The organism is Streptomyces sp. NPDC056987 (assembly GCF_042673865.1).
Taxonomy (GTDB): domain Bacteria; phylum Actinomycetota; class Actinomycetes; order Streptomycetales; family Streptomycetaceae; genus Streptomyces.
Genome location: NZ_JBHURV010000059.1, coordinates 1 through 43,981 on the forward strand (window position 1 = coordinate 1; position 43,981 = coordinate 43,981).

The 43,981-nt window shown below is 70.2% G+C and carries 53 protein-coding genes; 41 read left to right on the plus strand and 12 right to left on the minus strand.

Going from position 1 to position 43,981, the window contains the following annotated elements:
- The first annotated feature begins 380 nt into the window (after window positions 1–380).
- The 36 genes from ACFTZC_RS39140 (at window position 381) to ACFTZC_RS39315 (ending at window position 25,308) form a co-directional block, all read left to right on the plus strand.
- A complete protein-coding gene (locus ACFTZC_RS39140) occupies window positions 381–596 on the plus strand; it encodes a hypothetical protein (protein ID WP_382898529.1) in 216 nt (71 codons plus the stop codon).
- Entirely contained in the window at window positions 593–736 is a 144-nt protein-coding gene (locus tag ACFTZC_RS39145; RefSeq protein WP_382898531.1) for a hypothetical protein, read from the plus strand. The genes ACFTZC_RS39140 and ACFTZC_RS39145 overlap by 4 nt, the downstream gene beginning before the upstream one ends.
- Window positions 737–804: 68 nt before the next feature.
- The gene (locus tag ACFTZC_RS39150) at window positions 805–978 is read left to right on the plus strand and encodes a hypothetical protein (protein WP_382898533.1); all 174 of its coding nucleotides are present in this window, start codon (window positions 805–807) and stop codon (window positions 976–978) included.
- Window positions 975–1,331: a hypothetical protein gene (locus ACFTZC_RS39155; protein WP_382898534.1), complete on the plus strand. Its 357-nt coding sequence runs from the start codon at window positions 975–977 to the stop codon at window positions 1,329–1,331. Before ACFTZC_RS39150 ends, ACFTZC_RS39155 begins: the two co-directional genes overlap by 4 nt.
- 98 nt (window positions 1,332–1,429) lie before the next feature.
- The gene (locus tag ACFTZC_RS39160; RefSeq protein ID WP_382898536.1) at window positions 1,430–1,630 is read left to right on the plus strand and encodes a hypothetical protein; all 201 of its coding nucleotides are present in this window, start codon (window positions 1,430–1,432) and stop codon (window positions 1,628–1,630) included.
- Window positions 1,631–1,729: 99 nt separating this feature from the next.
- Window positions 1,730–2,179 carry a hypothetical protein gene (locus ACFTZC_RS39165; RefSeq protein ID WP_382898538.1) on the plus strand — a complete coding sequence of 150 codons (450 nt, stop codon included), beginning with the start codon at window positions 1,730–1,732 and terminating at the stop codon, window positions 2,177–2,179.
- Window positions 2,179–4,317 (plus strand): hypothetical protein, encoded by a 2,139-nt coding sequence (locus tag ACFTZC_RS39170; RefSeq protein ID WP_382898540.1) that lies wholly within the window; start codon window positions 2,179–2,181, stop codon window positions 4,315–4,317. The genes ACFTZC_RS39165 and ACFTZC_RS39170 overlap by 1 nt, the downstream gene beginning before the upstream one ends.
- A gap of 191 nt (window positions 4,318–4,508) precedes the next feature.
- A complete protein-coding gene (locus ACFTZC_RS39175) occupies window positions 4,509–5,867 on the plus strand; it encodes a DUF2637 domain-containing protein (protein ID WP_382898541.1) in 1,359 nt (452 codons plus the stop codon).
- A gap of 37 nt (window positions 5,868–5,904) precedes the next feature.
- Complete coding sequence (locus ACFTZC_RS39180) at window positions 5,905–6,069, plus strand: hypothetical protein (RefSeq protein ID WP_382898543.1); 165 nt, start codon at window positions 5,905–5,907, stop codon at window positions 6,067–6,069.
- A 250-nt stretch (window positions 6,070–6,319) separates the two neighbouring features.
- On the plus strand, window positions 6,320–6,787 hold the full coding sequence (locus ACFTZC_RS39185) for a hypothetical protein (RefSeq protein ID WP_382898545.1): 468 nt from the start codon (window positions 6,320–6,322) through the stop codon (window positions 6,785–6,787).
- A complete protein-coding gene (locus ACFTZC_RS39190; protein ID WP_382898546.1) occupies window positions 6,774–7,211 on the plus strand; it encodes an RRQRL motif-containing zinc-binding protein in 438 nt (145 codons plus the stop codon). The genes ACFTZC_RS39185 and ACFTZC_RS39190 overlap by 14 nt, the downstream gene beginning before the upstream one ends.
- 128 nt (window positions 7,212–7,339) lie before the next feature.
- Window positions 7,340–7,576, plus strand: a complete 237-nt coding sequence (locus ACFTZC_RS39195) for a hypothetical protein (RefSeq protein ID WP_382898547.1) — start codon at window positions 7,340–7,342, stop codon at window positions 7,574–7,576.
- Complete coding sequence (locus ACFTZC_RS39200) at window positions 7,569–8,156, plus strand: hypothetical protein (protein ID WP_382898548.1); 588 nt, start codon at window positions 7,569–7,571, stop codon at window positions 8,154–8,156. The genes ACFTZC_RS39195 and ACFTZC_RS39200 overlap by 8 nt, the downstream gene beginning before the upstream one ends.
- A 141-nt stretch (window positions 8,157–8,297) precedes the next feature.
- Entirely contained in the window at window positions 8,298–8,870 is a 573-nt protein-coding gene (locus ACFTZC_RS39205) for a hypothetical protein (RefSeq protein ID WP_382898550.1), read from the plus strand.
- A 112-nt stretch (window positions 8,871–8,982) separates the two neighbouring features.
- Entirely contained in the window at window positions 8,983–9,366 is a 384-nt protein-coding gene (locus tag ACFTZC_RS39210; protein WP_382898551.1) for a hypothetical protein, read from the plus strand.
- Window positions 9,367–9,462: 96 nt separating this feature from the next.
- Entirely contained in the window at window positions 9,463–10,116 is a 654-nt protein-coding gene (locus tag ACFTZC_RS39215) for a hypothetical protein (protein WP_382898552.1), read from the plus strand.
- 83 nt (window positions 10,117–10,199) lie between these two features.
- Window positions 10,200–10,904, plus strand: a complete 705-nt coding sequence (locus ACFTZC_RS39220) for a hypothetical protein (protein WP_382898554.1) — start codon at window positions 10,200–10,202, stop codon at window positions 10,902–10,904.
- A gap of 68 nt (window positions 10,905–10,972) precedes the next feature.
- A complete protein-coding gene (locus ACFTZC_RS39225; RefSeq protein ID WP_382898555.1) occupies window positions 10,973–11,539 on the plus strand; it encodes a hypothetical protein in 567 nt (188 codons plus the stop codon).
- Between the two features lie 79 nt (window positions 11,540–11,618).
- Entirely contained in the window at window positions 11,619–12,176 is a 558-nt protein-coding gene (locus ACFTZC_RS39230; protein ID WP_382898556.1) for a hypothetical protein, read from the plus strand.
- A 76-nt stretch (window positions 12,177–12,252) separates the two neighbouring features.
- Window positions 12,253–12,759, plus strand: coding sequence for a hypothetical protein (locus ACFTZC_RS39235; protein WP_382898557.1), 507 nt, complete (start codon window positions 12,253–12,255; stop codon window positions 12,757–12,759).
- Window positions 12,756–13,274, plus strand: coding sequence for an AAA family ATPase (locus tag ACFTZC_RS39240; protein WP_382898559.1), 519 nt, complete (start codon window positions 12,756–12,758; stop codon window positions 13,272–13,274). Before ACFTZC_RS39235 ends, ACFTZC_RS39240 begins: the two co-directional genes overlap by 4 nt.
- Window positions 13,275–13,326: 52 nt before the next feature.
- The gene (locus ACFTZC_RS39245) at window positions 13,327–14,115 is read left to right on the plus strand and encodes a hypothetical protein (RefSeq protein ID WP_382898561.1); all 789 of its coding nucleotides are present in this window, start codon (window positions 13,327–13,329) and stop codon (window positions 14,113–14,115) included.
- A gap of 70 nt (window positions 14,116–14,185) precedes the next feature.
- Entirely contained in the window at window positions 14,186–14,614 is a 429-nt protein-coding gene (locus ACFTZC_RS39250) for an NUDIX domain-containing protein (RefSeq protein ID WP_382898562.1), read from the plus strand.
- Window positions 14,615–14,826: 212 nt separating this feature from the next.
- On the plus strand, window positions 14,827–15,507 hold the full coding sequence (locus ACFTZC_RS39255; protein WP_382898564.1) for a GGDEF domain-containing protein: 681 nt from the start codon (window positions 14,827–14,829) through the stop codon (window positions 15,505–15,507).
- On the plus strand, window positions 15,504–15,959 hold the full coding sequence (locus ACFTZC_RS39260) for a hypothetical protein (RefSeq protein WP_382898566.1): 456 nt from the start codon (window positions 15,504–15,506) through the stop codon (window positions 15,957–15,959). The genes ACFTZC_RS39255 and ACFTZC_RS39260 overlap by 4 nt, the downstream gene beginning before the upstream one ends.
- Entirely contained in the window at window positions 15,956–16,519 is a 564-nt protein-coding gene (locus tag ACFTZC_RS39265; RefSeq protein WP_382898568.1) for a WhiB family transcriptional regulator, read from the plus strand. Before ACFTZC_RS39260 ends, ACFTZC_RS39265 begins: the two co-directional genes overlap by 4 nt.
- On the plus strand, window positions 16,519–17,211 hold the full coding sequence (locus tag ACFTZC_RS39270) for a histone-like nucleoid-structuring protein Lsr2 (RefSeq protein ID WP_382898570.1): 693 nt from the start codon (window positions 16,519–16,521) through the stop codon (window positions 17,209–17,211). Before ACFTZC_RS39265 ends, ACFTZC_RS39270 begins: the two co-directional genes overlap by 1 nt.
- Window positions 17,212–17,213: 2 nt before the next feature.
- Window positions 17,214–17,708 carry a hypothetical protein gene (locus ACFTZC_RS39275; protein WP_382898572.1) on the plus strand — a complete coding sequence of 165 codons (495 nt, stop codon included), beginning with the start codon at window positions 17,214–17,216 and terminating at the stop codon, window positions 17,706–17,708.
- A 10-nt stretch (window positions 17,709–17,718) separates the two neighbouring features.
- On the plus strand, window positions 17,719–18,435 hold the full coding sequence (locus ACFTZC_RS39280) for a hypothetical protein (RefSeq protein WP_382898573.1): 717 nt from the start codon (window positions 17,719–17,721) through the stop codon (window positions 18,433–18,435).
- A gap of 123 nt (window positions 18,436–18,558) precedes the next feature.
- Window positions 18,559–19,218 (plus strand): histidine phosphatase family protein, encoded by a 660-nt coding sequence (locus ACFTZC_RS39285; RefSeq protein WP_382898575.1) that lies wholly within the window; start codon window positions 18,559–18,561, stop codon window positions 19,216–19,218.
- A 13-nt stretch (window positions 19,219–19,231) separates the two neighbouring features.
- Complete coding sequence (locus tag ACFTZC_RS39290; protein ID WP_382898577.1) at window positions 19,232–20,386, plus strand: hypothetical protein; 1,155 nt, start codon at window positions 19,232–19,234, stop codon at window positions 20,384–20,386.
- Window positions 20,386–21,327: a phosphotransferase gene (locus ACFTZC_RS39295; protein WP_382898579.1), complete on the plus strand. Its 942-nt coding sequence runs from the start codon at window positions 20,386–20,388 to the stop codon at window positions 21,325–21,327. The genes ACFTZC_RS39290 and ACFTZC_RS39295 overlap by 1 nt, the downstream gene beginning before the upstream one ends.
- Window positions 21,242–22,336: a hypothetical protein gene (locus ACFTZC_RS39300; RefSeq protein ID WP_382898580.1), complete on the plus strand. Its 1,095-nt coding sequence runs from the start codon at window positions 21,242–21,244 to the stop codon at window positions 22,334–22,336. The genes ACFTZC_RS39295 and ACFTZC_RS39300 overlap by 86 nt, the downstream gene beginning before the upstream one ends.
- 427 nt (window positions 22,337–22,763) lie before the next feature.
- The gene (locus ACFTZC_RS39305; protein WP_382898582.1) at window positions 22,764–23,696 is read left to right on the plus strand and encodes a ParA family protein; all 933 of its coding nucleotides are present in this window, start codon (window positions 22,764–22,766) and stop codon (window positions 23,694–23,696) included.
- Window positions 23,696–24,628 (plus strand): hypothetical protein, encoded by a 933-nt coding sequence (locus tag ACFTZC_RS39310; RefSeq protein ID WP_382898583.1) that lies wholly within the window; start codon window positions 23,696–23,698, stop codon window positions 24,626–24,628. Before ACFTZC_RS39305 ends, ACFTZC_RS39310 begins: the two co-directional genes overlap by 1 nt.
- Window positions 24,629–24,765: 137 nt before the next feature.
- Window positions 24,766–25,308, plus strand: a complete 543-nt coding sequence (locus ACFTZC_RS39315) for a hypothetical protein (protein WP_382898585.1) — start codon at window positions 24,766–24,768, stop codon at window positions 25,306–25,308.
- 113 nt (window positions 25,309–25,421) lie between these two features.
- Here ACFTZC_RS39315 and ACFTZC_RS39320 read toward each other — a convergent pair whose 3' ends face one another.
- Window positions 25,422–25,718 (minus strand): hypothetical protein, encoded by a 297-nt coding sequence (locus ACFTZC_RS39320; protein WP_382898587.1) that lies wholly within the window; start codon window positions 25,716–25,718, stop codon window positions 25,422–25,424.
- A 293-nt stretch (window positions 25,719–26,011) separates the two neighbouring features.
- On the opposite strand from ACFTZC_RS39320, the gene mobF reads away from it, so the two are divergent.
- Window positions 26,012–27,985, plus strand: a complete 1,974-nt coding sequence (gene mobF / locus ACFTZC_RS39325; protein WP_382898588.1) for a MobF family relaxase — start codon at window positions 26,012–26,014, stop codon at window positions 27,983–27,985.
- Window positions 27,986–28,064: 79 nt separating this feature from the next.
- Here the strand turns inward: mobF and ACFTZC_RS39330 are convergent, their stop codons facing one another.
- Both ACFTZC_RS39330 and ACFTZC_RS39335 read right to left on the minus strand, forming a co-directional pair.
- A complete protein-coding gene (locus ACFTZC_RS39330) occupies window positions 28,065–28,505 on the minus strand; it encodes a hypothetical protein (RefSeq protein ID WP_382898589.1) in 441 nt (146 codons plus the stop codon).
- A gap of 316 nt (window positions 28,506–28,821) precedes the next feature.
- Window positions 28,822–30,039, minus strand: a complete 1,218-nt coding sequence (locus ACFTZC_RS39335) for a helix-turn-helix domain-containing protein (protein ID WP_382898591.1) — start codon at window positions 30,037–30,039, stop codon at window positions 28,822–28,824.
- A gap of 839 nt (window positions 30,040–30,878) precedes the next feature.
- On the opposite strand from ACFTZC_RS39335, the gene ACFTZC_RS39340 reads away from it, so the two are divergent.
- A complete protein-coding gene (locus tag ACFTZC_RS39340) occupies window positions 30,879–32,051 on the plus strand; it encodes an MFS transporter (protein WP_382898593.1) in 1,173 nt (390 codons plus the stop codon).
- Window positions 32,052–32,146: 95 nt separating this feature from the next.
- Here ACFTZC_RS39340 and ACFTZC_RS39345 read toward each other — a convergent pair whose 3' ends face one another.
- The 3 genes from ACFTZC_RS39345 to ACFTZC_RS39355 all read right to left on the minus strand — a co-directional run bounded on the left by ACFTZC_RS39345 (window position 32,147) and on the right by ACFTZC_RS39355 (window position 33,484).
- Window positions 32,147–32,479 (minus strand): hypothetical protein, encoded by a 333-nt coding sequence (locus ACFTZC_RS39345; RefSeq protein ID WP_382898595.1) that lies wholly within the window; start codon window positions 32,477–32,479, stop codon window positions 32,147–32,149.
- 148 nt (window positions 32,480–32,627) lie between these two features.
- Window positions 32,628–33,227, minus strand: coding sequence for a DUF6233 domain-containing protein (locus ACFTZC_RS39350; RefSeq protein ID WP_382898597.1), 600 nt, complete (start codon window positions 33,225–33,227; stop codon window positions 32,628–32,630).
- Window positions 33,224–33,484, minus strand: coding sequence for a hypothetical protein (locus ACFTZC_RS39355; RefSeq protein WP_382898599.1), 261 nt, complete (start codon window positions 33,482–33,484; stop codon window positions 33,224–33,226). The genes ACFTZC_RS39350 and ACFTZC_RS39355 overlap by 4 nt, the downstream gene beginning before the upstream one ends.
- A 317-nt stretch (window positions 33,485–33,801) precedes the next feature.
- Here ACFTZC_RS39355 and ACFTZC_RS39360 point away from each other — a divergent pair, with 317 nt between their 5' ends.
- Window positions 33,802–34,539 (plus strand): hypothetical protein, encoded by a 738-nt coding sequence (locus ACFTZC_RS39360; RefSeq protein ID WP_382898600.1) that lies wholly within the window; start codon window positions 33,802–33,804, stop codon window positions 34,537–34,539.
- Window positions 34,540–34,598: 59 nt separating this feature from the next.
- Here the strand turns inward: ACFTZC_RS39360 and ACFTZC_RS39365 are convergent, their stop codons facing one another.
- The gene (locus ACFTZC_RS39365) at window positions 34,599–34,847 is read right to left on the minus strand and encodes a DUF6207 family protein (RefSeq protein WP_382898602.1); all 249 of its coding nucleotides are present in this window, start codon (window positions 34,845–34,847) and stop codon (window positions 34,599–34,601) included.
- 289 nt (window positions 34,848–35,136) lie between these two features.
- Complete coding sequence (locus ACFTZC_RS39370) at window positions 35,137–35,562, minus strand: hypothetical protein (RefSeq protein ID WP_382898603.1); 426 nt, start codon at window positions 35,560–35,562, stop codon at window positions 35,137–35,139.
- A 779-nt stretch (window positions 35,563–36,341) separates the two neighbouring features.
- On the opposite strand from ACFTZC_RS39370, the gene ACFTZC_RS39375 reads away from it, so the two are divergent.
- The gene (locus ACFTZC_RS39375; protein WP_382898605.1) at window positions 36,342–37,739 is read left to right on the plus strand and encodes a replication-relaxation family protein; all 1,398 of its coding nucleotides are present in this window, start codon (window positions 36,342–36,344) and stop codon (window positions 37,737–37,739) included.
- A 280-nt stretch (window positions 37,740–38,019) separates the two neighbouring features.
- Entirely contained in the window at window positions 38,020–39,012 is a 993-nt protein-coding gene (locus ACFTZC_RS39380) for a hypothetical protein (protein WP_382898607.1), read from the plus strand.
- A gap of 321 nt (window positions 39,013–39,333) precedes the next feature.
- Here ACFTZC_RS39380 and ACFTZC_RS39385 read toward each other — a convergent pair whose 3' ends face one another.
- The 4 genes from ACFTZC_RS39385 to ACFTZC_RS39400 all read right to left on the minus strand — a co-directional run bounded on the left by ACFTZC_RS39385 (window position 39,334) and on the right by ACFTZC_RS39400 (window position 43,906).
- Entirely contained in the window at window positions 39,334–39,630 is a 297-nt protein-coding gene (locus tag ACFTZC_RS39385) for a hypothetical protein (RefSeq protein WP_382898608.1), read from the minus strand.
- Between the two features lie 249 nt (window positions 39,631–39,879).
- The gene (locus tag ACFTZC_RS39390; protein ID WP_382898610.1) at window positions 39,880–42,027 is read right to left on the minus strand and encodes a P-loop NTPase fold protein; all 2,148 of its coding nucleotides are present in this window, start codon (window positions 42,025–42,027) and stop codon (window positions 39,880–39,882) included.
- Window positions 42,028–42,079: 52 nt separating this feature from the next.
- Window positions 42,080–43,564, minus strand: coding sequence for a helicase associated domain-containing protein (locus ACFTZC_RS39395; RefSeq protein WP_382898612.1), 1,485 nt, complete (start codon window positions 43,562–43,564; stop codon window positions 42,080–42,082).
- A gap of 54 nt (window positions 43,565–43,618) precedes the next feature.
- A complete protein-coding gene (locus ACFTZC_RS39400) occupies window positions 43,619–43,906 on the minus strand; it encodes a hypothetical protein (RefSeq protein WP_382898614.1) in 288 nt (95 codons plus the stop codon).
- Window positions 43,907–43,981 lie beyond the last annotated feature (75 nt).

Here is a 43,981-nt window from a genome sequence, read left to right on the forward strand (position 1 = left end):
GCTCGCCGACCGTATCCAGGACCTCACCGTCAAGGTTCACAACCTGGAGCAGCCCGCCGCCTGAGCTGGCGCCTTTCGCCGGAACCGCGCCCTTGAGGCGCGGCGCCGGTGATGGGCGCCGGACCGGCCGGCCCCTGCACCACGCAGCGCGGCGCCCGGGAGGTCAGAGTCCCGGGCGCCGCAGACAGGCACACCACGAGAGGAACTGCCTGATGCGAACGATCATTTCACGGTCTTTACGGGCCGTCACTACCCCTGCTCCAGGCTCCGAGGACCGGTGCCCGACCTGCCGCGGAACCTTCACGACCTGTCGATGCGGCGAGTTCCCCAAGCCCATCGTCACCTCGGTCCGTGCCGGGCTGTACGACGACATGGACGACATGACGGATGATGACGACCGGCGTGGCTACGAGCGGGACGAAACCGACGAGGCGTTCAGCCGACTGGTGAGTCACCGTTTCCGGAGCGGGCAGGACACCTCGCCCCCGGAACCGCTGCCGAAGCGCGAGCCCGGCGAGACGCTCCCGCCGCTGCTGCGCCCCCGCAAGTCTGTCAGGGCCGTGCGCACCACCGTGTTCCGGGAGGTAGCGGCGTGAGTGCATCCTGCGGACACCCCGACAAGCTCGTCACCTACAACAAGTCCGGTGCCGACGGCCGCTCGTACCAGGCCGTGCGGCACGAGGCGTGCACGTGCGGTCAGAGGCCCGCCGCGCAGCAGTCCAGCGGGCGCCGCTGACCAGGAGCCGGATTCTGACTCCGTACATACAAGCCGCTCGGGCCGCGCAGCAGCGCGCGGCCCGAGCGGTGGCCCGTCTCGGGCTCTCGCATCCGCTGGCCCGTCTGCTGCTGACCGCCGCCGCGCTGACGGCGGCCGCCGCGTACCGGGCCGGCCACCCCGTGACTGAGATCCACCCGCCGCCACCCGAGCGGCGGGTTCCCCCTCCGCTCCACCAACACCACGAGGAGATCACCGGATGACGACTCTTCAGCCCTCCACGCAGGTCGACCCGTTACAGCAGACCGTGTACCGGACCGGCGACTACGTGCTCTACCGCGACGGCGACAAGTTCTGGGCGGGCAAGCCTCAGCACACATTCGTCTGCCGGGTCCTCCGTGTCTTTGAGATCGACGCGGTGACGTGGCGGTACCAGCTGCTCTGCCTGACGACGCGCGGCACCGTCGCGAGCGCCTCCCCGGCGTACATGCGGCTGCTGCCGCCGCTCGACGCGATGCGCGACATCGACACCGCGTCGCTCGACGACGAGGACACCGTCCTGACGGCGGCGGCCATCGCCTGGCTGCGCCAGCAGTACGGCAAGTCCACGGTCTGACCTGCCGGTTGCCTCCCTCGTCCGTCCCGGCCCGCCGCCGGTACGGACGAGGCAGAGGGGAGCCGGACAGTCCGGACCACACCACACCGGAGGTTCTTGTGATCAGCCTGCCCCTCTTCGTCATGGCCGGCGTCGCGACGTGGGTCTGCCTCCGCATGGACCTTCGGGTCCCGCTGCTGCTCGCCGCCCTGGTCTGCGGCTACGCCATGGCGGCCTCGCCGCTCAGTGGCGCGATCGACGGCCTGGGCCAGGGCGTGAGCGCAGTGATCGAGAACGCGAACAACGCCGCCAGTAGGTGAGCGCTCTCGTCTGCCTGTGGCCCCGGACCCGCCGTCCGGGACCGCAGGGAGGTGACAGCCCCCGTTCCGTACCGCCCCCACCCATCCGAAAGGACTTCCATGAGTGACGAGAAGCTCGGCTCGAACCTCACCCAGCTCATCAACCAGTTGGAGAAGATCGAGTTCCGTACCGACCGTGACCTCTACCAGTACGCCCGGATCCTGCGCGCGATCGGCCTTGAGCTGCACATGCGGGTCGGGATGGACGCCGACATGGTGGCCGCGATCCTCGGCCAATACAAGGGCAAGTGGTTCACCTTCGGCCTCCAGTCCAAGGTCCGCGCGAAGCTCGTCGGCGCGCACCTGCGCGGCGGCGCATCCGCGGCGAAGGTCCTGGGCCTGTCCGGCGTGAAGATGTACGCCTCCTTCATGAAGCACTTCATCCAGCCCGAGATCGAGGCGGAGCGGAAGGCGCGGGAGGGCAAGGACAAGGCGAAGCCCGGATTCTCCATCGGTGACAAGCCCAAGGGTTCGGCCGGCGAGCCGGGCGAAGCCGGGAGGGCCGCCTGATGCCTCCGTTCCGCTCCCGCGCAAAGAAGATCGACACCCGGCCCGAAGAGGAGCAGCAGGCCTCCCGGCAGGCCCGGCTCACCTACGGCGGGCCGTGGGCGCTGACCGCGAGCACCTGCATCGTCGCGGAGACCGCCCACGTCCTGCTGTCCGGCACCCCGGCCAGTCTCGCGCTCGCCGCGCTGGGACTGGCCGGGACGGGCGCGGCCCTGTCCAAGCTGGTGCTCCACATGGACCTCAAGGCCAAGCGCGACCGGGACGTCCGGATCCGCCACCAGGTCAACAGCCTGTCGGCGACGGCCGGGGTCACCCTCGGCACCGTCGTCGGCCTGGAGAGCGGGGCGACCCTGGGCACCTGGCTGCTTGCCGGTGCGGGCCTGTCCATCGGCAACAACCTCTGGTCCGCGCTCTACAAGAAGACCGCGGGCGAGAAGGGCGACAACAAGTGGGCGACGCTGGAGAAGGAGATCGGCCTCGCCAAGCACGAGCTGAAGGAAGCTCAGTCCAACGGCAAGGGCACGGTCATTGCCACGGTGGAGGGCAAGGACGGGGCGACGGCGGACGAGTTCGCCCGCCGGATCCCCGCCATGACCTCCGCGCTCAAGCTCGGGTCCGGTCGCATCACTCACACCGTCGATGACGACGACGCCTCGCTGATCACGATGCGGGTCCAGGTCGCCGACCTCCTCAAGGACGGCTTCTCCTGGCCCGGCCCATCCGCGTTCGGCACCGGGTTCGGTGACAGTCCGCTGCACCTGGGCCGCTACGAGGACGGCGAGACCCTCCGCGTCAACATCCCCGGCGTGCTGCGGGATCCGCAGGGTCTGAAGACCGGGAACGTGGAGCACTGCATCTTCCAGGGCACCAACGGCTCCGGGAAGACGCAGGGCAACGCGTCCCTGATCACGGACGCGGCGACCCGCTCCGAGGTGTCCATCATCATCGTGAACTGCGCCAAGTTCATGCAGGACTACGGACACATCCGGCACGCCGCCGACATGGTGATCACCAACGAGAAGGAGGCCAAGCGGTTCTTCAAGCAGCTCGGTCCGGTCATCGACGCCCGCGCCTCGTACCTGGCGTCCAAGGGCCTGGCCCGCTGGGAGCCCGGATGCGGCATCAACTTCCTGATGATCGTGTGCGGTGAGGCGGCCGACTACGCCGACGGCGACGCGTACGGGAAGGTCCTGCGGACCATCCGGTCCTCCGGCGGCTGGGTCGAGTCGGAGATCCAGCGTGCCACGCACGACAACATGGACACCTCCGCGCGGGCCAACCATCCGGCGGGCGTGGCCTTCGGGCTCGCCGACGGGGCGGAAGCGCAGTACGTGCTGCCGCCCGAGGCGATCGAGGCCGGCGCCTTCCCCGGCTGGGGCAACCGCAAGCCCGGCTACCTGTACGCGGCCGGGCTCGGCATCCCCGAGGACCGCTGGGCTGTCGTCGCCCGCACGTACGCGGTGGACCGGCCAACCCTGGCGGCCGCCGTCACCGCGGGCATGAACGTGCGCACCCCCATGGACGAGACGACCGCCACCGCGTTCGGCCCGCTGTGGACCAACCGCACCTTCTACACCACGCCGATCCTGGAGGGCGACACCGACGGCACCGGCGCCTTCCCTCAGGAGCAGCACCCGGCCGCGCCCGCCACCGGGGCGGGCACCGCGGACCCGGCCACCGAGTACGACGACAGCGAGTACGAGGAGGACCAGGACGTGGAGGTCGACGAGGAACTGCTCGCGAAGGAGACCGAGGACATGATGGAAGAGATCCGGAACATCCTCGACTCCGACCCGGAGCCCGGTGTCACCCAGGGCCTGACGGCGGAGACGGAGATCGAGGCGCCGGCCGACGACGCCCCGGTGTTCTCGCTGCCGTCCCCGGCCGAACCGGGCGACAAGTTCACCCAGGAGGAAGGCCGTCAGGCCATCCTCCAGCGGCTCCATGAATGGTTCGCGAGCGGGAAGGCATCGTTCGAGCCGAAGGAAGTTTCCGACCTGTGGCTGCGGGTGGATCTGAAGACCCCGCGCAACTGGTGGAACCGGCTGCGGGTGGACCTGCTGGAGTCCGGGGTCATCGAGGACTCCGAGACCTACGGCGAGTACGACATCGTCCGCGACCCCCTCGCCGAAAACAACTGAGCGTAACTACAGGGGGGTGTGAAAAGTTCAGGGCTCCCGAACTGTTCGCACCCCCCCGTTTCCCTTAGGAACTCGGGGCTGTTCTTGCGCGAACAGCACGAACACCACCCGAAAGATCCCTATTTGTTCCGAGCGAACACCACCGCGAACACTCCCGCGAACACCCCCGAACACTACGGAAGGTAACCAATATGACGGACCGTCCCGAGCCTCCCCCGCCCCTGTCCAAGGCCCAGAAATGGGCCGTGGGCATCGCCGGAATCTTCTTCGGCGGCCTCGCCGGACTCGGCGGATTCGCCTCCTTCGCCGCCGTCGAGGAGGTGGCCCGCGAATACGGCTTCGGCAGCCACGCATGGATCGTCCCCATCGGCGTTGACCTGGGCATCCTCGCCCTCCTGGTCGTCGACCTCATCCTGGAGCAGCTCGACATGCCGCTCCCCCCTTTGCGATGGCTCGCCTGGGCCTTCACAGTCGCAACAATCTGGTTCAACATCGCCGCCGTTGACACCGGACTCCCCCTGCAGGAGCGCCTCACCGGCCAGGGCATGCATGCCGCGATGCCAGCCCTGTTCATCGCCTTCATGGAGGGCGCCCGGCACGCCGTACGGCGCCGGACCGGCATGCTCTCCCAGCGCCGTATGGACGGGATCCGGCTCAGCCGCTGGGTCCTGGACCCGTTCGGCACCTTCGGGATCTGGCGCCGGATGAACCTCTGGGAGGTCCGCTCCTACCGCACCGGCCTCATCCTCGAAGGGCACCGCCGCAAGCTCAAGGGGGACCTCCGCGCCAAGTACGGGCGCCTCTGGCGCCGCGCGGCCCCCCACGAGGAACAGTGGCCCCTGCGCGGCGGCATGCTGGACCTCGCGCTGACCCTCACCGGGGACCACCCGGGGGCCATCCGGCCCGCCGACGGGAACCCCCCCGCTCTCGCGGCCCCCGCCCCGGGGACCACACGGGCCCTCACGGGGACCACGGCCCCCGGCCCGGCACTCCCCCCGGCCCCCGTGGTTCCCACTGGTGCGGAAACCACTATCGCGTCCAGCGCGCCCACCAGCACGGGAACCGGCCCCCGTCCGGCCCCCGCCCCGGTCCCCGCGAACGGAACCGCGGGAACCACCCGCGTTCCGGAGCACTCCGAGGGGACCATTCCCGGGAACCACCCGGCCGCACCGGGGACCACCACGGGGGACCACCACACCACCACGGGGACCACCGCCGAGAGCACGGCCCCCCACTCCGGCCCCCACGCGAACGGATTCCCCACACAGGCCCCCCGCCCCGGGGACCACACCCCCTACGACAGCACCGGCTGGGGGACCAGCCGCTCTCGCGAGCACCACGCCGCACCCGCCCGGCCCGACATCGACGACGCGAAGCTCGCCGACGCCAGGGAACTCGCCCGCGGCATCATCCGCGCCGGATCCAGCAAGGTCTCCCGCCGCTCGCTGAAGGCTGCCGGCCTCACCGGCAAGACCAAGACCCTCCAGGACATCGCCGACATCCTCAACGACGAAATCGACCAGGGCCTGCTCCTGGACGAGTCGGCCTGACCCCGCCCGCCACCCACACACCACGAAAGAGGACACGATGGAAAACCGGCCCGAGGAACGCGAGCACGGATACACCTTCGACTTCGTCCGCCAGGACCAGGACGTCACGCTCCTGGACCCCGTCGGCCCCCAGCACCCGCCGACGATCCTCCTGCACGGACCGGAGACGCTCGCCACCCGGCTCCACCAGCTCACGGACTAGACCCGGCCGGGCCCGTGGCCGGGCTGGCTTCAACACCCCGGCCACAGCACAGCCACAGCCGGACACCCCGCACACGTGAGGCCCGGACCGTTGCGGTCCGGGCCTCACATATGCACCGGCACCGACAACTCCAAGGGCCCCGAGGCGGCTTCAACGCCCCGGGACCCCTGAAGAGGCCGGAGCCTCACCCGGACGCGATCCCACGCCACATGACATCCGCCCGGCTCCCCCGAAGAGGAGACCTCTCATCATGCCGCACCAGGACTACGAACCCGTCTACCAGCCCATTCCCCTTCACCCGTACGGACAGCCGGTGATGCCGCCCCAGCACGGCGTTGTCGCCCACCCCTCCACAGGCATCGACGGCGTCACCATCGCCCAAGGCCCCTACGGGCAGCCCGTCGCCTACTACACGGCGCCCCCCGCCCCTGCCCCCGCCCCGCTCGTCTCCCCGCTCCTCATCAAGGCCGCCCTCGCCTCGGCCGTCCTGGCCGGCGGCGGCGTCGGTATCTACTTCCTCACCCTCGCCCTGGCCGCTCTCGTCCAGGCGCTGATCACGCTCGTGGCCGTCCTCGCGGGCGGCGCCGCGCTGCTCCTGGTCCTCAAAGCGCTCGCGGCGAACAGCAAGCCGGCCGCCCCCGCCGTCACCGTCCAGGCCCGCGGCCGCGCCAAGGTGCAGATCCACACCGGCCGCGGACACAACCGTGGCCGCCGCTGACACGCCGCCGGCAGCCCTCGAGGACGTCGACCCGTACGCCGACCCCACCGGCGCGCTCCCCGTCTACCGCTGGAGGCAGGCACCCCAGGGACTCGCCACCCGGCGGCAGCTGCGGGAGCGCCGCTTACGACCCGGCGGCCACGAGCCGGTCGCCGTCATCGAATGCCGGGGCGGCACACGGTGGGCGTGGCTCTACGAGATCGAACACGCGCTGCCGGTACGGCCGATGACCCTGGCCAAGGAAGCCGCGCTCGACAAGGCCATGGCGAAACGACAGACCTGCCCGGCCTGCTCGAGGCGGTATTACCACTGCCTCCCGCTCAAATCCCTCGGCTCGTGCCTGGAATGCCACGACGGCACCCCTGCCGCCCCCGGCAGCTACCAGCACCCGCCCACCGTCGGCCGGCTCGCCGCCGCGGCCTGAACATCCCCGTGTCTACCGGTTGCCTGACCCACCCGTACCGCACGTCGCGGACCGGGTGGCGAGGGGGAGCCGGGCAGCCCGGCCCGCGCACACCACCTGTCCCCTCGTGCCTGGGAGAGCCCACCCCGATGGCGAAACCGCCGCCCGCCGTGATCGGCGTCCTGACCGAACCCGCCCCGCCCACCTGGTGGCAGGCCCACCGCCACCAGGTCCTGCTGCTCGCCGGGATCGTCCTCGGCTGGCAGCTGTGCGGCGCGAACAGCGGAGCCACCGAACACGAACAGCACGGCCCGCCCCGACCCGACCACAGCACCACCCCGTCCGTGACGCCGCCCACTACCGCGAAGGAGACGACCGTTGAGTGAGCCCACCGACCCCCACCAGCCCGATCCCACGGTCCCGCCGCTGCACACCATCGCCGACCACCAGCGCGTACCGCCGCCCCGGCGGCCGGCCCCGCCCCGCGTGAAGCCGATCAGCGCCGTCGACGACATCCCGCCCGCCGCCGTCGTCGCTCTCGCGGCCGTCGCCCTCACCGCCCTGGTCCTCACCCTCAAATGGGGGATCCCGACGGGCATCGGCTGGTTCCAGCACCAGGACTGGTCCTGGGCCACCCAGTGGGCCGCCACGGTCGCCGATCCCGTCCACGCCTACCTGAGCACCCACACGACCGACCTGCCCATCACCGCGGGCACGGTCTTCGTCATCTGGCAGGCAGTCGGCGCCGCAACCCTGATCAGCGCCTGGATCACCGGCGGCTTCGGCCCCCGCCTCACGTGGCTGGCCTACGGATCAGCCACCGTGGCCATGACATGGGACGCCTCCCCCACCGCCGGGCGCACCGTCGCCACAGGCCTGGCCGTCATCGCCTGGACGATCCTCTCCTCGCTCGCCCTGCGCGGCTTCTCCCTGCGCCCCGTGGTCAACGTCCTCCACCGGTCCTGACGGTTGCCTGATCCACCCGCCCCGCCACGGGCCGGGTGGTGACGGGGAGCCGGACAGCCCGGCCGGTACTCACCCGTCCCGCCCTGCTCATCCTCGCCGCGGCGGCCACCGCCGCCACCGGCACCGACAAGGAGTAGCCCTATGGCCCTCACCCTCTTCACCCGCCGCCCCGCCCCCACCCCCGCCGCCCCGCCGGCCGCCAGGCCCGACACGTGGCCCGAGATCGGCGAAACCTGGAAGCCCGAGGGCGTCACCGTCGTAGAGCGGTACTACAACCAGGCCAACGCGGTCGTCCTCTTCTACACCGCGGCGAGGGAATACGACTACGCCATCGCCTGTCTGGGCTGCCACTTCACCGCGACCCGGGAAACCATCCGCGGCTACCAGGGCTGGTACACCCTCGAAGATGTGGCCACCGTCGCCAACGACCACGCAACGACCTGCCGCGCGCTGCCCCGTGACATTCCGGCCCGCCCGGATGACGACGCCGTCCGCGACCGGTTGAAGAAGTGGGCGGCCGGCTGTCGTCGCCAGGACGAGGACGTGCAGCTCCGGATCCAGCACCTGGATCTGATGCGGTTGACCCTCCAACGCTCCAACGGCTGGATCGAGAACGCGCTCCAGCAGCTGGCCGACGGCCATCCGGACATCGTGATCGCCAAGCCCAGCAAGTACAGCGGCGGCCACACCGAGTTCTACGCCCGCTGCTCCTGACCGGATGGTCTCCGTCGGCCCCGCCCTCCCGCCCCGCGCGGTGAGCAGCGGGGCCGTGCGGTGTCCGCCCGGTCAGCAGAGACCAGGCGACCGGCCCTCCCCGGAGGACACCGTGCCCCTCGCCCGCCGCTCCCTCATCGAAGCCGCCGCCGCCCGTTTCGGCAGGCGCCGCGCCTACACCGACACCACCATGGTCGACGCGCTGCTCACCGAGCAGACCGAGACCGTCTACACCGGCGCCGTCGACCACGCGGCCCTCGCCACCGAGAAGAACAGCGACGTCCTCGCCGTGCAGCCCGGCGTCCTGGACGTCCGCGGCCGTGTCCTCGCCGACGTCCTCTACCTGGAAGGCGTCCTGGCCGGCGCCCGCAACCGGCGCCTGGCCCCCGACCTCATCGAGCGCCTGGAGGACGTCGTCGACCACGGCCACGAGCTGACCGTGCTGCTCGCCGCCACCGTCCGCACCACCGCCGCCGTCCACACGGCCGGTCGCTGAACGCCCGGGGCGGCCGCAGGCCTCGAGTCCGGCCGCCCCGGAGCACGCACCACCTTCCCCTCCCAGAGCACATCCGACAGATGAAGGAGCCCCAAAATGGCCTCAACCCCGCGTGCCCAGCAGATCGCGAGCTCGGTGATCGAGGGCGCGAGCGCGACGTCCGCGTTGTTCGGCGGCGCCGTCGGCGCCTACCTCGGCTACCAGAGCGGCCCGGCCTCCTGGTCCGGCGAGATCCGGATCCTGCTGGCCGGCGCCGCCGCCGTCGTCGGTGCTGTCGCCATCGACGCTCTCGTAGACCTTGCCATCGCCCCGCTGCGGCGTCGGCTCGCCAACAGCCGGTACCGCACGCCGGCCAGGGAACTCCCCGCGCTGCCGGGGTCGCTCGCCGACAGCATCACCACCGTCGCCGCGGCGGCTGCCGGAGACGCCGCCGACCAGGCCGCGATGGCCGCGCGCATCAAGCTGGACCGCTCCGACGACGGATCGTTCCTCACCGTTGCCGAGCGGTGGACCGGCTACGAGAACGGCGAAGCCAGCCTGTTCCTCGCCCCCGGTGCCCAGCTGCACTTCGCCTTCGCTGACGACCGCCGCGGCTATCCGGAGAGGACGTTCACCCTGCTGACTTCCCAGCAGGACGCTCCGGTCGCCATCACGACCCTCGCCCAGCTCCACCAGCACCTCCTCGCCCGCGAGTCCGGCCTGCAGGTCTCCCAGCCGGCCGACAGCAACACAGAGCTCTCCGCGGCCTGACGGACTGCCCGTTCCGCCCTGGCCCCTGCGACCGGGGCGGTGCGGTGGCCCCTCAGCCCCATCCCGCCGGAAAGGACCCATCAGTGCACACTCCGACCTCATGCCCCACTCCGGACAAGGGCCGGTGCGCGACCCAGGAAGCTGCACAGAAAGCCGCCCAGCGGATGCAATTCCGCGTCGGCCGGCTCCTCACCCCCTACCCCTGCGCGTGTGGCTGGTGGCACCTGGCCAGCGACTCCACCCAGGAGCTGCCCGCCGACGCGGTGGCCGACCCGGCCGACACGGACCGGCTCCGGAAACTCGAAGACGCCGCATTCAGGGACGTCGTCAGCGCCGAGGCTCGGGGTCAGCTCGATACACCGGACCGCCTGGCCCTGCGCCATCCCAAGAATCTCGAACGCTGGCGTCGCATGCTGCGCGAACTGAGCGACGACCTCGAAGCGCAGCTGGTGCACCGGTCGGACGCGAACATCCCCGGCATCGACGACTGGCGTCGAAGGGCCCGCCGCTACGGACGGGCGCTCAACGAACGCGCCCGTGAATGCCGCGCACTGCTCGCCCGGCCCCGGCAGGACACGGCAACGCCGGTCAAGACACCGGCCGCACAGTCACGGTCCGCGCAGAACGAGCTGCGTCGGCTCGGGGGCGATAAGGCCATTCGGCGGCTGATCGCGGCACACGGGCCCGAGTTCGCCGGCTACCTGGCCGAGGAATACGCCGTGCTGGGCGCAGACCTCCCCCAGCACATTGAGAAGTACCTGCCGACGGAAGCCGAGAAGGCCGCCTGACACACACCGTGCCGCCTCGGCCGGGACAGCACAGCGACTCGCCCACCCACCACGAGAGGACCCCTCGCATGCCCCGCACCCAGACCTCGCGCTCCGAGCTCAGCGTGATCCGCTACGGCGCCTTCGTCTCCCGTACCACCGAGCAGCTCATCGCCTCCCAGGCCGTCAGCATCCGCAGCGTGGTCCACGACCACTTCGCGCGGCGCTCCCTGGGGGCCGTCCAGATCTGCCTCACCAAACCGCGCCTTCTGCGCGAACTCGCCAACCGTGCCCAGGGCCAGGCCGCGAAGGTCCCCGAGCACGTCTGGACCAGCGCCGACCAGGAGATCACACGCCGCCCTCGCCGCCTGCTGAGCGCCACCGTCATCGCCCCTAAGGGCGCCATGTGGATGCTCGTCAACGTCTCCCTTGTACGTAACGACCCCCAGCAACTCCGACTTGCCCTGCTGCGCGGCTTCATCGGCGTCGACCAGCTCATTCGGCCGGGAGCCCGTGAGGAGCGCATCTTCTGGATCCGGCACGAGATGGGCGTTCACCCGCTCACCCGCCGCCAGGAGGCCCGGGCCCGCGAGCGGATCCGGGACGACGAAACCGAGACGCATCGCCTTGCCCGCGTGCTCGCCGCCCGTCTGTGACATCTGACGGCCGCCCGTGCCGCCCCGGGGATCCCGGGACGGTGCGGGCCCCCGTCAGCCCGCACCACAGGAGGACCCGTTGCCCCGCACCGTCCCCACGGCTCTGACCGAACGTCTCACCGACGTCGTCACCGGCGTCCTTGGCACCGGCTGGACACCGCCGGCCAGCCTCGACTGGCCCGCTTCCTTCCTCAACGAGGCAGCCGGCCGCGAGCTCACCATCTACCCCGACCGGCTGAACAACCGGCTCACCTTCATCACGGCGTCGACCGACGACTTCGACTGTCAGCGCCTCGCGAAATACACCCCCGACCTGACCGGCCACGACACCATCGACGACTGGATCGCCGACGCCGACCTGGACGCCGCCGCCGACTCCCTGGCCGTCATCCTGCAGCGCCTGGTCGACCAGCCGCTCCCCGAGCGCATTCCGCGTCCCGACCCGCTGGAGCGTGAGCGCGAGCAGCTGGCCAAACAGGCCAAGGAACTGGCCGCGCACGCCGGTCACTTCGCCGCCGGCCTCATCTGGTCCCAGCCCGTCACCGACGACGCCCGCGGGCTCGCCACCCTCGCCCAGCGCCTCGCGTGCACCGCCACCCGCGTGGACGAACTGCGCGGCCACACCCGCACCCGCTGATCCCACGCTGGTTCCGGCCGTACCGCCGGAACCAGCGCCCTCCCACCCACCCGTATCGAGATCCGGAGACCCACGCATGCACCGTCCCGCCACCTTCGCCGCCCTGCTCGGACTGACCCGCGCCGCAAGCGCGATCGGCGACTTCTGGGTCCAGAGCCACTTCTGCGCCCGCGTGAAGAGCGCCTCCGATGACTGCCCGGTCACCTACGAGGACCCCGCCACCGAGGAGAAGACCACCCACGGCACCGCCGACGGCCGCAGGGCGTGCCTGCATCACTGCCTGACCTACACGGCCACGCAGGCGATCGTCGCCGGACTCGGGTCACGCGCCCTGGGTATCCGTGTCCACCCCGGCGCGGCAGCGGCCGCACTCGCCCTGTCCTTCGGCACGCACTACATCGCCGACCGCAGGGTCCCGGGCAAGGGCGTCCTGGAGAAGATCGCCTACAAGACCGGAAAGGCCGACTTCTACAAGCTGGCCGACTCCGGCATGAACGGTGCCTTCCACCTCGACAACTCCTGGCACCACGGCTGGGAGACCGTCGCCGCCCTCATCGCGACCACCAAGGCGACCAGCCGGTGACCACGCAACCCCACACCCCTCCGCCGACCATCGCGCCCGGAACCCTGTGCGCCCTGGTCGGCCCCCCGGGCAGCGGCAAAACCACCTTCGCCACCCGCTACCCGGACAGCTGGCGCGTGTGCCTGGACATCTACCGGCGCCTGGCCACCGACTCCGAGGCCGACCAGTCCGCAACCCCGGTCGCCGCCGAGATCCAGAACTTGCTCCTGGACGCCCGGCTCTCCCGGGGCCTGAACGTGCTGGTGGACTCCACCAACGTCTTCCCGCACGTCAGGGCAGGTCTGCTCGCCCGCGCCCGCTACTGGCAGCGGCCCGCCGTGGCCGTCCTGTTCGACGTCCCGCTGTCGACGGTGGAGGCGCAGAACGCCGGCCGCGACCGCGTGGTTCCCCTGCACGTCGTACGCGAACTCCATGAGCTGACGCCGACCCGCGAGCAGCTGCTCGCGGAAGGCTTCGGCACCGTGCACGCCGTCTCCGAACTCGCCACCACCGCCGGTGCGGACGCCCTGCACTGAGCCGCGCGCCGCCCTGTTCATCAGCACGACCTGATCCGACCTGGAGGAAGCTATGGCACAGCCTGTCGTCCACTACATGGCCACCCGGCCCGAGGGCACCGTCCCGCCCACCGATAACTACCTCGCCCGCTACTACAGCGGCCTGGGTGAGACGATCCCGACCGTCAACCTCGCCGACCACATCGGCCAGGTCATCGACCACCCCACCCCCGGCCAGAAGTGGTACACCGACAAGCCGTTCAGCTACTTCCACATGTACACGCGGCCCGGCGAGATCCTGGAGCGCATCGAGGACGGTTGGCCGATCCGGCTGTTCGTCGTGGAGCCGCTCGGTGAGACCGGCAACTGGGGCGGCGCCCACTACCCGTACTGGCTGATGTCCCAGCAGATCCGTGTCGTCGAGGAGACCGACGCCTGGAAGGCGTTCGGGCACCGCGGCGCGCAGACCCTGGCCGCCATCGCCCAGGTCCCCGACCTCGCCCGGCAGTGGGCCACGGAGTGGGCCGCCGATCCCAAGGACACGCGCCGCACCTACGCCGCGTGGAACGGGCGGGTGGACCGCACCCGTGCGCTGACCGGCTGGGCGTTCTGCCGGGCGCAGTACTCCCGACGGGAGGCCGGCCTCAAGGCGGCCGAGCAGCTCGCCGACACCGCCGCCGCCCAGGCCGCAACCGACGCCGGCGCCGACCCCGAGGCGCTGGCCGCGATCCGGCTGCGGGCTCGTTGCCTGGTCGCCGGTCAGCTCATGTTCGACCGGATCCGCAACGGCGAGTACGAGCAGGAGATCCGTGGCCTGCTCCTCGGCAGCGGACTCGACACCCCCGCGCCCGCCACGGTCTGACGTCCCGTTCACCACGGCCGCCCCGGCCGGGGCGGCCGCTCCTCCTCGCATCAAGAACAGGAGTCACCTCATGACTACCGGCACCACCGACGAGTCGATCCGCTACACCGCCGACGTCGTCCTGCTTGCCGCCGGGCAGGTCCTGCTGATCCTGCGGGGCTGGGACCCGTACGAGGGCTGCTGGGCTTTGCCCGGCGGTCATGTGGACCGCGGAGAGACCAGCCTGGAGGCTGCGGCCCGGGAGCTGAAGGAGGAGACCGGTATCGGCGTCGGCGTCGCCGACCTCCGCCAGGTGGGCGCCTACGACGCCCCTGGCCGTGATCCCCGCGGCCGGTACGTCACCGTCGCCTACACCGCCACTCTGGCCTCGCCCGTCCCGCCGGCGGCCGGAGATGACGCCACCGCCGCCCGCTGGTGGCCCCTGAACGCGCTCCCCAACCTCGCGTTCGACCACGCGGAAATCCTCGCTGAGATCCTCGCGGGCGCCACGAGCAGCTGACCCGTCCCACACGGCGGCGTTCCTCCGTGCCGCCCCGGCCATCCGGCCGGGGCGGTCGCGGTGTTCCGCCACGACCACGCCGTGCTGCCCGCACCGGCCGGGCAGCACAGGCACACGCACAAAACCCCGGGACGAGCGCCAACGGCGTCCAAACCAGTCGCCCGTCCCGGGGCCCGTCCAACCCGTACAAGACGAGAAGGAGAGATCCCAGTATGACCTTCACCGTGCGCGTAGCGGCCCGATCCGGGCAACGCGCTCTCCTCATCACGACCCTCGCGGTCCCGCTGACCGGCTGGACCGTCCACGCGCTCGCGTTGCACCGCAAGCTCTCCGCCGCCCGCCGCGACCCGCTGACGGGGCTGCTCGGCCGCGACGGATACACCGCCAAAGCCCGGCAGATCACCGCCCGGTACGGCGACCACGCCCTGGTGGTCCTCGTGGACCTGGACCACTTCAAGGAGGTAAACGACGGCCCCGGCGGGCACGCCGCCGGTGACCGCGTCCTGGCCGTCACCGCAACCCGGCTCACCGCGTGGGCGGGCAGCCGCGGCGCGGTCGGCCGGCTCGGAGGAGACGAGTTCGCCGTCGCGGTCCGGATCGGACCCGCCCGCCGTGAGCTCCGACTTGCCCAGCTCACGCGTCTGCTTGCGCAGCCGGTGGAGGTCGACGGCGGCGCCTTGGTCGACGTCGCCGCGTCGGTCGGCGCCGCTTCCCCCGACGCCCTCGGCACAACGGACCTGGGAGTGCTCCAGCGGGCTGCCGACGCCGCGATGTACGCGGGCAAACACACCGGACGCGCCGTCCTCGCCGACCGCTCCCACGCCACCGTGCCGTCGATCAACGGTCGGCGCGCCGGGCGAGCGGGCACCAGCGCCCTCGGAGTCGCCGCGTGAGGACGCCGACCCTGTACGCCCCGGACCACATCCGCGGCATCACCATCAAGCAGCCCTGGGCCGCCGCGATCCTGCACGGCGACAAACGCCTGGAGAACCGGCCCCGGGCGTGGGCGCCGGGCTGGCGCCTGCTGCACGCCGGAGCCGAGACCGACCGGGCCGCCCTGCGCGACCCGCTCGTGGCCCGCACAGTCCGCGGCCTGGAGCTGCCCACCCGCGCGGTCCTCGGCATCATCCGCATCACCGGCTCCCACACCGACACCGGTGAGCCGTGCAGCCCGTGGGCACAGCCCGAGCGCGTCCACGTCGACCTGGACGATGTCCACCCGCTGGCCCTGCCCGTCCCGTGTGACGGGCAGCTCGGCCCGTGGCGCGTCCCGCTCGCCGTGTTCGAGCAGGTCCTCGTTCAACTCCCCGACCTGGCCAAGCAGCTCACGGAGGTCCCGTCATGAGCGGCTCCCGCACCGGTGTCCCGCAGCCGCTCACGTTTATCGCGGCCGACGACCGGATCCGCTTCCCTCGCACCGAGCGGCCCCTGCGCTGCCGTACGGAACCCGTCCTGTTCTCGATCGAGGACATCCACAACACCGACGACGACCGGAAGGCCCGCGAGAGGGCGCTCGCCACGGTCCGGCGGGCCTGCTCGGGGTGTCCGATCGTGAAGGGCTGCCTGAAGTGGGCGCTCGCCAACCCCGACCTGACGAAGACCGGGGTATGGGCGGCGACCACCGCCCCCGAACGCAAGGAGCTGCGGCACAAGCTCGCCGAGCGGCTCGGGGACGACTGGGTCGCCGTGGTGGTCGAACAGGACCGCCGCCGACGCGAGCGGCAGCGTACGGCGCGCGTCAAGCCGCCGACCGTTCGTGAGAGGGCGCTCGCCCGGCTGGAGCTGGAGCTCATTCCCACCCGGCCCGAGCCGTACGAGCCGTGGAAGGAACCGATGACCCCGGCCCGGCAGGCGCAGAACACGGCGGTCCTCGAGGCCGCGCTGTCCACCAAGGCGGTGGCGTGATGTTCAGCGACTGGCAGCAGGCCCTCCAAACCGAGGTCCTGTCCCTGAACCCCAACCCGGTGGAGCAGCAGGCCGCTGCGGCCTGCACCGTCGCCCGCCACTCGAACGGCAAGGAGGACCTGCTCCACCTTCTGGACGCGGTCGGACTGCCCACCGACGACGACACCCTCACCGCCCTGCTCCTCCTTCCAGGAACCGGAGACACACCTGCCATGACGAACACCCCGGCCACGGCCGCCGAATCCCCGGCCATCGACGTCCCGGTCATCCCGCTCCCCGTCACCAACGGCGTCCAGAAGCTGCTCGACTGGGCGGCCGCGCACCCGGCCGCCGGAGTCCGCAGCCGCGCCGCCCGCATCACCGCCGACCTCTTCGCGCTGTCCGAGCGCCGCGACAGCGAGGCCGCGCAGCGCGAGGCCGAAGAGAAGGTCGCCAAGGCCAAGGCTGAACTGGAGAAGGCACAGGAGGAGCTGCGCACCGTCAAGGCCGGCACCCGCACCACCACTGCGGCCGCCGCGCCCACCCCGATCCGGGCGGGCCTCGGCAGCGGCCGCACCCGGGAGGAGCTCGCCGCCGTACGGACGTGGGCGCGCGCCAACGGCCACCAGGTCGCCGACGCCGGGATGGTGCCCAAGCGGGTCCTGGAGGCATACGACGCCGCGCACCAGGCGCCGGCCCGGAAGGCCGGCTGACCGTGGCCGCCGACGACGCGATAGCCCTGGACGGCTACCTGGACGAGGAGACCGTGCCCGGCGACCTGCACGGGTCGACGGCGCGGTTCCGCCTCACCGTCTCCCCCACGGACGAGCGCGCGGACGAGATGATCCTGCCCTGCAGCGTCGCCGACTCCACGCTCGCGCACGCGGTCATCCACGACCTGGTCCCCGGCGACAAGCTCCGCGTCACCGGCTACCTCCGGCTGCCGCGCACGCCGGACGAGCCGATGTGGCTGGTCGTCACCACGCTCGCCGTGCTGGAGACCGCGCCGGAGCTGTCCGACCCGGCCGCCGTCGCCACGGCCTTCATCGAGCGCTACGGGCCGTACGTCTGCTGGTTCGACGCCGACACCACCGGCGTGGAGGTGTTCACCGAAGGCGGCACGTGGGTCGGCACCGCGCCCGAGCCGAACGACCTGGGCGAGCTGCTCGAAGCCTTCGAGCACCGCCAGGCCGCCGACGGCGAGCAGTAGCGGAGCCGCCGTGCCCATCCGTCCCGAGAACCTGCACCGCTACCCGCGCGACTGGAACGAGATCAGCGCGCGGATCCGGTTCGAGCGGGCCCGCGGCCGCTGCGAGTGCATGGGCCACTGCGGCCTGGCGCACCCCGGCGGCCGCTGCCCCGCCGTCCATGAGGAGACCCACCCGGACACCGGGTCCGTGGTCGGCCTCACCACCGCCCACCTCAACCACACCCCTGAAGACGTGCGAGACGAGAACCTGCTCGCCGCCTGCCAGCTCTGCCACCTGCGCATCGACCACGGACACCACCGGGTCACCCGCTCACTCACCCTCGCCGCCCGCGCGGCCGCCGCCGGACAGCTCGGACTCCTCCCCGAGACCGCGCTCACCCGCACCGAGCCGCCCACCCCGCCGCGCCCCACCCGGAGCCGCACCCCGGCGGCCGCGCTCCACCAACTGCCCTTCCCCGAACCCGACCAGGAGACAAAGCCCATGGCCCGCATCAGCGTGAAGATCGCCCCGCTCCACCCCGACGGCACCGAATGCACCCACGCCGTCCGGCCCTCCGGCAAGCCCCGCGACCCGGACGCCGGATGCGCCGGCCGCCGCAACTACGCCGTGGTGTGCAGCGCCTGCGGCCCGGTCGGCGAGCCGCACGGCCTGCGCGTCCTTGCCGAACCGGCGCAGACCGCGCACCGCGACAGCCACAAGGCCGCCCTCACCCCGGCCACCCGCTGACCCCCACCTGCCCGGCCGCCGGGACCACCACGGTCCCGGCGGCCCCATCCACACGAGCGCTGTACCCGCCTCCCGTACGGGCACGGTGCTCTCTGGTACGACACCCTCACAGAGAGGATGAAGATGCTCTTTCTCGTTCGCCACGCCGAATCCATCGAGAACGCCACCAAGCACACCGGCTTCTACGAGGATCCCCGTCCGTGGTCCGGGCCGGCCGCGCATGCACTGTCCCGGGACGTGGTCGGTCTGACGCCCCGTGGCTTCCTCCAGTGTCTGTGGCTGCGGCAGACGCTGCGGGACCTGACCGGACCCGACCCGGCGATCCGCACCTCGCAGTACCGCCGCGCCCTCGACACCGCCGCGCTTGCCATGCCTGGCCTGCCCTACGAGGTGACCAGGCTCCTCAACGAGCAGCACTACGGCGCGGCCACCTACATGACCAAACAAGAGCTGTACGCCACCTATCCCGAAGGGGCGGAGGACCGGCAGGCCCGCAAGCACCTGTGGACGCCGCCCGGCGCCGGCGGGGAGTCCCTCGCTGGGGGCGTCCTGCGGCGGGCCACTGTGTTCGTCGACGGCCTGCATACCGAGTCCGCTCCGGATGTCGTGGCGTTCACACACCACACCGCGATCCTCGCGTTGCGCGCCGTTCTGGAGCGCCGACTGGTGACCGAACTGGTCGACGAGGCCCGCGCGCGCAAGACACCCAACGCCGCCGTCCTGGTCTACGAACAGGTCGGCGGCCTGTTCCACGCCCGCGGCACCTTCCAGCCGGACTGCTGAGGAGGCCGCGGCCATGAACGACGTCCTGTACGTCAACGGGCCGGTGCAGAACGGACCCTTCACCATCGCTGAACGGCCGGGTAAGGCGGCCGGCATCCGCGCGGCCGAAGCACTCAACACCCTCCTTGATGTTGGGCCGGTCCCGCATTTGTGGAACACAGTCACTCTGGCCGGAGACCTGCGCCACCGTGACGCTCCCGACCGGGACACCGTTGGCCGACAGGAGCGGGAGGAACGTGCGATCGCCGCCAAGTACGCGCCGGGCGCGGCCCCGGCCGGTGGCGTTCTCACCGACACCTCGCCTGTCGTGGCCGTCCTCGCGCTGGAGATGACCGAACGCCTCCTGCTGGAAGGTGTCCTGGCGGTCACTCCCACCGCGGTCCATCTCTGTATCTGCTGTGGCCACATGACTGGCGCCGTCGCCCACGCCTGCCGGGCGTGCGGGCATCAGGGTTCCCGGCCGCGCACCCGGCGGTTGCTGGTCTGGGACCGGTCGCCCGACACACCGGTGCTCGCACGTGATGACTTCCACGCCCACCGAGCCAGGCCACCGGGACATCTGCTGACCATCGCTCAGAACGTCCCGGAGCGGCTGATCCTGTCCCGCACCCGCGACCACGGCATCAGCCTCGCGCCGCTCGGGCTCGACGGCCTGGTCCTGGACCCGCGGGTCGGCGTGCACATCGCCGTACTGGCCGCTGCTGCCCGGTCCAACGCCGGGCAGCCGGTGATGACGGTCACCGAGAACGCCGCGGCGAACGTCGCCGCCTACGGAGCCCTGTTCCGGCGGCACAACGGAACTCGGCTGCGGTACGCGCTGCACGGGCGCATCCCGTACGACGACACCACCGCCCTGCAGCGGCTGTGCGAGGTGCACCGCGTCAGCCCGGCCCAACGGCACCTGTTCCTCACCTGGTTCCTGCCCCTGTGCTCCCTGCACATCCGGGCGGGCATCACCGCGGCTCAGCTCCCGGCCCTGCTGAAATTCTGGCGTCGCGCCCACCTGACCCGGCCGGACACACCCGGGAGTGACGACCTCGCCGAACTGCGGCGCCACGTCGCGGCGGGTGATATGCGCTGGGTCATGGACGTCCGGACCCTGTCCCACGCCATCCCCGAGAACCCGCCCACCCACGGCTTCACCAAGGAGCCGGAAGGAGCGACCTGATGAACGACAACAACTGGCGGTTCGTCAAGAAGCGGACCGCCGCGGACGGCGCCGTGTACGTCTCCGCCGACGGAATCCGGTACCGGCGTACCGGCGGAGCTGAGCTCCAGGCGGAGGCCGCATTCCAGTGCCGGATCGCGGACCTGGGCTACCCGGTCCCGCACGTCCTGGAGGAGGGCGTCACCGACGACGGCCACTACTACGTCGTGGAGGAGTCGTTGGGAGACCAGACCCTGCACGAGAGGGCGGTGGCGTCCCTGGACGGCGGCCGCACCCTGCACGACGACGTCGCCGACACCGCGGGACAGGTCGCCGCCCGGCTGCTGCGCGCCCAGGCCGCCCACGTTGTCGAGCCCGCGCCGGGCTCGCTGCGGCAGTGGCTGGACAGCGCCGGGTTCACCCAGAACGTCTTCCAGGAGAACCCCGACCTGGACAACACCCGCACGCGTGCCGCGCTCGATCACGTACTGGACCGTCTGGGCACGGTTCCGCTGGTGCGGGGTCACCTCGACTACGGCCTGCCCAACGTCCTGCCGGCCGGGGTCATCGACTGGCAGCACCACGGGCTGGTGCCATTGGGGTACGACGTCCTCCCGGCCCTGGAAATCATCGCCTTCAAGGGCGGCACCAAGGGCTACACCGCCGGCCCCGGCCAGCGTCGCCGCTACCTCGCCGCGTTGGACGACGCGAGCCTGAACGCAACCGGGCAGCCGGTCAGCGAGAACCTGGGTGCCTATCTGCTCGTCAAGGCCCTGTTCTTCCTCGCCCTGATGCGGCCCACCGACCCCTCCCGCACGGACAAGCACCTGAAGTGGCAGTACCGCCGTCATCTCTTCACGAAGGGACTCGAGCAGTATGAGCGCACCGGGACGGTCGATACCGCCCTCTTCCCCCGGCTCGAAGAGTTCGCCGCTGGGCACAGCGCTGGCGACCATCCGTGACCGCGACTACCTCCTGGACCGCGCCGGGGTGATCTTCAAAGTCATCGGCGACGTCCATCCCGGCACGCACTTCCTGGGATACGTCAAGTACTACCCGGACCCCCGCGGCGACCGGGCGCTGTTCGGCCGCACCTACCGGCAGAACAGCGTCGTGTCCAAAGCGTTCGGGATCCTCGCCGACCGGCCCGAGTGCTACGTCTACTCCCCCGCCGTGGGATGCGTCATCACCGGCGTGCCCCGCGAGGACATCGTCACCCACTACTCCTGCCGCCAGACCCTCGCCGCACTCCACCAGACCCCCGGCCTCCTGGACCAAACGCCGGTCAGCGAGGACCTGCTCGCCGTCATCAACTGGGTCGTTACGGCCGGCGCCGCCGACGTCATCGGCGTGACTGGGTCCTTCCTGGTCGGCGCCTACAACGCCCGCTCCGACATCGATCTGGTCTGCTACGGACCGCGCGGCTACGCGGCGGCACAAGCACTGTTCGCCGAACGCGCCCTCATCCACCCTTACGAAGGCGAGACCCTCACCCGGCTGTACGTACGGCGCGCCAAGTACATGGTGGGCGGAAGCTTCGACGCGATCATGCGCCAGGAGGCCCGCAAACTGCAGGGCCTGACAGCCGGCGCGGGAGCGCACATCAACTGTGAGCCGCTGAGGGGCGACGGCGACAAGACGTTCGCCGGGGTGATCGCCAAAGAGGTAGGAGCGATCTCCGTCCTCGCCCGGATCACGGATCACTCCGAGGGCCTGGTCACGCCGGCGCTCTACGGGATCGAGGTGGACACGGTCACCGAGTCCACGGTCGACGAACCGTCCGTGTTCGCCCGCCGGATCACCCACCTCCGCAGCTACCTCGGTGCGTACACCGGGGCGTTCCGCACCGGCGACGTCGTCTACCTGTCCGGCCGGCTGGTCCACATCCAAGGCCCCGCACACAGCGGCTTCGGTATCGAGCTCACCCCGTGGTCGGCAGCCGAGTCCTTCCTCGCCAACCTGACCCTCTGAGTCACGCGCACGGCCGCCCTGCGGCACCTCGCTGCCCAGGCAATCGCCGCTGGCCTTCCCAACCCTGACGAAGGCAGCCCCGCGACCTGGGCGGCCTGATATTCGAAGGCCCGGCTCCCCCGCGACAGCCAGTCGCGGGGGAGCCGGGCCTTTTTGCGTTTCAGGGAACGAGGAAGCCACGGTCGACTCCGCCCCTCCGGAACCTCGCCGCTGACACCGTGTCGGAGTTGAGACATGTTTCGTTTCCGATATCGGACTCGTCAACTCCGCGCTGCCCGGCGCCCCATGAAGTATGAACCCACGATCTCGACTCCCCAATAGGGGAGTGATGCCCGCAAGCCAGTCTTTGCAAGGGGTCCGAGTGTGCCAAGATGCCACTGCCGCGCACGGTGCGGTCCACACATGAGCAGCGAGGAAGGGCACCCCCGTGCTGAACCCAAGCACAGCGCAGGCGATCGAACCTCCCGAAGGCAGCACAGCCGTCGGCACGGGTAAAGGTGGGGTCGGCAAGTCCACCGTCGCCGCTCACCTTGCAGGCGAATCCGCAGCTGCCGGGTACCGCACCCTCCTCATCTGCGTGACGGGTCAGGACGACGACGACCTCGGCATCAAGCGGTACGGCCGCGGAGTTCACCCGCAGGGCTCCTCCGCCATCGATGGAGAGGGCCTGTACCGGGCGATCCATGACCGCGTGCCTCTCCAGCCGATCCGCGAAGTCCGGGCCAACCTCGATGTGCTTCCGGGTGGTCCCCGGGTCGCCGACATCGCGAACGTCCTGATGCTGCGCCTCATGCAGGAAGGACCGGGCGTCGTACTGAGTCTTGCTCGATCCCTCGCGCCGATTGCGATGCTGTACGACCGGATCCTCTTCGACAGCGCCCCCGAGAACGATCCTCTTGAGCAACTGGTGCTTGCTGCCGCCCGGACGCTGATCGTGCCGACACGCTCGGACGATTCCTCGATCTCGGGAATGGAGCGCATCAGTAAGAACTTCAAGGTCGTCAAGCAACAGGTGAACCCCCATCTGCAGATGGCAGGGGCCTTTCTGTACGGCTCGAACCGCTCCGCGACCCTCATGCACAACGCGGTCCGGAAGCAGATCCGGAAGACGTTGGGCGAAGGCACCCCGATCCTGGACACGATCGTCGGCTATCGGGAAGTCCCCGCAGTCAACGCCCGCAGGAAGGGCCTACTGTTCGGCGAGTACGCCGACCTGTTGCCGACTTCCGCGACGTCGTACGACGTGAAGGCCGGCCGCGCGGAAGAGGCCGATGTAGTCCCGGAGACGATCATCCCGCTCGCCAAGGAGATGCGGGAGCTGACCACCGAGATCTTCGAGCACCACAGGAGGGCTGCCTGATGGCTGGCATTTTTGACGTCGACACCGAAGCTCCGCAGCAGCAGGCGGGAGGTCTCTTCGGCGGCGGCCTGCCCGGCACCGCTGCCGCAGCGAGCGTCGTGGTCCAGCCGCTCCCCGGCACCACTCTCGCCTCCATCCCAGCCCCCTACCAGCCCCACAGCGAAGACGAACTATCCGACCAGGAGCGTCAGGACCTCGACGCCTGCAAGGCCGGCGTCGACAACCTGCACAACGCCTTCTGGATCGCGGGCAAGGCACTCGAAACCATGAGCACGGCCCAGCTGCACCGCGAGGAGAACCCCAACTTCGCCGACTGGGTCTGGGAGCAGTGGGAGATCTCCGAGTCCCAGCTCTACCGCCTCATCGACGAATGGCGCGTCGGCGAAGCGCTCGCCAACCTAGGCCACAAGCCGCTGGAGTACCACGTCCGGAAGATGACCGAGCTGCGCCGCCAGACCAGCGACAAGGTCGCGATCACGGTCTACGACACCATCGTCCGGTGCCGGCCCCGCGTCACCGGCGAGCTTGTCGAGAAGGTGGTCAACGGCCTCGGCTTCCTCCCGAAGGACACGGACGCCGCCGACGTCGGCAGTCGGGTCCGCGGACTGCTGGAGACTCCGGATGAGGCCGATAACAAGAAGAAGAGCGACGATGTCCCCGACGTCAGCTCGCTCGGGAACGACTCCCCAAAAGGGGAGTCGAGCCGGAAACCCAGCAATAGCAAGGCCGATCCCCTCGCAACCAAGGACCTCGAGCGTCTCGAGAACACCCTGGCAGCGCTCCAGGAGGCGTCGAAGAAGGTGAACAAGTCCGCAGCACGGCGAGCCGTCGAAGCACAGCCGGACATCGCCGTCCCGCTCATCCAAGAGATCGGGGCGCTGCTCCAGCAGATCGACAGGGCCGTGGCGATCAGGCTTCCGAAGACGGAGTGACACGGCGGTCCCGAGGTTGACGGCCGGATTCCCAACTCGGGAATCCGGCCGACTGCGTCCAGGGCGCTTCAGCTGTCGGATCGGGCCGTGAAGGCCCCTTTGACGTGGGGACATTTGCGGTCTCTAGAGTTTCGTCCGTGACGAAACAAGCGAGCCGGACAACAGGACAGCAGGGGCAAGCCGGAACCGGGCAGGGCGGCGAGGTGGTCGCGGTACGCGAGACGACGGGGGTACGTACCCGGCTGATCGAGCGCACCTGCGAGTGGTGCGGCGCCCCGGTCCCGTACACAGGCAAGGGCCGCCCACCGCGCTACTGCAGTCCGGCCCACCGCAACCGCGCCTACGAACTGCGCCGCGCCCAGGAACGCGCCGACCGGCCAGTGAGCGAGGGCGGCCGCAGTCCGGAGCCGGTACGTGAGGTGGTGGAGCGGACGGAGACCGTGGTGCGCACGGTCGTACGTGAGGGCCCCCTGGAGATACGGCGTGTCCCGGCACGACGGCTGAGTGGTCAGCCGTACACGCTGCCGGAGGACGTGCTGGAATGGGCGCAGATGCTCAAGCACTTCCGCGGCGCCGTGGCCGAGGGGAGGATCCCGGCCGTGTTCCGGGAACAGCTCGCCCAGGCATGCGAGGCGACGGCGAAGGCGCTGCGTGAAGCGGTTCCGCCACCCGGATCCTGAGCTGGTCAGCGAGGCCGTCTTTCGTCCGGCCGAGGCTTGGAGATCCAGGTCTGCTCGCTTATCGCGCCGACCATGGCGCCGCGTTGCCGACGTTACTCACGCTTCCGGGACGGTCAGGGGCCGGTGAAGACGGAGTGGGTACCGACTCGTCGCCACACGATGTGGCATTCGCCTGCTAATCGCTCCGGGCCGTAGGACCACGTCGCACGGCCGTCCGGTGCCCAGGTGAGTTCGTAGACGCCCGGGGCGCAGCGGACGCGCTTGATGCGTAACCCGGGGCGGAACTGGTGGCCGGGGCGCAGGTCGTGCACGAAGGCGTCCAGGACGACACGGCGGAAGCGCCGGCGCTGGGTGGGGGTGAGGTGCTGGAGGTCGGTGGTGAAGCGGGGGAGGGTTTCGAAGGTGGGCACGGTGGTCTCCTGCGGGCAGCACGACGAAGCCCCCGGCGGGTGCCGGGGGCTGCTGTAGGCGGTGCTCGTCGGTGGTGGCGTCCTTGGTGCTCGGTACTGCTCAGTGGTGCGTATTGATGTCGTCCGGGTCGTGATGAGTGGGCTGCCGGAGAGCGATGACATTCGCTTCCGGCCCGGGGCCGCGTCCCGCCTGACGGGCGCCTGAGAAGAAAGGTCGGCCGCTGCCCCCGCCTGGCGGGACGTACCACTGATCGGCCTTTTCTCGCAGGTCAGAGCCGTGTGGCGTGGCCTCCATGACAGTTGATATCCGGGTCATCCGGGCCGGTCAGATGTACCGCTACTACCTGCGCCAGACCGTTGTCGGCGACGGCCGCCGCCCCGCACGCACGCCGCTGCGCGCCGCCCAGGAGCAAGCTGGCGTCCCGGCCGGGCGATGGATGGGCCGGGGACTTGCCGCGCTCGGACTGACACCGGGTGAGGAGGTCACCGAGGCGCAGCTGCGGAACCTGTTCGGCGAGCGGGGTCGGCACCCGTACGCGGACCAGATCGAGGCCGACCTGCTCGCCAAGGGCGACTCCCCGAAGACGGCGTTCAAGGCCGGCGCCCTCGGACGCCGGGTGATGGTCACGGGCGTCGACTTCGTCTTCCGGCCGCAGCCGACGATCTACCTCCTGTGGGCGCTGGGGGATGAGGAGACCCGGCGGGTGATCGAGGCCGCACACGAACGCGCGATCGAGCGGGTGCTGGAGTGGATTGAGGACGAGGCGGCGGTGATCCGGTACGGCAAGGACGGCATCTACAAGGTCCGGCCGCCGGGCGGTCTGGTCGCCGCGCGCTTCCGCCACTACGAAGCACGCTCGGGAATGCCGCTGCTCCACGACCATCTGCTGCTGTCGGTGAAGGGGCAGCGCCTGGACGGGAAGTGGGGATCGATTCACTCGGAGGTCCTGTTCGAGAACACGGTCGCCGCGTCCTCGCTCTACAACGAGCTCGTGGCCGCTGAGGTCTGTCAGGAGCTGGGGCTGGCGACCGAGCCGCGCACCGTTACCGCAGGCCGTCGACCTGTCATGGAAATTGCTGGGGTGCCGCACGAGCTGATCGGCTGGACCGCGAAGCGCGGCGAGCAGATTGCCGCCTGCCTCACCGAGTTGGAGCACGAGTACATCACCGCCGTCGACGACGACGGCGAGCTGAAGTACCTGCCCGCGGTCTCCGAGCGGGCCCGGGTGGAACTGATGCGGATGGCCGCCCACAAGACCCGCCCACCCAAGAAGCAGACGGCCCGCCCCCTCACACAGCTGCGCGCCGACTGGAAGCAGAGCGCGATCGACACCTCCACGGTGGCCGCCGACGTCATCAACTCGCTCCTTGAGCGCGCCCGGGCCGCAGCCGTCGCGATCCGGTCCCGGGCCGCCGCCGTGGTCGATATCGCCCTGGCGGCCGTCGACGTCACCGCGGTGGTGTTCGTGATGAACGGCGGCGGCCGGTTTCACCGCCGGCACCTGCTCGCCGAAGCCCGCCGTCACCTCGCCCTCGTCCTGCGCGGCCGCCGCCGCGAACCGGGCCTGGACGAACGGATCGTGGCCGCCGCCATCTCCACGCACTGCCTGGACATCAGCGAACCGGAGACCGCGCGCGGCCTGGAGCCCGGCTACCGTCTCTACACCGCCCGGTGGGACCTGCCCGAACTCCCCGCCCGGCGCCGCCCACCAGCCCTCGTGCCCGACCTGGACCGGCAATCCGCGGCCGGTTCCGGCGAGGCGGCTGCGCCCCAGCCCCCGGACCGGGAAACGGGACTGGGGGAGGTACCCCGGGTGCCGTTGCGGTACGAGCGGGCCGTCCTCGCCGGTGCGATGGTCCGCGAGAAGCTCCGCACCACCACCGTCACCGCTGTGCGGGGCCAGGCCTACGACGTCGTCGCACACCAGCAGGCGGCGATGCCCGAGCAACTGCTCGCACCGCCGGGCCCTGACTCCGAGGACGTCGGCCAGGAGCCGGAAGCCGGCCCCCGGGAGACGATCGACCTGACGGCGCTGCGGGCCTTGAGACAGTCGCGTACGGACGTGGAAGCCCTGGACTTCACCGCCGGGCAGCTGCGCCGCGTGACGGACGCCTTCACAAAGGCCGGCGACGGAGCCCGCGCGAGGACGAGGAAGCACGCCCGCCCGGAGAACGCCCCCGCACCGCACCCAGCGCGCGAGGACGACCAGCGGGCGCACCATCCTCCGCGGACCGATCCGCACCGTGGGCCGGAAGCCGGCCGCTGAGCACGCCCGCACCGGCCCACGAACACCGCGAACTCACCTGATGCGCGCCACTCCCGCGCTCCGGCTGTCCGGCACGCGGCTACTGGCGCGCGCTGTGGAAGGCCGCCGCCAACGCCAGGTGCTCGGCCAGCATCGTCTTGAGGGTGTCGACGATGTCCTCCCCCTCCTTCCGCAGGACGTTCTCGGTGAACCGGATGATGGTGTTGGCGATGCCCCAGAGCGAGCTGGGCAGGCACTCACGCGTCCACTCCTCCAGCATGGCCAGCAGGATGTTCCCGACCTCGTGCAGGGCGAAGGAGTCCGCGCACAGGTCGGCATCGACCGCCAGGTCCGTGACCGGACGGAGGATGTCCTCAGCCAGCTGCATCAGGAGGAAGGCAGGCTCCGGAACACCCTTGGTCCGATCGCAGATGGCGGTGACGGCGTGCCCGTGGGGGTTCTGGACGGCCAAGAGGTACTCGAAAGCGAGCTCCACCTCTTCGGGGGTCAGCGGCATGCGGGGCTGCTCCAGGTACGGCATTCGGATCTCCTCAACAGGCTGGCCGCCGTGCCGGTCACGGCGGCTGATCTGATGCTCCGGCCGCGCCCCTGTGGATAAAGACCAGAGACTTCCACCCCGTCTTCAAACGGGGGGCGAACTGGTGCTGTAGGGGTGAACCGGGCGCCTTGTCGAAGTTGGTCGGCCCGACCATGACCCCTTGTCGAGCCGTGGTCGGGCCAACCACGCGCCCCGGTGTTCAGCCGGGCCCGGCCCGGTGCCCGGGCCCGGCTGTACGCAGGGCGGGTTCGGCGCCGCCGCCCCGTCTACTGGTTCCTGTGTGGTCGGGGCGCTGGGGCTACTGGCTGGTCCAGCGGGTGAGTGCGGTGATGGGGGTGGGCAGGGGCCGGCGCTGGGTGGGGGGCGTGTACCGGGTGGGGGGGAAGGTGTCGTTGAAGGCGCAGAGGAGGTTCTCCAGGCGCTGGGCGGGTTCGGGGGCGGGGCGCGGGGGTGCGGGCGGCGGTGCGGGTGGGTTGAGGGGCTGGGGTTCGGGATCGGGGGTGCGGGACTCGGCTTCCCAGAGGGGCTGGAAGTAGGTGGGTTCGCCGTCGAGGATCTGGATGAGCTGGAGGACGTCGTCCCAGGTTCCGGTGGTGGTGCCGTCGAGGAGGGCGGTGATCTCGTCCTCGGGGAGGGTGTGGCTGGTGGTGATCTCCATTGCCCAGGCGGTCGGGCTGCCCGCGCGCATGTGGAGGTAGCGCAGGGCGGAGGCGAGGGTGTCGCCGCGGCTGGTGTAGCGGCGGGCTTCCGCGTCCTGCCAGACCTTGCGCAGCAGGTTGGGTTCGACGCCGCACGCGCGGGCGATGGAGGCGGCCGCTTTCCAGGTGGGGAAGCGTTCGCCGCTCATCAGGCGGGACAGGAAGCTGGGGGACAGGCCGGTCGTGCGGCTCAGGCTTCGGAGGGTGAGCCGGGAGGCTCGCTGGAGGTTGCTCAGTACCTGTGCCAGGTCCTGGTCGTGGGGAGAACGGCCCGGGGCTGCCGTCTCGGGGGCGGGTGGCGGGAGCGGGGGAGAGGGCGCCGGCCCGCTCGTGTTGGGCCGGGAGTTGGGCCGCCGCTGAACAGACGGCGGAGCCGGCATCGAGGGGGAGGCGTATCGGTTGAGAGCACGCTCGATCGACTCCGGCGTGTACTTCTTGCGGGCCGTGTCCTTGTTCGACCCGACCAGGCCGCCGATCGCTTCCCAGGACGCGCCGCAGTGCTTGGTGCGGCCGACCATGACCCGCTCGATGTACGCCATGCGCCGCTGGAGCCGCACCATCATGCGCAGCGGCTCCTCCGGGGCGATCCCGGGCGTGTTCAGAGCGCGGAGCATCGTCTGGACATCGGCTGCCACGCGGCCGAGCTGGTCCCTGAGGTAGGGGTCGAACTTCTCGGTGTTCGGGGGGTGGGTGTGACGCCTGCGGTGGGCGGCCTGGCGGCACTTGGTGTCGCAGTGCTCGCCCGGGCGGCCGGTCGGGTTGTGCGATAAGGCCTTGCCGCAGTGCTTGCAGTTGCTCGGTGAGAACGCGTTCCCCATGGTGATGATCCCTCGCGGGTAGGAACCCGGGCGACGAAAGGGGCGCGCTGCCCGGGAAACGTTACGGAGAAGGGTGCTGCCACGCCCGTTTGGTGGTGCACGGACGCCGGCGGGTCCGGCTGGGGACCGGGACGGTGGGCCCGGCCCCCAGGGTCGTCATCGCGAAGGCCGGCCGCGACGGGAGTGCAGGTAGGCGACGAATGCCCACGCGAGGGCCGTTGCGAGGAGAACGGCGGCACCCGTGTAATCCGGTGAGCCGGGTGCGATCACCAGGGGCGGAAACGCGGAACCACCCGCGCGGGGCAGATCCTGGTGCCAGTTGCCCGATGTTGCCTGCATGTTGACCGGCATATCGGGGCTCGACCCGCTCTTGTTAAGGTTTGGACCTGTGGGTCGCTGCCACAGGCGTTTGACCCGGAAACGGACTGGGGAAGCAGACATAGCGCGAACTCCTTGTTCGTAGTCACGTGGAGCGCGAGCCGGGTCCCCGCTAAGAGCTGGCTCGCGCTCTGTGACTGTAGTAACACGTTCGGGTCAAACGCCATTCGGTCAAATGCTCCCAGTCCCAGTACAAGAGCGGACCGATCGGACAGTTTCGTAGAGGCCGACGGGCATTCCGCATGGAAACCGGAAAAACGGCCCCATGGGCGTCCGGATCTTGGTATCTCACTCGAAACGTCGCCTGAAGACCTCACCGCACAGCCACGTCCCGTCGAAGCCGCCCGGCACTCGAGTCGCGTGGACATCCTGCGCGAATCCACTTCTCAGGTGATGGGACCGCGTGACCTTTTCGGCCCCGGGACTTTAGTGGGCAGGCATGGTCGTGCGAGCGTGCAGTGATGCGTGCCTATGCAGCCCTGCTGCACTACGGGGCGGCCCGCCGCCTGCTTGCTGCGAGCGTCGCCGGAAAGCTCGGCTTCGCGATCTTTCCGCTGGCCACCGTGCTGCTCGGACACGGCTCCTCCGGATCCTTCCTGGACGCCGGGGCTGTGGCCGGCGCCTGGAGCATGGGCGGCACCATGACGGGTCCGCTGCGCGGGCGCCTGGTCGACCGGTACGGCCAACGCGGCCCGCTGGCCGCCTTGACCTTCATCACCGCCCTCGCCGTCACGGGACTGGCTAGCGCGGCGGGAACCGCGCAACTGATCTGCTTCGGCGCGCTCGCCGGCGCCGCTGCTCCACCCATCGTGGCCAGCATCCGCCCCCTGTGGACGCAAGCGGTGCCCAAGGAGTTGGTACACAGCGCCTATGCCCTCGATGCGGTACTCACCGAAGTAACCAAGATCTGCGGACCGCTCATCGCAGCTGCCGCAGCCGCACACTCCCCACGGATGGGTGTGATCACCGCCGGAGTGCTACTGGCCACCGGCACCTGCCTGGTGATGTCCCATCCGCGAGCCGATCGCGCTCCTGCCGCAACCGGCACCGGCCGCGGCATTCTGGCCTCGCCCGCGCTGCGCCTGCTGCTCACCGCCAACGTGTGCGCCGGGTTATGTCTGGGGGCACTGACCGTGGGTCTTCCCGCCCGGGCTGCCGAAGTGGGCTCAGCGGCGGATGCGGGGTGGCTGTTCGCCTGCCTGGCCCTGGGCAGTGCCCTTGCCGGTGCACGATTCGGCGCCCGCCCCGGCGCGGGCAATCCGGCCAAGGGCTATCTCACCGCCTTCGTCTGGCTCGCCCTCGCGCTGGCTCCCCTGGCCGCTGTCTCGGCACCGTCGCTCCTGGTGATCCTTCTCATCACTGCGGGCGCCGCGTTGGCGCCCATGACGATCTGCCTGTTCGGGCTGCTGGACGCCCATGCACCACGCCAGGCAGCAGTCGCATCCATGATGTGGCTGGTCGCAGGAGAAGAGCTCGGAATCGCCGCCGGGACCCTGATGGCAGGGGCACTGGCGCAGCAGACCGGTGCCTGGCTGGCCCTCCTCACCGCGGCAGCCGGCGGCGGACTCGGTGCCCTCGTTATCGCCATCCGCAAGGCCGACCTGGCTCCTAGAAGCAAAGCACCCGCTGTCTGACAGGACCACCAGGGTCGGATCCGCACTCGGAAGGAGGACGCGGACACGGCGGCACCACGATCACCCACTGGATCACCAAAATGTGAAACGAGCACTCAGGAACGTTCGGTGATGGTGTCCAGCTGCTGCCAGAGCTGGTGGGCCGCCGCGACCAGGCGGTCATCTGCCGCGAACCAGATCGACGCGCTGCCGCCCTTGTCCGCGTAGGAGACGACGGCGTCGCCGTACGTGCCGTCGGGCTGGATGAACCCCGCATGGAGGCTAACCCCGCCGTGCAGAAACGACCCGGTGACACCCAGCCAGCGGCCGGCCGGTTCGTGGACGATCCGGGTCTGCTCGCTCATCGCGCCGCCCATGAGACGTGCTTCTGTCCAGCCGCACCCGTTGACGATCGTGATGGCAGCCGTTTCCCACTTCATCGCTGTCACATGTCCCCCTCGCCGCAGACGTGTTGCCCGTGCTGCTCACGCTATCGGTCAGGGGGCCGGTGAAGGCAGCGTGGGTGCCGACCCGCCGCCACGAGCACGAGCAGCAGCACCAGCGGCCCGGCCCGTCCAGGGCGATGACGGGGACCACTCAGTTCGTCTCGGCAGCAGTAGAGGCCGTTGCTCCGGTCTGCGGGTTGCAGACATCGCAGATCTTGCTGCCCGGTACGGCCAGCAACTCCGGCATCTGTGCGGTGGTGACGGGGAAGAGTGCCGCGGGGTCGGCGGGTACCCAGCAGTCGTGCCGGTGGATACGGACCGGCGGCATGCCGCCGGCCTCGACAGCCCGGATCCGTTCGGCCAGAGCCCCGGAGGGTGCGGGCGGCGGTGCAGGCCGACGGCCGGTACGGGCCCGTACGAGCGCCGCGCGGTTCCTGCGGACCGGCACCCCCGTGTAGGACTGCCCGGGAACGGGCTCCACGTGCGTGGCGGGCGCGCTGATGACGATGTCGTACGGCTCCGCCGCGACGTCCTGGTCCCGGACCTGCACCGTGCTCCACAGCGTGACCGCGCACTCATACATCCACCTGCCGCCCGCCGTCTGCCACCTGGCGAGGAGCCTGCCGGTGAGTTCCTGCCCGTCCGCGAACCGGATCCGCACGAAGGCCACGTCACCGCCGGCAGGGAGCCGCTGTCCGCCGTCGCGGTTGGACTGCGCGCGCCGGGGCCCGGCAGCCGGACCGTCGCTCACGACGCGCGGCCCCCGCGACCGACGGACGCGTCGGTCGCGGCCGTCTCCCGGGCGGCACGCCGCAACTCGCAACGCAGAGCCGAAGACCGGCCCGGGCCTCCGGCGAGGAAGGGATGGTGGGCGATGACGTCCGACAACCGCAACAGGCGCCGGCGCAGCACCGTCGTCCCGGGACACGACGCAGCGAGAGCCTCGTAGGTGCGGTTCCACTCCCGCTGCGCCTGGAGCAGGTCCTCGGGGAAGGTAGGTGATGCCATAACGGCAGTAGATCAGATGTTCGATTTCCTCGTCCCGTCGAGACCGTGAAGCCAGTGATCAAATGCGACGGCTGCGACCATCACGGTCATCAATGAGTGGCCGTGGCCAGGATTTCGGGAGCTCAGGACGGACCTGCGTACTTGCCGTGCTTGAGGCGGCCGAATGCGAGACCTCTCGGCCGGCCGGGCGGTAGAGTCCGCACGTGCGTTGATCTTCCGGGCAGCGGCCGAGAGCCGCCGCAGACGGTGCGGGCGACCCCGATGATTTGGGGCCGCCCGTCTGGCATACCCGTCATCAGAACACCGGAGATCATGTAATGACTGCTCAGCAGCCCATCACCTACGATGCGTTTGCCGAACTCGCCGCCGCTGATTCAGCTGTCGTCGGCCTTGTCCTCAAGGGTTCCCGGGCTCACGAGGGCATGACCACCGAGCACTCCGACCACGACCTGTACGTCGTCCTCGCCAACGGCGCGACTACCTCCCTCACCCGGTTTGCGGGGCACCGCACCCCAGAGCTCGACCTCGTCATCCTTTCCCTCGACGAGTTCCACGCTGTCGGAATGCCCGGCTTCGAGCGGTACGCTCTCGCCCGCGCCCGGATTGTGCTCGACCGGCTCGACGGAGGCATCGCCCAGATCCTGGCCGGCAAGGCACGGCTCGACGGCGATGAAGCCTTCCGGGAGGCGGACGAGTGGCTCGATGCCTACGCCAACTCCCTCTACCGCTCGGTCAAGAACGACCGCGACGGGCATGCGCTCGCGGCCCGTCTCGACGCCGCTGACAGCATCCGGTTCCTGCTGGAGTTGCTCTTCGCTCTCGATCGTCGTCCCCGTCCCTACAACAAGTACCTGGAATGGGAGCTTGCCCAGTTCCCGCTGCCCGGCTGGGACACCGGCATGTTGCTCGACGCTGCGGACCGCATCTCAGGAACGGGCGACGTGTCCACTCAGCGTCGTCTGTTCTCCCAGGTCGAGGCAGTGGCCCGCCGGGCCGGGCACGCCGCGGTGCTGGACGCATGGGGTGAGGACTTGGCCCTGATGCGCCCGCAATAGAAGCGCACCGCAGGGGCTCCCGCCCGCACTCTGGCGGTCTGAGGCTTTCGCAACAGGACCTAGCCGCGGATCTCCTGCACGAGGTCCTGGAGCGCGGTGTCTTCGTCCGGGCGCCGGTGCAGGTCTACGTAGAGGCGTGCTTGCACCCCGGCCTGCCCCGGGGTGCGGTGTACGGGGCGTGGGCCGGAGGTGGCCCACAGCCGGTCCAGGGTGGCCATGGCTGCGTGCGCGGTGGCCTCGTCGGCGGCCGTGATGTCGATGACGAGGAGACCGGGGGCGCAGAGATGCTGTCGGTCGGGGAAGTCCATGGCTCTACCGACGTCCGCCGCGGTGCGGCCGGTTCGCTGGTTGGGCTCTCTTCACCCGGCCGAGCGACCGTCCCCGGGTCGCCCGGACTTTCACTGCCTCCGCGCTCCGCCCGGGCAAGCCCGTGTGGTCGGCGGCTGGAAGTCCGTTCTCCGTGAAGGTGGCGAGAGAAGCGTTCCGTGCGGCAGCGAGCCGCCCGGTTGTTCGTCGGCCATTGCCCCCTGTGGCGGGCCGCCGACCAACCCGTTCGCCACCTTCGCCACGTTCATTGAGACCGTCAGGCGGACCCGGCTACCACCCGCTACCGCACTCCACGGGGTCTGGCAGCGCGGCCCGAGCCGCAGCCGCGGCCATGGCCGTGCCTGCCCAGATTTCGGGAAGACGGCCGTGCCTCGGACCGTCGTGCACGATCTCCCCGGCCCGCACGAGGGTGATCACGCCGGGCCCGGCGTCCCGCGTCACCCACGGCATCCACAGGTTCGATCCGTCGAACTCCCCCGTCGGGTCCTCCTGTACGTCCGGATTGGTGAGCGGATAGTCGTGCATCACCAGCGTGAGGACCAGCTCCCCGGACGAGTTTGGCCTGGTGTCCGGCACCACCCGATAGATGTCTGACCAGGCGACGCCGAAGCCCGCGGGCCCCCGCCACACGATCAGATGATCTCCCTCGATGGGCGGATAGCCGGGCAGCACGGCTGAGTTGTTCGCAGTAGTCATACCGGCCCAACGATGTTCCCGGACGCTCGTCACGCCAGCCGGCTGACAACCCGGGGCCCCACCCCGTCCGCCATCTTCGCCACGTTCATTGAGACGAGCGGCGAACGGCTCACCAACTACAGCGGGCGCTCGCCAGATACCCGGAGACCGGACAGGCAGGGGCGGTGTGGCATCGGCCACGGACGAACCGTCCGGTCAAGGGGTGGTCAAGGGGCAGAACGGACACGGTGGGCCGGGGTGAGCCGAGCGTGGACGAGGGCTGATCGAGCAGGCTGTTCGCCTGTCTCGTCTCGCACGTGTCCGGTGCCTGTGGGACGGACGACCAGTCACCCCGTCCCGGCCCTGGCCGGGAGGAACGAGGACCCCGTGCCCGCATTCGTGCCCGCACCGCCTCCGCCGCCCCTTCTCTCCGCCGCGCACGCCCGTGGCGACGGAGCCCGGGCCCCGGAGGCACGCCGCCCGGACCATGCCCTCCGTGTCCTGCGCGCAGCAGTGGGCAAGCCCCGGCGTGCCCCTGCCGCCGGGGCTTGCGTTCCCACTGCCGAAGCCACTTCCGTGCTCAGCTACCGCGCACTGGACATTTTCCCTGCTCACCACGGCTTTTCGGGCATCCACCGGATTGTCACGACCCTCTTGTCCTCCCTTGTTTGTGAGTGGGTTGTCGGTGGTGGGGGAGAACATCGGGTCCGGAGGGCTGGTTCCCGTCGCGTCCGGGGGCGGCCGCGGGCGACGGGAGCGCACCCGGGGACAGGCCGGGTGCGGATCGGAGGGCGGGCCTGATGGCGGGCAAGCGCGAGACGAACGAGGCGGGATCGTCGAACGGCCTGCGCAGCGATGTGCTGCGTGTGCTCGGGGTGCTCAAGGTCGCCACGGCCGACCAGATCCAGCGGCTGGCCTCGCCGCATCTGACCTACCGGCACACGACAAAGGAGACGCCCGCCAAGCGGAAGGAGGCGCGTACGGCCTCGCACCGTGGCGCGGTGAACGATCTGCGGCGTCACGGTCTGGCCGTGGACGGCGGCCGTACGCGGGGCGGGGAGGAGGTCCGGCTGCTCACGAAGGACGGGTTGGCCGCGGCCGCGATCGACCTGGACCGTGAGCCGGAGGAGATGGGCGGCATGCCCAGGAGCGCGGGCCGCTCCGGCGCCTCCCACCCGGTGACGGTGAACGAGATGGTCATCGCCCTGATCCGCCCCAAGCCCGACCTCGACCTGGTCGCGGGAGAGCCGGCCGAAGCCCGGGCCGCCGCGCGGGCCGCCGTCGACGCCCCGGACGGGATCGGCACCTTCACCTCCTACGCCACCGAGGTCGCCCTCCCGGTCAAGGGCACCTGGAAGAACCCCGCGATCGGCAGCGCCCGCGCCGACATCGTCCTGACCGCGCCGGAGGCCGGGGTGCCGCTGCTGTTCATCGAGGCCGACAACTGCACCGAGGAAGCCGTCCTGATCGCCGCGAAGTTCGACAAATACGTGAGGTTCTTCCAGCGGATGGAGAAGGACACCGACGGCATCGAAAAGCCGCTGTGGCGCACCCGCTGGTCCGCGCCCGCAGGGGAACAGTACGAACGGGTGCACCCGCCGGTCCTGCTCGTCTTCCACCAGGTCGGCAAACGCTCCGCGCAGAGCCAGACCGACAAGGTCGCCGACCTCACCCGCGACCACTGGCAGGGCAGGTGGCACGCCGGCGAGGGCTTTCACTCCTACGACCGCTGCATCCCGATCGTGGCGACCACGCTGGACCTGCTGCGCGAGCACGGCCCGGCCGGCCCCGCGTTCCTGCGCTTCGGCCGCGACCACCGCGAGCCGCTGAGAGACGCTGTCGGGAACCCGCGCCGCGACGCCTATGTCGCCCGCCGCCGCCAGGCCGACCGGGAGGAGCAGCGGCGCCGTGCGGTACGGGAAGCCGCGGCGCGGGAGGCATCGCGGCCCGTGTGCACGGACTGCCGGCGCAAGTTCACCGACGACCGCTGGGAAGCGGTCGGATACACCCGGGACTGGACCGGGCGCCAGACGCACCCGTACCTGTGCGAGGACTGCCAGAGCCGGGTCGTCGCAGCCGAGCAGCAGGCCGAAGCCGGCGAACGCGAGCGCCAGGAGCAGGAGCGTCTCCGCCAGGAGGAAGAGGCCGAGCAGGCCGAGCAGAAGGCGGGCGGCTGGTTCTCCCGCTTCCGGACCTGACCCGGGCAAGCCTCCCGGCCGACTGCGGGCAAGCCCACGGTGCAAGGCAGCGGCGAGTGTGGTGCTGGGCGTAGCCGCTCGCGCCGTCGGGCCGCCGTAGAGGAGCCCCGTGCCCGCGTCGGTGACCGGGCTGTGGGCGGCCCGCGGTGTGGCGAAGGCGTCGATAAGACTGGTCCGGTGACGGCGCCTGACCAGTCAGCAGTACGACGTTGTTCCGTATGAAACTGGGTGGTCTCTACGGGGCGCTTCCCATCATGCTGTTCTTGAGGTGAGGGGGCGCGTGGGACGAGATCAGGCGGAGAGCGCCGAGCAGAAGAACCAACGTTGTCTTGAGGCGTACGTGGTGAGAGCCCGCCGCGTGGCAGAGCACTCCCTTGCACAAGACTGGGATGCACTCGTGGCGTTGACCAACCCGACGATCGGAGTCCGCTTCGACAACGGTGAGATGCGGATCCGGCACGAGCTGCCTCCTGAGGAGGTGGTCGAGTCCGCCGCGGCCCGGATCCGACCGATAATCCTCGAGAAGGAGGACTGCTTCCACATGAAGGCGCTGAAGGCCCTGGGTTATGCCTGCCGGGCGCTGCCACGTGAGGCGGAGTGGGTCCGAGCAGCACGTGCCGAGTGGGGGAGGCGCGTGGCTCCCTCCACACCTGCGGATGCCGCATACCGAGTCCTGGTCTCCAACTCAGGTACAGGCGAGGAACACGACCTCGACGCACACAGGCTCGCCATGGCCTGGATCTACGGCGACGTCGTGCACCACGACACGGAGCGGCGGAGGGAAGGCGACGCCTTCGGATTGCGGGACCGTTTCCGTGCCGCGGTGCCACTGGTCGCCTGGACCATGGTCGGGACGATCGAGCTCCTCCACTACATCCAAGCCTTGTGGGAGGACGGTCTGCTGCAGCTCCGGAAGGAGGTATTCGACGAGCGCGTCGTCCTGAAGTCGACGGTGTGGGAAGAGCCGGCGCAGATATATTTCGCCCCTGTTGGGACAGAGCCGCCATCCGGTGCGGCCACCCCACTGCCCGAGGCATGGACCCGGCTGGGCAAGGACACCGACTTCTCGCTCGTGCAGCACACTTTCGGCGGACAGCTCGTCCACCCGATGAGTTCAGCAGGCGTGACCGAGCGCCCATCTAACGGAGAGATCGACGCCGCCCCCCGCGAGGGCTTCGACGGCACAGCCCAGCCCGCCCACGGAGTTCCACGGCCGCTGACCAAGGACTGGCAGGCCGAGCTGATCGAGCGCTGGAAAGCGATGCAGCCCTGACGGTGCACCAACGCCCCGCGTTGGCGGTGGTGTCGGCGATGCGCAGCAGGTAGCTGGCGACGTCGCGGACCCCGGCGAACCAGCCATCCTCGAACCGCGGCTCGGACTTGTGCGGCGGGCTGCTCTCGGAGATCCAGGTGTGGGCGCCGGCCACCGCCCCGGCCTCCAACGTCGCCACGATGTCGTCGGCCTGCTCGTGCCCGATCCCGACGGCCGCCAAGGCCTGGAAGACCATGAACCGCGCGCTCGTGGCCTCGTGCTGGTGGTGCCTGATGCGGGCCAGCTCCTGCCCGTACGCGTCGGCGTCGTGCTGCTCGGTGCTCACGCGGTGCCTCCCTTGTCTGCGCGGGTCCGGTTGGCGACCCACTCCGGATCGCGTACGGGCGCCGTCGGCTCCGTGGTGGTGGCCGTGGCGCGCATGATGCGCTGGCTGGTGCCCGGCGCGGTGACGACGTGGACCAGGTCGACGACGGCCTGGCGCACGGTGCCGCCCCGGACCCACGCCCCGGTGAAGCAAACCTGATCGGCAGCCCAGTCGCCAACGCGAGACCACGGGCGAAGCCGCCCGAGCAGATAGCCGGCCGTGAGGGCGGCGGCCGTGGTGACAACGATCTCCATCACAACCACCGCATCCCGATCGAGGACAGCTGCTCCTGTCGCGGGTCGTTTTTTATGCGCAGTGCGCGTGTTCTGAGCTGAGGTTTTCTCAGTTGTAGTGGTTCGTTTTTTGGGGTTGATGGTGCGCTGAGTGTGGCCTGGCGGTGTCTTGCAGGTTCCTGGCCTTGGGTTGTGCAGTTTGCCTGGGTGGCGTGCAGGGAAATTGGGCCGCTACTTGAGAAGCGTGCAGGGTGTTGCTCGGGCGCGGGGTCATGTGGTGGTGCCGGGGTTTGTGGGTGGGGTCTGGCCGGTGGCGGGGCGGTGCTCGCGGAGTGCTTGCAGGATGTTGGCGTGGTGTTCGTCGGCAGGGCTGTTGCCGGTTTCGGACTGGAGGAGGGGATCCAGGCGTGTGTAGAGGTCGTCGAGACCGAACATTGCGTCGAGACCGGCCAGGACACTCTCATCGATCAGACGGTGCGGGCGTGAAGTGGGTTGGATGAGTTTGCCCAGGAGAGGGAGAAGCTCCCATCCGTTGTCGAGGCGTTGGCGTAGCCAGGGGCGCAGGCTGTCGGGATGGGTGTGGCGCCACATCCAGATCAGGTCGGTATCGGACTCGGTGAGTTCCTCGGCGGGTCTGCCCGTGGTGGGCGCGAGGTGCTGGGCGATCCGATCGGCCACGGCGTCGCGGGCCTGAAGCGACCAGTCTTCGGTGGTCTGCACTTGCTCGGAGTCGTTGTTGTCAGGGTTGGTGGCGCGGTGCAGGGTTCGGGTGGCCAGGACCGTTCCGTCGGGGGTGGCGCCCATGGCGCCCAGTACCGAGGACCTTTGTTCCGGTGGGAGGTCGGTAAGGAGGTCCCGGGCCAGGAACTGCAGGCTCATGCCACTGCTGACCAGGCCCATCATTTCCGGTTCGGCGGTCAGCTGCCCGTAGCTGTCTGCCATGGCCTTGAGCAGTGCAGCAGCGGGGAGGCGGATGCCGGCGCTGCGGCGCTGCTCGATTCGGCGCGTGATGCGGTGAGTGTCGTCACGGAGGCGGAGCAGCAGTTCGGCTGCTTCCTCTCCAGGAGCATCGGCGGTCAGTTGGGCCAGGGCTTGGTCGAAGGCGGCTTCGGGGAGGTCGTCGTCGGGGACGCCGAAGACCATGTACCGGTCGAAGTAGTCGGGGCTGCTGATCCCGCGGCGCTGTGCGGAGGCTTTCGTATCTCCGCCCCCGCCGAGGTCTTGTTGGACTGTCGGGAACAGTTGGGCCAGCAGGTGGAGTATGCCTTCGATGTGCTCTTCGGCCCCGCCGGCTTCGCGCAGGCGGCGGCGCCAGCGTTCGGCTCGTTCGCCGGGTTGCTGTGTGCTGTGCCGCTGCGCTGGGTCGATGCTCGTGCCGGTCAGTTCGGCGCGGTGCCGTTTCAGGAGTCGGTAGACGCCGGGCTCATTGGTGCGCAGGAAAGTGACGATGAGGAAGTCGACGACGTCCACGTTTCCGACGAGGGAGGCGAGAGTGGCGTCGGCCTGTCCGAAGTAGCGTTTGACGGCCCGTGGCGTTTGTAGCCTGTCCTGCAGGTGCCGGAAGTAGGCCTCGGAGAAGCGCCGCTCCTCGCCCGGCGTCATGGACAGGCCGTGGGAGTCCAGAAGGGCGTTGAGTGCGCGGATGCTCATGGCGGCCGCATCGCGTTCGCGGAACGCGGGAAGGTCGAGCCTCACTTGAATGATCTTTTCCAGGAACTCGCGGGCCCTGGCTTCGCTAGTTCCCACGAGGTCGCTGCGCTGCAGGACGTCCAGCAGCGTCTGTTCATCAAAGCTGATCAGGTAGTAGACGTTCGGAAGACGGCCTACCAGACGCACCAGCTTGAAGACCAGGAGCAGTTCGTCGGGGGTGAGACGGTCCAGGTCGTCCATGACGACCAGGACGGGCTGGCCTGCCTGCCGCAAGGCATCTTCGGCCTTCCGCTTGGCGGCCGAGGCACTGGCGTCTCCAGTGATGCGGTCGCTGAATGCCTGGATTAGACCCTCCGAATCGAGGCCGGCCAGCGCGGTGAGCTTGCCCAAGGGGCTGATGGCCTGCCCGAAGCCCCCGATCCTCTGGCGTGCCTGCGACCAGCGTTCTTCCTTGGGCAGGGCAGCGCGGATCTCGCTGAACAGCGCCGCGGTCAGCGATTCCAGATCGGAGTACAGCCATGGATTGAGCTCCGCGATCAGCCAGGCTTCGCGGCCGTCCTGGTTCTGCAGGAGACGGATCACTTTGCCCAGGACGGTCGACTTTCCGGAACCCCAGGGACCGATCAGAGCCAGGACGCCGGATTCCGTCTGAGCCCGGACGCGCCCCAGCAGTTCCACAGCGTGCTGCGCATACTGCCCACGACCGAGGAGGTCGGGCCCCTCATCGTCATGGAAGGGCTCGTCGTTGAAGAAACGCGCGTCACTCATCGGCATATCGTGCCGGACCGCATCGTTCCCCGCCGCAGGTCGGCGGATGAGGTTACGGATTTGGGTGGATGTCGATGGTGGTGAGGAGGTGTTGTTGCTGGGGGTGGAGGACGTTCCACAGGCTGCGTTGAGTGTCGGTCCAGTGCTGGAGGGCGGGGGAGGCGGGCTGGCCTGTGTGGTGGTGCTCGCGGGCTTGGTGGTAGGTGCGGTGCCAGTGGTAGGGCCAGGGTGGGTTCCACCAGGGGTCAAGCATGGTGAGGGCGCGGTGAACGGCGTAGGGGGTCTTCGTGTGCTGGGCCAGGAGGCGTTGTCGGGCCAGCCAGGACCCCAGGGGGAAGCTGTCGTGGACGACGGCGCAGTACGGCGTTGCCAGACTGTCGTGCGCGGCTTTGTAGGTGCGGGCGTGGGCCAGTGCGGTTTCGGCGTAGGGGGTGAGGGGCCGGGCGTGGGCGCTCTCATCGGTGAGGCCGATGTCGGCCAGGAGGCTCTGCTGGCTGGGATGCAGGTCGTTGTAGCGGGTGACCTGCCGGCGTAGCCAGGCGCGCTCGGTGGGGGCGAAGCTGCGGAACTCGTGCAGGGCGTATAGCTGGTGGCCGGCCTGGACCTGCTGGTGGATGTGCTGCCAGGTGCGCTGCCAGGCCAGGCTCCAGGGCGGGCACCACCAGGGATCGACCCTGTCCAGCGCCTTCGCCGCGGCAGAAGGAGGCGCACCCAGGCGGGTGTCGGTACGGGCGCGCTGACGCTGTCGGCGAAGCCATCGCCCTAGCTGGAATCCGTCGTGGGCGGTGTCGATTTCGGCGGCGAGGGTGCCGCGTGCGGCGTGGTAGGCGCGTGCGTAGCCGAGTGCGGTGACGAAGTCGGCCTCGTTTTCGGCGGGCCGGGTGGCGGCGCCGCGGGCGGTGTCTGCGGTGAGCCCGATGCGGGCAAGCAGGTCCCGCTGGTCGGACAGGAGCGTGTCGTACTGGGCGCACTGGGTGGTTAGCCACGTGGCGAGGGCGCTTCCGGTACCGGGGAACCCGGCCGCAGCGTCCAGGACGTGGCCGTCTCGGACCTGGGTGCGTGCCTGGTGCCAGGCGCGCTGCCAGTCCAGGGTCCAGGGCGGGTTCCACCAGGGGTCGATCGCCGACAGTGCCAGTGCTCGGGGTGAGGGTGTGCCGTGGCGGGCCCGGTAGGTGCGGTCTTTGCTGCGCTGATTGGCCAGCCACTGTCCCAGCTTGAGTCCGTCCTGGACGGTGTCGGTGGTCGCGGCCGTCAGCGTGTCGTGGGCGTCGGCGTAGGCACGGGCAGAGGAAAGGGCGCGCTGGAAGTGGGTGACCATGTGCTTGCGGCGTGGCCGGGCGGTTCGTACGGCTTCGCGGGTGAGGCCGATGTCGGACAGGAGGCGCTGTTGTGCGGGGTGGAGGTCCCCGTAGGCGGTGCACTGGTTGTAGAGCCACTCGCCCAGGCCGAAGTTGGTGGCGGGGAAGCCGTGTTCGGGGCGCAGGCTGCCCCGGGCGCGAGCGTGGTCGCGGGCTTCGTAGTAGGAACGCTGCCACATCACTGTCCACGGCGGTCTCCACCATGGATCCAGCGCCTCCAGTGCTGTCGCCGGTCAGTGAAGCCGGACCACGGTGACGACCGCGTTCCGCGTCGTGCCCACCACGACCTCCACCACCACGTCGCCGTCGACGGGGATGTAGGAGTCGCCGCTCGTCGTCGACGCCGGCCCGCTCCGGGGCACCAGGTGCGGGCCGATGAGGCTGGAGAGCGCGGTGGACAGCCGCTGGGACAGCACGGCCCGCCCGTCGGGGAGCCGAACGACAAGCGCCTTCGGATGGCGGGCGGTCCCGGTGAACCCGGCCACGACCGCGTCGACCGTGTCCGCGTGACGGATCTTCACCCTTCTCTGCACCAAGTCAAGTTCAGTGGTGTGTGCTGGGGGCCGATCATCCCGCCCAGCACTCCGATCTTCGGC

Coding starts and splice junctions, on each gene's coding strand:
- ACFTZC_RS39140 (WP_382898529.1), top strand. CDS start 381: ATGACGGATGATGACGACCGGCGTGGCTACGAGCGGGACGAAACCGAC.
- ACFTZC_RS39155 (WP_382898534.1), top strand. CDS start 975: ATGACGACTCTTCAGCCCTCCACGCAGGTCGACCCGTTACAGCAGACC.
- ACFTZC_RS39165 (WP_382898538.1), top strand. CDS start 1,730: ATGAGTGACGAGAAGCTCGGCTCGAACCTCACCCAGCTCATCAACCAG.
- ACFTZC_RS39170 (WP_382898540.1), top strand. CDS start 2,179: ATGCCTCCGTTCCGCTCCCGCGCAAAGAAGATCGACACCCGGCCCGAA.
- ACFTZC_RS39175 (WP_382898541.1), top strand. CDS start 4,509: ATGACGGACCGTCCCGAGCCTCCCCCGCCCCTGTCCAAGGCCCAGAAA.
- ACFTZC_RS39180 (WP_382898543.1), top strand. CDS start 5,905: ATGGAAAACCGGCCCGAGGAACGCGAGCACGGATACACCTTCGACTTC.
- ACFTZC_RS39185 (WP_382898545.1), top strand. CDS start 6,320: ATGCCGCACCAGGACTACGAACCCGTCTACCAGCCCATTCCCCTTCAC.
- ACFTZC_RS39195 (WP_382898547.1), top strand. CDS start 7,340: ATGGCGAAACCGCCGCCCGCCGTGATCGGCGTCCTGACCGAACCCGCC.
- ACFTZC_RS39205 (WP_382898550.1), top strand. CDS start 8,298: ATGGCCCTCACCCTCTTCACCCGCCGCCCCGCCCCCACCCCCGCCGCC.
- ACFTZC_RS39215 (WP_382898552.1), top strand. CDS start 9,463: ATGGCCTCAACCCCGCGTGCCCAGCAGATCGCGAGCTCGGTGATCGAG.
- ACFTZC_RS39225 (WP_382898555.1), top strand. CDS start 10,973: ATGCCCCGCACCCAGACCTCGCGCTCCGAGCTCAGCGTGATCCGCTAC.
- ACFTZC_RS39235 (WP_382898557.1), top strand. CDS start 12,253: ATGCACCGTCCCGCCACCTTCGCCGCCCTGCTCGGACTGACCCGCGCC.
- ACFTZC_RS39245 (WP_382898561.1), top strand. CDS start 13,327: ATGGCACAGCCTGTCGTCCACTACATGGCCACCCGGCCCGAGGGCACC.
- ACFTZC_RS39250 (WP_382898562.1), top strand. CDS start 14,186: ATGACTACCGGCACCACCGACGAGTCGATCCGCTACACCGCCGACGTC.
- ACFTZC_RS39255 (WP_382898564.1), top strand. CDS start 14,827: ATGACCTTCACCGTGCGCGTAGCGGCCCGATCCGGGCAACGCGCTCTC.
- ACFTZC_RS39265 (WP_382898568.1), top strand. CDS start 15,956: ATGAGCGGCTCCCGCACCGGTGTCCCGCAGCCGCTCACGTTTATCGCG.
- ACFTZC_RS39270 (WP_382898570.1), top strand. CDS start 16,519: ATGTTCAGCGACTGGCAGCAGGCCCTCCAAACCGAGGTCCTGTCCCTG.
- ACFTZC_RS39285 (WP_382898575.1), top strand. CDS start 18,559: ATGCTCTTTCTCGTTCGCCACGCCGAATCCATCGAGAACGCCACCAAG.
- ACFTZC_RS39290 (WP_382898577.1), top strand. CDS start 19,232: ATGAACGACGTCCTGTACGTCAACGGGCCGGTGCAGAACGGACCCTTC.
- ACFTZC_RS39295 (WP_382898579.1), top strand. CDS start 20,386: ATGAACGACAACAACTGGCGGTTCGTCAAGAAGCGGACCGCCGCGGAC.
- ACFTZC_RS39300 (WP_382898580.1), top strand. CDS start 21,242: ATGAGCGCACCGGGACGGTCGATACCGCCCTCTTCCCCCGGCTCGAAG.
- ACFTZC_RS39310 (WP_382898583.1), top strand. CDS start 23,696: ATGGCTGGCATTTTTGACGTCGACACCGAAGCTCCGCAGCAGCAGGCG.
- mobF (WP_382898588.1), top strand. CDS start 26,012: ATGACAGTTGATATCCGGGTCATCCGGGCCGGTCAGATGTACCGCTAC.
- ACFTZC_RS39330 (WP_382898589.1), bottom strand. CDS start 28,505: ATGCCGTACCTGGAGCAGCCCCGCATGCCGCTGACCCCCGAAGAGGTG.
- ACFTZC_RS39335 (WP_382898591.1), bottom strand. CDS start 30,039: ATGGGGAACGCGTTCTCACCGAGCAACTGCAAGCACTGCGGCAAGGCC.
- ACFTZC_RS39340 (WP_382898593.1), top strand. CDS start 30,879: ATGCGTGCCTATGCAGCCCTGCTGCACTACGGGGCGGCCCGCCGCCTG.
- ACFTZC_RS39355 (WP_382898599.1), bottom strand. CDS start 33,484: ATGGCATCACCTACCTTCCCCGAGGACCTGCTCCAGGCGCAGCGGGAG.
- ACFTZC_RS39360 (WP_382898600.1), top strand. CDS start 33,802: ATGACTGCTCAGCAGCCCATCACCTACGATGCGTTTGCCGAACTCGCC.
- ACFTZC_RS39365 (WP_382898602.1), bottom strand. CDS start 34,847: ATGGACTTCCCCGACCGACAGCATCTCTGCGCCCCCGGTCTCCTCGTC.
- ACFTZC_RS39370 (WP_382898603.1), bottom strand. CDS start 35,562: ATGACTACTGCGAACAACTCAGCCGTGCTGCCCGGCTATCCGCCCATC.
- ACFTZC_RS39375 (WP_382898605.1), top strand. CDS start 36,342: ATGGCGGGCAAGCGCGAGACGAACGAGGCGGGATCGTCGAACGGCCTG.
- ACFTZC_RS39385 (WP_382898608.1), bottom strand. CDS start 39,630: ATGGAGATCGTTGTCACCACGGCCGCCGCCCTCACGGCCGGCTATCTG.
- ACFTZC_RS39390 (WP_382898610.1), bottom strand. CDS start 42,027: ATGAGTGACGCGCGTTTCTTCAACGACGAGCCCTTCCATGACGATGAG.
- ACFTZC_RS39395 (WP_382898612.1), bottom strand. CDS start 43,564: ATGTGGCAGCGTTCCTACTACGAAGCCCGCGACCACGCTCGCGCCCGG.